This is a genomic window from Streptomyces sp. AC512_CC834 (assembly GCF_019049325.1).
Lineage (GTDB): Bacteria > Actinomycetota > Actinomycetes > Streptomycetales > Streptomycetaceae > Streptomyces.
The window spans coordinates 507,421-562,328 of sequence record NZ_JAGMUO010000097.1; the positions used below are offsets into that span (position 1 = coordinate 507,421).

Consider the following 54,908-nt stretch of genomic DNA (forward strand, 5'->3'; position numbering starts at 1 on the left):
AACGCACCCCCGCCCTCTCGACGTACCTCTGGGCAAGCCGAGAGCCGGCGGTGCGAACGAGGGATGGCCATGGGCAGGGCGCGCGTCTCCACACACGAGTTGATCGCCGGACGGTATCGCCTGCTCGAGGTCGTCCACCGCGAGACGAACCGTGTCTGCTGGTCCGGGGAGGACGCCACAACGGGCCGCCCGTGCCTGGTCACACAGCTCGCGCTGCCTCAGGAGCAGGCGGGCGAGGCCGCCCGCCGGGCCACCGGCCGGGTGATCCGCACCGGCGAGACCATGGCGTCACTGTGCCCGGGGCGGGTCGCCGCGGTGCTCGACGCGGTGGTGACGGACGACACGCTGTGGACCATGACGGAGTGGATCGGCGGTGTTCCGCTCGGTGACCTCCTCGACCGGCACGGCACGTTCAACTACGCGCGGGCGGCGCGCATCGGTCTGGAACTGCTGGCCGTGCTGGAGATGGCGCACAGCCAGGGTGTGACGCACGGGGAGCTGAGCCCGGGCCAGGTGTTCGTGCGCGAGGAGGGCCCCGTCGTCGTCACGGGCTTCGGGCTGGCCGGCGCCACCCTCGCCCCACGCCTCGCCGCACCCTCGTACGCCTCGCCCGAGCAGGCCCGCGACGAGCGGATCGGGCCCGCGGCCGACCTGTGGACGCTGGGCGCGATCCTCTACACGATGGTCGAGGGCCGCCCGCCGTTCCGTGACCGGGGACGTCCCGAGGCGACGCTGAAGGGCGTGGACCGGCTGCCGCTGCGCACGCCGGTGCGCGCCGGTCCGCTCACCCAGGCCGTGCAGGGGCTGCTGCGCAAGAACTCCCGGGAGCGGCTGACCCGCCCGGTGGTGCGCGAGGCCCTCACCCGGGCGCTGACGGAGGATCGCGCCGCGACCGTGCGTGAGGTGCCCCGCCCGCGGCTGCGCGGCGTGTACCGCGCCGCCCGGCGGCGGGCGAGCGGCGACTGGAGCCGGCGGACCATGGCCGCCGGGACCGCGCTGGCCGTCGTCACGATCACGGTCGCGGTCCTCGCCGTCACCGAAGGGCTCCCCGGCACGGGTGGCGGTTCCGCCACGGGCGCCCGGCAGCGTCCCTCGGCCCCGGCCGCCACGCCCACCGAAGCCGCCCCCTCCTCTCCCTCCTCTCCCTCCGCCCGGCCGAGCGCGAGCGCTTCGCCGTCGGAGCCGGGCGCCGCCTCCTCCGTGCCGGCCGGGTTCCGCCGCTACGACGCGCCGGAGGGCTTCTCCGTCGCCCTTCCCGGAGGCTGGTGGCGACTGGACACCTCGCGCGTACCGGGGGGCGCGTACCGGGTGGTCTTCGGCACGTCGGGCGATCCGCGCACCCTCGCGGTCACCTACAGCGAGCGCGCGGGCGCGGACCCGGTGGCGGTCTGGCGCGACGACGTCGAGCCCGGTCTCGAACGCTGGGGCGGCTACCGGCGGATCGGCGAGATCCGGGCGACCACCTACCGGGGGCGCGAGGCGGCCGACATGGAGTGGCTCACCCGGGACGACGGCACCCGGATCCGCACCTTCGGCCGCGGCTTCCTGCTCGGCGGCGGCCGCAGCTTCTCGCTGCGCTGGACGACGCCGGCGGGCGACTGGGACGACACCGCGAACGAACGGGCGCTCGCCGCCTTCCTCGGGACCTTCCAGGAGGACGCCGCCTGATGCGACTGGCACGCCACGAAACCCGGGAACGGGCGAATCATCCGGACGACTGAGCATCTTGCCGGTGGGCGGGGTACTAGAGGGCTCTAGGTCCGCTCCCCTGGAGGCTCCGTGAAGACCGTCGTGCACAAGACCCTGGTCGTGCAGCTCCAGGCGGGCGAGGCCGCCGAACGGTTCCCCGTGCTCGCCCACTTCGGTTACGAGGCGGCGGACCCGTTCGCCCTCACCGTGGTCTTCAGCCATGACGGCCGGGTGCTGGCCCGCTGGACGCTGGACCGGGAGATGGTGGCCGAGGGGCTCACCCGCCCGGTCGGCGTGGGCGACGTGCGGCTGCGGCCCGAGTCGCGGGGCATGTGGGACGAGCTGCGCATCGAGCTGCTGGGCGACGACCGGTCCGACGGGGACCGCCATCGCGCCGTGGTGTTCGTGTGGGCCGCGGCGGTCGAGGCCTTCCTGCGCGAGACGCACACGGTGGTCCGCCCCGGGAGGGAACAGGTCCGCGTCGACGACTTCCTCGCCGAGCTGATGGCGGAGGGCTGAGAGCTGAGAGCTGAAGACTCAGGGCTGAGAGCTGAGGTCGGCCGCGGAGCCTCAGCGTTCAGCCTGCCGTGTGCCGGTGCCGGGTCCACAGGGGGATCGCGAACCAGCACAGCAGGTACCAGATCACCACGCCGGTCACGAGGTAGGGCACGAAGCCGTTGTGGGTCGCGACGCGCAGGATCAGCAGGAGCGAGCAGGCCGTCGTCGCGAGCAGCAGCACCAGGCCGAGCACGGTCATCCGGGAGGCCCACCGCACCGCCTGCGGCTTCACGCGCCGTCCGGAGACGAGGCGGTGCAGGGACACCGGTCCGATCAGGGCCCCGGTCGTCACGGCGCCGAGCACGACCGTAATCAGGTAGATCGTCTGATCGGTGTCCGAGAGGTGCTCGTACTTCGGCTGGAACACGACGGTGAGCAGGAAGGCGAACAGGATCTGCACACCCATCTGGGCGACGCGGACCTCCTGGATCAGCTCCGTCCACATCCGGTCCGCCCGCTCCTCCTCGCTCTCGTCGCGGCCCTTGCGCCGGCTCGAGCCGGCCGCCGAATCCGAGTCCGTCACTGTTCCTCCCGGTGACCGTCGCCTGCGACCCCTGCCCCCTGCTCCCTCTTCTCCCTCTTCCCGGGATCGCCGTACTCAGGCGCGGGCACCGGGGCGGCGGCGCCCGGTCCGGGTGACCGGGGACGGTTGCCGGGTCGGGGCCCGCCGCCTACCAGCGGCCCTCGACCTGGTCCTTGACCCGGCGGTCGTAGAGGTCGCGGATCGCGGCGAGGGTGTCGTCGGACAGCTCCGGCAGCCGGGCCGCGTCGCTGTTGGCGCGGGCCTGCTCGGGCGAGCGGGCGCCCGGGATCACGGTCGTCACACCGGGCTGCTGGACGATCCAGCGCAGCGCGAGCTGGGCCGGGGTGTATCCCTCGGGGGCGAGCGCGGCGAACTGGGCGGCGGCCTCCACGCCGGTGGCGAAGTCGACGCCGGAGAAGGTCTCGCCCTGGTCGAAGGCCTCACCGTGCCGGTTGAAGTTCCGGTGGTCGTTGGCGGCGAAGACCGTGTCCTTGGTGTACTTGCCGGACAGCAGGCCGGACGCCAGCGGCACCCGGGCGATGATGCCGACGCCCGCCTCCCGGGCGGCCGGCAGCACCTCGCGCAGGGGCTTCATCCGGAACGGGTTGAGGATGATCTGCACACTGGCCACGTTCGGCCGGGCGATCGCGGTCAGGGCCTCGGCGCAGGTCTCCACGCTGACGCCGTACGCGGCGACGCGCTCCTCCTCGACCAGGGTGTCCAGGGCGTCGAACACCTCGTCGGTGGAGTAGACGGGGGTCGGCGGGCAGTGCAGTTGCACCAGGTCGAGCCGGTCGACGCCGAGGTTGCGGCGGGAGCGGTCGTTCCAGGCGCGGAAGTTGTCGAGGACGTAGTTCTGCGGGATCTGCTCGAGCCGGCGGCCCATCTTGGTGGCGACCAGCACATGCAGGTCGGGCCTGCTCGCGAGGAAGGTCGCGACGGTCTGCTCGCTGCGGCCGTCGCCGTAGACGTCCGCCGTGTCGAAGAAGGTCACCCCCGACTCGGCCGCCGTCTCCAGCACCGCGAGGGCTTCCTTGTCGTCGACGTCTCCCCAGTCGGCGCCCAGTTGCCAGGTGCCGAGGCCGATCACCGACGCGTGCTGGTCCGACCTGTCGAAAGTGCGCTCGTCCATGGCGTCAGTCTGTCACCCGCGGTGCGTGGGCACCTCGTGGGTACGCCCGGAGCGGCCCGGCCGGTCGCCGGTGGCGAGTCTGCGTGCCTGCATGGTGGCCGCGAGCCTCGGTCCCAGCCGGCGCTTGAGCCGGCGCAGTGTCTCCAGTCGCCCGGCGGCCCGGTCGAGCCGGTAGTACAAGCGGGGCGGGACGTAGGGCAGCAGGGGCGAGTGGCGCTGGCCGAGCAGGGCGAACATCTGCTCCGGCGGCAGGTGGAGGTAGCGGGGCAGGTTCTCGTACCACTGGGCGCTGTGGCGGGCCGCGCTCTGCACCGGCAACAGGGCTGTCCTGCGTTCGCGTTCGTAGCGGGCGAGGGCGTCCGGGAGGGTGGCCCGCTCGTGCAGCGCCGTGGACAGCGCCATGGCGTCCTCCAGGGCGAGCGTGGTGCCGGCGCCGATGGAGTAGTGCGTGGTGTGGGCGGCGTCGCCGAGCAGGACGAGGTTGCCGCGGGACCAGGTGCGGTTGGTGACGGTGCGGAAGGTGGGCCACGGGGTGCTCGCCCGGCCGGAGGACCGCGCGGTGAGCGGGTGTCCGTCGAGTACGTCGGCGAAGAGTTTCTCCAGCAGGTTCAGTCCCTCGGCCTCGTCGGCCCGGTCCAGGCCCAGGCCGCTCCAGGTCCCGGGCGCGCACTCGACGACGCAGGTGCTGCCCTCGGGGCCGAACCCGTAGCCGTACGCCCAGATCCAGCCGTGGTCGGTCTCGACGAAGGCGAAGGTGAAGGCGTCGAAGACCTTGGTGGTGCCGAGCCACACGTAGTGGTCGCGTCCGGCCCGGATCTCGGTGCCGAAGTGGTCGGCGTGCCGGGTGCGCAGCGCGCTGCCCGCCCCGTCGGCCGCCACCACGAGGTCGGCGGCGGGCGGGTTCGCGCCGGTGATCGGGTGCTCGAACTCCAGGCGTACGCCCAGGGAGCGGGCGCGTGCGGCGAGGATCGCGAGGAGCCGGTGCCGGCCGATGCCGAAGCCCTCGTCGCCGTGGTGCCGGGTGGCCCGGTCGCCCACGTGGGCGACGCCGTCCCGCCAGCGTACGGAGTGCTCCTCGACGGCGCGCGCGGACTCGGGGTCGTACTCCTGCAGCCGGTCGAGCAGCGTGCGCCAGTAGGTGACGCCCCAGCCGTAGGTGGAGCCCTCCGGGTCGCGTTCGTACACGGTGATGTCGTGGGACGGGTCCTGCCGCTTCAGCAGGATGGACAGATACAGTCCGGCGGGCCCACCGCCGACGCAGGCGACCTTCACACGCACCCCTGGTATGCACTCGGCATGCAATCAGCACGCACTCATTGCACTCATTGCACTCATTGCGGTTATTCGGGGACGCAGAGTAGCAAGGGGGAGGGTGCGGACCGGTGCCACACGGCCGTGGGCCGACGCGGGTTACCCGGCGGCCACCGCGCGGCACTCCGGGTGGCCCCAGCCCTGGTCGTTCTTGGCGATGGACTCGCCGGCCGCGTACGAGCGGCCGCACATGCAGCGCCCGGGGAACTTCGCCTTGAGGGTGCGGGCCGAGGCGCCGCCGCCCTTGCGGGCCGTGCCGGGCGCCCGGCGCGGTGCCTTCCGGGCCGCGGGGACGTCCGGTGCGGGCGGCGGCTGAGGGGAGCCGAGGCCGCTGCCCGCGGGCTCCTGGACCACGGCGGCCTGGCTGGCTGCGCGGTCGGCGAAGTCGTTGAGCCGGTCGCCGTCGACCTGGTGGGCGGGCACGTAGCGGAAATCGACCGAGCGGCCGTCGAGCAGCTCGTCGATGCGCACGACCAGCTCCTGGTTGGCGACCGGCTTGCCGGCTGCCGTCTTCCAGCCGTTGCGCTTCCAGCCGGGCAGCCAGGTGGTGACGGCCTTCATGGCGTACTGCGAGTCCATGCGGACCTCCAGCGGTACGCCGGGGTCGGTCGACGCCAGCAGGCGCTCCAGCGCCGTGAGTTCGGCGATGTTGTTGGTGGCCCTGCCGAGCGGGCCGGCCTCCCAGCGGACCGGGCTCTCGGACGCGTCGGCGACCACCCAGGCCCAGCCGGCCGGACCCGGGTTTCCCTTCGAGGCGCCGTCGCACGCGGCCACTACACGTTCACGCATGCGCCCGATCATGCCATGGCCCGGCGGGGTGCCGGGACAGGGTTCAGGAGACGTCCGCGACCTTGGGCATCTCCCCTTCGGCCGTCGTGATGTCGATCACCGAGAAGCTCGCCCCCTGCGGGTCGCTGAGCGCCGCGAAGCGGCCGAACGGGGTGGTCGTCGGACCGAACCGCAGGACGCCGCCGAGCTTCGTTGCGCGGGCCACCGCGTCGTCGCAGTCGGTGACGGTGAAGTAGACGTTGATGTAGGGCGGCACCTCGGGCGGGAAGTCCTCGGTCATGGCCATGCGGCCCAGGACGGTGCGCTCGCCCAGGTCGAAGAGGCGGAAGTCCACCTGGTCGTCCTGCATCTGCTTCGCCGTGTAGGAGAAGACCTCGGGGAAGAAGGCGTCCGACTTCCCGGGCTCGCGGGTGAAGACCTCGGCCCAGCAGTACGCGCCGGGCTCGGCCATCGCCTCGAAGCCCTCGTGGGCGTCGCCCTGCCAGACGCCGAAGACGACGCCGCCCGGGTCCCGGGCCAGGCACATGGTGCCGAAGTCGCCGACCCGCATCGGCTCCAGCAGCAGTTCGCCGCCGGCCTCGCGGATCCGGCCGGCGGTCGCCGCCGCGTCCGGGGAGGCGAAGTAGAGACACCACTGGGACTGGTCCTCCTGGCCGGGCGGGGGCGGAACCACAGCGGCCACCGCCTTGCCGTCCGCGTAGCACTGGGTGTAGTCGCCGAACTCCGACGACGACTCGCCGAAGGTCCAGCCGAGGACGTCGCCATAGAAGCTCTTGGCTCCCTCGACGTCGGTGAACATCGCGTCGGCCCAGCAAGGGGCCCCTTCGGGTTGCACGGCCATGGCTGCCGCCTCCTGTGCGGACGAACGGTCGGGAACGGTTCGGTTTCTCACGCTAGCCATCCCGTCCCCGCCCCGCGCGCCGGCGGCGGGTCACTCCCCGGCGTACGCCTGCTCCAGCGCGGCGATGTCGAGCTTGCGCATCGACATCATGGCCTTGTTGGCGCGCGCCACCTTCGCGGGATCCGGGTCGCGGAACATCTCCTCGAGCCGGCTCGGGACGACCTGCCAGGACACGCCGAAGCGGTCCTTGACCCAGCCGCAGGGGCCGTCCTCGCCGCCGCCCTCGGTGAGCCTGGTCCAGTAGTGGTCGACCTCGTCCTGGTTCTCGCAGGTGATCTGGAAGGAGATCGCCTCGTTGAACTTGAACTCCGGGCCGCCGTTGAGGGCGACGAACTTCTGGCCGTTGGCCGTGAAGTCGACGGTGAGCACGGAGCCGGCGGGCTGGGGCGCCCCCTCGGGGTAGTGGGTGACGGCGCCGATGCCGGAGTTCTTGAAGAGGGAGACGTAGAAGTGGGCGGCCTCCTCGCCCTGGCCGTCGAACCAGAGACACGTGGTGAATCCGTCGGTGCTCATGACTACCTCCTGGGCGTGGAACACGGTCACCACTGTCGACCGGCGCGGGCCGCGGAACTCATCGCTCTGCTGGTGGCGAATCTGCCGCGGGCAGAGAAAGCCCCGGCCGGGGCCGCGGCGGGCGGAGAGTGGACGAACCGCGGCCCCATCGGCCGCGAACCACCCCTCTACGACCCTCTGCGAACGCCATGACCCAAGACCGCCACGACTCGACAAGGAGCGTCGATGTCTCCACTCATCGCCGGCCCGTTCCCGGCCGCACTTCCCCGGGCGGAGGAGGGCGAGACCCCCGCGACCCGGTTCGACGACCAACTCGCCGCGCAGTTGCTCGCGCAGCGGATCGTGCTGCTGGGCACACAGGTCGACGAGGTCTCCGCGAACCGGGTCTGCGCCCAGTTGCTGATCCTCTCCGCGGAGGACTCGCGCACCGACATCAGCCTGTACGTCAACAGCCCGGGCGGCTCCGTGCACGCGGGGCTCGCCATATACGACACGATGCGGCTGATCCCCAACGACGTCTCCACGCTCGCCATGGGGTTCGCCGCCAGCATGGGGCAGTTCCTGCTCAGCGTCGGTGCGGCGGGCAAGCGCTACGCCCTGCCGAACGCGCGGGTCATGATGCACCAGCCGTCGGCGGGCATCGGCGGCACCACCGCCGACATCGAGATCCAGGCGGACAACCTGGACTTTACCAAGCGGACCATCGAGCGGATCACCGCCGAGCACACCGGGCAGAGCCCGGAGACCATCTCCCGGGACGGGGACCGCGACCGCTGGTTCACGGCCGAGGAGGCCAGGGAGTACGGAATGGTGGACCAGGTCGTGCAGTCCCTCGCGGACGTGCGGCCGGCCGCCACCAGGCGACGGATGGGGCTGTGACATGGGGAGCTACACGATTCCGAACGTCGTCGAGCGTACCCCGCAGGGCGAGCGGTCCTACGACGTGTTCAGCCGGCTGCTGTCGGAGCGGATCATCTTCCTGGGGACCGACATCGACGACGGCGTGGCCAACGTCGTGATCGCGCAGCTCCTCCATCTGGAGTCGTCGGCCCCGGAGCGCGAGATCGCCGTCTACATCAACTCCCCCGGCGGCTCGTTCACGTCGCTGATGGCGATCTACGACACGATGACGTTCGTGCAGGCGCCGATCTCGACGTTCTGTGTCGGGCAGGCGGCGTCCACGGCGGCCGTGCTGCTGGCGGGCGGTGATCCCGGACGGCGGTTCGTGCTGGAGCACGCGCGGGTCCTGCTGGGGCAGCCGGCCAGCGGCGGACGCCAGGGGACGGTCTCCGACCTGGCGCTCCAGGCCAAGGAGATGGTGCGGATCCGCTCCCAGGTGGAGGAGGTGCTGGCCCGGCACACGCACCACGACGTCGCGACGCTGCGCGCGGACATGGACCGCGACAAGGTGTTCACCGCCGAGGAGGCGGTGGCGTACGGGCTGGCGGACGAGGTGCTGGCGCGGCGCCTGGCGCGGGTGTGAGAGACCGGGCCGGCGTCCCGCCTCGGCGGGGCGCCGGCCCGTGCGTGCTCCAGGGGCCGGACAGGTCCTGGGCGAGTCCCAGGCGTGTCCTAGGCGGCCAGGCACATCCCGTCGAACCGGGTGCCGGAGGTGCCCCGGCCCGGTCCTCGCGTGCCGGTGTGCCGGGAGGTGAGACGGAGCAACTCCCCCTGGGCCCGGGCCAGCAGGTCGCCCAGGCCAAGTCCGAGGGCGCCCGCGGCGGCGGCCAGCACCTCCGAGGACGCCTCTTTGCGGCCGCGCTCCACCTCCGACAGGTACGGCATGGAGATCCGGGCGCTCTGCGCGACCTCCTTCAGCGTGCGCTCCTGGTCGAGGCGTTCACGCCGCAGGACGTCCCCGACCAGATCCCGCCACAGGGGCTCCCGGACGGTGGGCGGCCTCCGCTCCGGGGGAACCGGCGGGGCGGCGGGACGGGCTCCGGGGCGCGCGGCCTGCGGGCGCAGCGGAATGACGCGGGCTTCGTTCGGCACGTGGCTGGTCACCTCCACAGCCTAGGATCCCGGTCGCCGCACGGAAGGGCGCGGCGTTCCGCCCTCAGGGAAATCCGGGGCAGTTCCCGGGTGCGGGACACCACGCGCGGGGCTACGCTCAATACGGGAGGCATGTGCTGCCGCGACCCGGGTACCCGCAAGCGGGAAGAGCCTAGGGAGACGTCGAATCGTGACTTTCGTGGGAGAGGCAATGGAGACCGCCGTGGTCCGGCCGAAGGCGCAAGTTGTCGAGAAAGCCGCCGGGGGCGGGACGGATGACGGATCGCTGCACGGATCACTGCGGGGTGTGATCGACCCCCGCACCGTGGCACCGCGTGACGCGCGGCAGCTCTCCCGCCAGTTCTTCCGGCGTCTGACGGAGCTCGAAGAGGGCACGCACGAACACCAGTACGCGCGCAACACGCTGATCGAGATGAACATGTCGCTCGTGCGGTTCGCCGCCGGCCGCTTCCGGGGCCGCGGGGACGACATGGAGGACATCGTCCAGACCGGCATGATCGGTCTGATCAAGGCCATCGACCGCTTCGAGCTGTCGCGCGAGGTCGAGTTCACGTCCTTCGCGCTGCCGTACATCGTCGGTGAGATCAAGCGGTTCTTCCGGGACACCACCTGGGCGGTGCACGTGCCGCGGCGGCTTCAGGAGCTGCGCGTGGAGCTGGCCAGGGCCCGCGAGGAGCTCTCCTCCCGCCTGGACCGCGAGCCCACCGTCGCTGAACTCGCCACGCTGATGAACATCGGCGAGACCGAGGTGGTCGAGGGCCAGATCGCGTCCAACGGCTACAACTCCTCGTCGCTGGACGCCGCGCTGACCGGTGACGGGCCCGAGAACGGCGAGTCGGTGCTGGCCGACTTCATCGGTGTGGAGGAGGACGGGCTGCGGCTCGTCGAGGACTTCCACTCGCTGGCCCCGCTGATGGCCGAGCTGAGCGAGCGCGACCGTCGGATCATCCACATGCGGTTCGTGGAGGAGGCCACCCAGGCGGAGATCGGTGAACAGCTCGGCTGCTCGCAGATGCACGTCTCCCGGCTGATCAAGCGGATCATCACCCGGCTGCGCGAGGGCATGCTGGGCGAACTCGGCTGCGCCTGACGGCGCCACTGTCCCGCGCCGCACGTCGGCCGGTGCCCTTCACCCCTCCGCTTCACCCCTCCGCTTCACCCCTCGGTGAGGGGCACCACGGCCCGGACGCGCTTGCCGACGGGGACGCGTTCGACGACGACCGTCGCCACCAGGGCGTGCACGATCTCCAGTCCGTGCCGGCCGACGCGTTCGGGGTCCCGGGGGAAGCGCTCGGGCACGGCGCCGCTGCTGTCGTAGACGGTCACCGCCACCGAGGCGCCAGTCCCCTCCAACTCCAGGATGTACGGGCCCCTGCTGTGCCGGTCGGCGTTGGTGACCAGCTCGCTCACCACCAGCAGTACGGCGCCGTCGGCGCGCGGGCCGATCGTGGCGCACCACTCGGTCCTCAGTTGGTCGAGGAAGAGCGAGGCGAAGGAACGGGCCTCGGCTATGCATCCCGGCTCACCGGAGTAGTGTGCCGCCCGCCTCAGCGGTTCAACGGGTACGTCGAAACCAGTCGGAATCACTGCCCCGTCCAGGTACTCGGTCATGCGTTTCTCTCTCGGAAGCCGGACTGGCCGGACGCTGCTGCACCAGTCCTCGTACCCCGACCCGCGCCGCGCAGTCCCCGTCTCTTCGTAGTGCGGGCATCGTCACACTGGTGCGGGGAACCCGGAGGTCGGACAAGGGGTGCGATCGGGCGGGAAAGGGCGGTGTGCGATGAACGAACTGATGGCCGCGCGGAGCCTCACCACCCGGCCGGTGGTCACCCTCGGCGGCGACGCCGTCGCCCATGTCAAGGACACCGTATGCGACGCCGACGCGGCCCGGATCACCGGTTTCACCCTGACAGGGCGGGGTCTGCTGTCCGGCCCGCTGAAGGAGGGCCTGCCGTGGACGGCCGTGTACGCGCTGGGCCACGACGCGGTGATGATCCGCGACCGGTGGGACCTGGTGAGCGCGGCGGCGATGACGGCGCACCAGCAGTTGCTGCGGGCCCGGGTGCTGGGGGCGACGGTACTGACCGAGGCGGGCGTCGAGATCGGCACGGTGCTCGACGTCGTGGTCGAGGGCGGCACCGGCGGGCGCGTCGTCGGCTTCCGGGTGGCGGCGAGCCGGCGGTTCGTGCCGGGCCACACCCGGCACCGTCGGCGGGTCTACGTGCCGCGCGGCGAGACGCTCACGGTGTCCGGCCGCACCCTCGTCCTTCCCGAGGGCGCGGTCCGGCACGTCGCGGACGACCTGCCGGGCTTCGGCGCCCTCCTCGGCGGCGTGCCCGGCCGGTGGAAGGGCTCACTGCCGTGATGCTGTTCACCGAGGTGCGCGGGCTGCCGGTGGTGGCGCCGGACGGGGCCGGGCCGCTCGGCACCGTGACGTCCCTGACCGTCGACATCGCGTCCGGCACGGTGAGCCATGTCCGGCTCCGCGGCAGCCGCTTCGGCCGTCCTACGGCGCTGCCCTGGGACGCGGTGCACACGTTCGGGCCCGGCGCCGTCCGGGTCCGGTCCACCGGCGCCGTCGAGCCGGTGCGGCCCCACCACGACCTGCTGGGCCGCCGGATTCTCACCGACACGGGCGCCGAGCACGGCACGGTGCTTGACGTGGCGTTCGACACCCGGACCGGCCGGCTCCTCGCGGTCTTCACCACCCGCGGCGAACTGTCGGCCGACCGCCTGCTGGGCCTCGGCGACTACGCCCTGGTCGCCCGGACGGGCTGACCCCGGGCCGGTCCGCCCGGGCCGGTCCGCCCGGGACGCGGAACGCTGTCGTCCGACGCGGACGGACCTGTCGGCGGGCGCGCACGGCGGGGACTGCTTAGCGTGACAGCGTGAGTTCGCGAACCACATGGGACCCTTCCGGCCGGGCGGTCGCCCGTCACGGCTGGGCGCGGGCCCTGGCAACGGTGCTGGCCGGGCTGGTAGCCATGGGGGCCGTGGCAGCACTCGGGCTGTGGGCGGCCGGGGCCGCGGACCTGCCCGACAACGCCTTTCCCCGGGTCGTCGTGGCGACCGTCGTCACCGCGGTGGGCGGCGCGGTCGAGATGTCCGGCGACGCGGACGGGCTGGCCGACACCGACGCGGGGCTGACGGTGATGCCGCTGTCCGTCACCCTGACCGGCGCGCTGGTGATCGCCTGGGGCTTTCTGCGGCCGCTGCGCCACCGGGCCGTCGCCGGCGCCCCGGAGCTGGCGGGCTGGGCCGGGCGGATCGCCTTCCTGTGGCTGCTCGCCCTTCTCGGGATGGCCTTCGCCGCGCGGCAGACCTTCGAGGTCTCCCTCGGGGAGGGCGTGCTGAGCGACCTCGGCGACCTGTTCGGCGTCACCCCGAGGGTCGGTTTCACCACCGACGTGCCGCTGACCGTCCTCTTCGGGCTGTTGTGGCTGGCGGGGGTGCTCGTCGTGGCCCTGCTGGTCTCGCGGGGAGCGCCGCTGCCCGGGCGGCTGCCGCGGCTGCGGACGTGGGTACGGACGTCGGTGCGGCCGGCCGCGTACGCGATGGTCGCGCTGCTGCTCGCCTACGTGGTCCTCGGCGTCGTCGTCGCCCTGGTCGTCACCGGGACACGGGGGCATCCGGCGGACACCCTCGCCGTACTGCTGCTCGGGCTGCCGAACCTGGCGTGGCCCGCGCTCACGATCGGCCTCGGGGCGACGTGGAACGGGCGCGTGGAGGGGCCGTTCGGGCTGCCGATGCCGCAGGTGCTCGACGAGGTGCTGCGCACGCCGGACGTCTCGGCCGTGAACGTGGGCACGCTCGCCGAGCGCGACGGGCGGATGTGGTGGCTCCTGGTCGCCGCGGCGGTCCTGGTCCTGGCGGCCGGGTTCCTCATGGCGTGCCGCTCCCCGGCCGGGACACCGGCCTGGCCGCATGCCCTGCGGATGGCCGTGGCGCTGGCGCTCACGGTCCTGATGATCGGCCTCGTCGGCCGGATCTCCGCCCACTACGGGCTGTCCGTGCTCGGCATCGGCGATCTGGGCGGCGGGCTGTCCGGGCGCTTGTTCCTGCGGCCGCGACTGTGGGGTGCGGTCGGTCTCGCCCTGCTGTGGGGGCTGGTCGCCGGGTTCCTGGGCGCCCTGCTCGCGCGGTGGGTGGGCCGGCGGGCCGGCCGGGCCCGGTCCTAGGGGTGCCCCGGGGGTGTCCCAGGCGTGTCCCGGGGGCGCTTCGCAAGGTGTTCAGGCGACGGGGACGACCAGCGGCCGGGAGGCTCGCTGCATGCGCAGCGCGTCCACGGACTCGGCCATCAGCTCGTACTCGGTGGTCTCGTCGCTGGTCGCGAGGAGCACCAGCCGACCCGCGGCCAACTCGTCGGCGACCAGTTCCTGTTCGGTGTCGTCGGCGCACCAGGTGCGCAGGATGCGCGGCACGTCGGGCGCGTCGTCGGCGACGGGAGTCAGGGCGCCGCGCGGTAAGTGGGGGGAGTCGGGCTGCGGATCCAGCCGCTCGGCGATCCAGGACGCCCGGTCGCGCAGCCACCACAGGGCCAGGGCCAGGGTGGGGGCCCGGTAGGTTCCCAGCGGAACACCGATTCGCCGGCCGTCACAGACGCCGTAGGCGGTGACATGGCACAGGAACTCGTCGTGCACTGCTACCCTCCCCCGTCACCCAGCCCGCCTGCCGGTCGGGTATGGCGTCCGTGCGGCTCGTGTGCTGTGCGTGAGGGCGCTGTCGCATGGTGTGAGAGGCCCTAGTGGTGAGTATGTTCACTACTGAACCACTGTCACCATGAATTTCCGGCCAGTCTCCTGGCATATTCACGGCGATTGATGGCCGAAACGCTGCGCCGCGCCGCCCTGGTCCGCGGCCGTGGTTCGGCGCCCTCGACAGACGGCCGCCCGCACGGCCACGCGACCCGGTGCCATGACCCCGGGGGTAATCGACGGGTCCGACGGGCGCGGGCATGGTTGCGGTACCGGGTCGCAGAGACGCGAATCCGGTCCCTCACCAGCACACCGTCCCGCCATGGAGGCTGATCGCCGTGTCCGCACCCACCCGTCGCTACGAGGACGCCGTCGCCCGCTACTTCGAGGCCTGGAACGCCGGGCCGGACGCGCGGGCCAAGGCGGTCGCCGCGGCCTGGACCAATGACGGCGGCTACACCGACCCCCTGGCCGAGGCCCGCGGCCACGAGCAGATCGCTGCCGTGATCACGGCGGCGCACGAGCAGTTCCCCGGCTTCGTCTTCCGGCTGTCCGGTGCCGTGGACGGGCACCACGACACGGCGCGCTTCTCCTGGGAGCTGGTGAGCGAAGCCGGGGGCACCCCCTCTGGGGGAGACTCTGCGCCGGTGGCCGGGTCCGACGTGGTCACGCTGGACGACGAGGACCGGTTCCGGGACGTCCACGGCTTCCTGGACCGGGTGCCCGAGGGGGCGTGAGGGCGCCGCGACGGCAGCACCGAGTCCCGGAGGCGGCGGCCCGCCTCCGGGACTCGGGTGTGTCCTGCCGGGTGTGCTTTACCGGGTGTGGCCTATCGATGGACGATCTTGTCGATGCGGGCCAGTTCGTCGGCGTCGAAGTCGAGGTTGCCGATGGCCGCGACGCTGTCCTCGAGCTGCCGCGGGCTGCTCGCGCCGACCAGGGCGGAGGTCACGCGGCCCGCGCGCAGCACCCACGCCAGCGCGAGCTGGGCCGGTGTCTGGCCGCGGGACCTGGCGATCTCGTCCAGGGCGCGCAGCTTGCCGACCAGTTCCTCGGTGACGGCGTCGGAGTTCAGGAAGGGGCTGTCGCTCGCGGCGCGCGAGTCCTCCGGGATGCCGTTCAGATAGCGGCCGGTCAGCAGGCCCTGCTCCAGGGGGGAGTAGGCGATGGAGCCGACCTTCAGCTCGTCGAGGGTGTCCAGCAGGCCGCCGGTCTCGGGCCGGCGGTCGAGCATGGAGTAGCGCGGCTGGTGGATCAGCAGCGGGGTGCCCAGCTCGGCGAGGATGCGGGCGGCCTCGCGGGTCTGCTCCGGCGAGTAGTTGGAGACGCCGACGTACAGCGCCTTGCCCTGCCGCACCGCGGTGTGCAGCGCGCCCATCGTCTCCTCCAGGGGAGTCTCCGGGTCGGGGCGGTGGGAGTAGAAGATGTCGACGTAGTCCAGGCCCATCCGGGTCAGGCTCTGGTCGAGCGAGGACAGCATGTACTTGCGCGAGCCCCACTCGCCGTACGGGCCGGGCCACATCAGGTAGCCGGCCTTGGTGGAGATGACCAGTTCGTCGCGGTACGGCGTGAAGTCGGCCTTCAGTGCCTCACCGAGCGCGGACTCGGCGGCGCCGGGGGGCGGGCCGTAGTTGTTGGCGAGGTCGAAGTGGGTGACGCCGAGGTCGAAGGCGCGGCGCAGGATGGCGCGCTGGGTCTCGACGGGGCGGTCCGGGCCGAAGTTGTGCCACAGGCCGAGCGAGAGCGCGGGGAGCTTCAGGCCGCTGCGTCCGGTGCGCCGGTAGGGCATCTCCGCGTAGCGGTCGGGGTGTGCGGTGTACAACACGACTCCAGAGGGGTTGGCCCCGAGGTACGGGGCTTGGGTGGAACCGGAACCGTCCTCCACTCTGGCGTGACCTGCGTGCAGTGGTCCAACAGAAGAATCCGATGGGATTGCGCGGTTACGCTTCTCAATCATGGAACTGCGTCATCTTCAGCATTTCGTGGCGGTCGCCGAGGACCAGCACTTCACCCGCGCGGCGGAACGGCTGCTGGTGTCCCAGTCCGGCCTGTCGGCGTCCATCCGGGCGCTGGAGCGGGAGCTGCGGGCGCCGCTGTTCGTGCGCACGACCCGCCGGGTGACGCTGACGGAGGCCGGGCGGGCGCTGCTGGACGAGGCGCGGCGGATCCTCACCCAGGTGCGGTCGGCGCACGAGGCGGTCGCCGCGGTGCAGGGGGTGCTGCGCGGGACGCTGTCGCTGGGCGCCGAACAGTGCATCGCCGGGGTGCCGGTGGCCGGGCTGCTGGCCGGGTTCCGGCGGCGCCACCCCGACGTGGAGATCCGGCTGCGGCAGGCGGGCTCGGGTGAGCTGGCGGAGGAGGTGGCGGCGGGGCGGCTCGACCTCGCCTTCGCCTACCGGACGCAGGCCGACACCGACCAGTTGCGTTCGGTCTCGCTGGCCGGCGAGCCGATGACGGTGCTGTGCCACCCGGAGCACCGGCTCGCGGCGGACGGCGCGGTGCTCACCCCGCACGATCTCGCCGACGAGGTGTTCGTCGACTTCCACCCGGACTGGGGGCCGCGCCGGGTCACCGACGCCGTCTTCGCCGCGGCGGGTGTACGGCGGACCGTGCCGCTGGAGGTGAACGACGTGCACGGCCTGCTCGACCTGATCGACGAGAACCTCGGCATCGCGGTGGTGCCGCGGCACTTCCGGCACAAGCGGGCCGCCCTCACCTCGCTGCCGCTGAAGGACGCCGGCGGGACGGAGTACGAGACCATCGCGCTGCTGCCGCCCGCGCAGGCCACCAGCCCGGCGGCGCGGGCGCTGATGGGGCTGCTGGAGACCTGAAGCGCGTGAACGGGGGTGCGTGAACGGGGAGCGCGGGCGGGCGGACTGCGCGATGGTGGACGTATGCATGCGAAGGACATCCTCATCGAGGGCTACGCCCGTATCCAGGAAGAAGTCCACGCCGCCGTCGAGGGCCTGGACCCCGACGGCCTCAACGCCCGGCCCGCCGACGACGCCAACTCCGTCGCCTGGCTGGTCTGGCATCTCACCCGCGTCCAGGACGACCACGTCGCGGACGCCTTCGGGCTCGACCAGATCTGGCTCACCGGGGAGTGGGAGAGGCGCTTCGCCCTCGGCCTGCCCCGCCAGGACACCGGGTACGGCCACAGTCCCGCCGAGGTCGCGAAGGTGCGGGTCGACTCGGGCGACCTGCTGACGGGGTATTACGACGCCGTGCACGAGCAGACGCTCGGGGCCCTGCGTTCCCTGGCCGCCAAGGACCTCGAGCGGGTCGTGGACGCCACCTGGGATCCGCCGGTCACGCTGGCCGTGCGGCTGGTCAGCGTCCTGTCCGACGATCTCCAGCACGTCGGACAGGCCGCCTATGTTCGAGGGCTCGTTCAGAGCGCGGACGCGTAGCCCGGCAGGACCACGTCCTCGATGAGGGCGTTGCGCTCGTCGAACGGGACGAAGGCGCTCTTGAGGGCGTTCACCGTGACCGTGCGCAGGTCCTCGACACTCCAGCCCGCCTGCTCGACCAGCAGGGACATCTCGCGCGTCATCGTCGTGCCGGAGACGAGGCGGTTGTCGGTGTTGAGGGTGACGCGGAAACCGAGGTTCTTGAGCGCGGTGATCGGGTGCTCGGCGATCGAGGTGGCGGCGCCGGTCTGGAGGTTGGAGGTCGGGCACATCTCCAGGGCGACGCGGCGGTCGCGCACCCAGGAGGCGAGCCGGCCGAGCTTGCCCGCCGCGAGGTCGGGGATGTCGTCGGTGAGGCGCACTCCGTGGCCGATGCGCTGGGCGCCGCACACCTGGAGGGCCTGGTGGATGCTGGGCAGGCCGTGCGCCTCGCCGGCGTGGATGGTGAACGGCACGTTCGCGCGCCGCAGGTGCTCGAAGGCGTCGAGGTGGTCGGCGGGCGGGAAGCCGTCCTCGGCGCCGGCGATGTCGAAGCCGACGACACCGGCGTCCCGGAAGGCGACCGCGAGGCCTGCGGTCTCCCGGACCCGGTCGAACATCCGCATCCCGCACAGCAGGGTGCCGACCCGGACCGGGGTGCCCGCTGCCGCCGCCTTGGCCATGCCTGCCGCCAGTCCCTCCTGGACGGTCTCGACGACCTCGGCGAGGGTCAGCCCGCCGCCGGTCATCAGCTCGGGGGCGTAGCGGACCTCGCCGTAGACGACACCGTCGGCGGCGAGGTCGAGGACGTACTCCTCGGCGGTGCGCAGCAGGCCCTCGCGGTTCTGCATGACGGCGAGGGTGTGCTCGAAGGTGGCGATGTAGCGCACCAGGTCACCGGAGTTGGCGGCCTCGAAGTACCAGGCGGCCAGCGCGTCGGGGTCGGTGGTGGGCAGGGTGTGGCCGACGCTCTGTGCGAGCTCCACGACGGTCGCGGGGCGCAGGCCGCCGTCGAGGTGGTCGTGGAGGACCGCCTTGGGGAGGCGGCGGAGGGTCTCGGTGTCTATGCGCGTAGATGACATGTGCGGTGGTTCCTCGGCGGTCGGAGCACGAATACGGGAGGGGTGGGGACGGATGGGGGTGGGGACGGATCAGGAGGTGGCGGGCTGGAGCAGGTCCCAGCGGTTGCCGTAGAGGTCCTGGAAGACGGCGACCGAGCCGTAGGGCTCGTGCCGGGGCTCCTCCAGGAAGGTCACGCCCGCGGCGGTCATGCGGGCGTGGTCGCGGGCGAAGTCGTCGGTGTGCAGGAAGAACCCGACGCGCCCGCCCGTCTGGTCACCGATCCGGGAGCGCTGGGCCTCACCCTTGGCGCGGGCCAGCAGCAGAGCGGTGCCCCGCGCCGGGTCGCCGGGCTCGACGACGACCCAGCGGGATCCGTCGGGCCGGGGCGTGTCCTCGGCGAGGCGGAAGCCGAGGGCGCCGGTGTAGAAGCGGATCGCCTCGTCGTAGTCGTCGACGACGAGGGCGACCAGGGCGATGCGTGTCATCGGCACCTTCCGGGACGGACGATTGACGGGGCGGATCGCGGGGCGATTGACGGGAGAGGTTATACGTAAAACTCCCCGGACGCCAAGTCCCCGCTCAGAGGCTCGGCGCCACAGCGGCGCCGGTCAGCCCGTCCGGGCCCCGTCGAGCCGTGCCAGGTCCTCCCCGGTCAGGCGCAGGGCGCCCGCGGCGACGTTCTGCGCAAGGTGGCCCGGGTCGCCGGTGCCGGGAATGGCGAGGACATGCGGGCCCTGGTGCAGGGTCCAGGCGATCCTCACCTGCGCGGGGCTCGCGCCGTGCGCCCGGGCGACCGCACGGACCTCCTCCTCGTGGGCGGTGCCCGCACCCCGCGGTCCGGCCTCGCCTGCGATGGCGTAGAACGGCACGAAGGCGATGCCCTGGGCACGGCACTGGGCGAGGAGCGCGTCGGTGGCGGGGTCGTGGAAGCCGAGTCCGTAGCGGTTCTGGACGCTCACCACCGGCGCGATCGCCTGGGCCTCGGTCAGGTGCCGGAGCTCCACGCCGGACAGGGCGAGGTGGCGGATCAGTCCCGCCTCGCGCAGCTCGGCCAGGGCGCCGAAGTGCTCGGCGATCGAGTCCTGCCGCATGCGGCGCAGGTAGACGACGTCGAGATGGTCGCGGCCGAGCTGGCGCAGGTTCTCCTCGACGTGGGCGCGCAGGTCCTCCGGCCGGGCCGAGGTCCCCCACTCCCCCGACCAGTCGCGGTACGGGCCGACCTTGGTGGCGACGACCAGGTCATCGGCGTAGGGCGCCAGCGCGCTGTTGATCAGCTCGTTGGCCGAGCGCAGGGACGAGAAGTAGAAGGCGGCGGTGTCGATGTGGTTGACGCCGAGTTCGACCGCCCGGCGCAGCACGGCGAGGGAGCGTTCGCGGTCGCTCGGGGCGCCGAGGTGGAAGGCGGCGCTGCCCGTCAGCCGCATCGCGCCGAAGCCGACGCGGCGGACGGGCAGGTCGCCGAGGTGCCAGGTGCCCGCGGACTCCGCGGTGATCGTTTCCGAGGTCATCGGCGGAGCTTCGCACACCCGTCGCGGGTCAGCAGTAGAGGTTGCCGCCCGGGGAGACGCCGAGCATCTGGCTGAACTGCTGGTACTTGGTGACGCGGCTCTGGACCTGGGCGGGGTTCTTGCCGTCGCACTCGACGGCGCCGTTGATGGAGCGGATGGTCTGGCCGAAGCCGGCGCCGTTGACCATGGCGTTGTGCCCGGTCATGCTGCCGGGCCCGGACTGGGTGTTCCAGTACCACAGGGCGGTCTTCCAGGCGACGGCCGAGTCGTTCTGCACCAGCCAGGGGTTGCCCAGCAGGTTGATGCCGAGCGCGTCGCCCGCGGCCTTGTAGTTGTAGTTCCAACTGAGCTGCATCGGGCCGCGCCCGTAGTAGGCGTCCCCTCCGGCCGGGCAGCCGAAGGGCTGGTTCCAGTCGCAGTAGTGCGGGTAGTTGGCGGTGTTCTGCTCGACGATGTGCACGAGGCCGCCGGTCTCGTGGCCGACGTTGGCGAGGAAGGCCGCGGCCTCCTGCTTCTTGGTGGTGTCGCTGCCGGTGTTCGCGAAGCCGGGGTAGGCGCTGAGCGCGGCGGTGAGGCCGCTGTAGGTGTAGAAGGAGTTTCTGCCCGGGAACATCTGGTTGAACTGGGCCTCGCTGACCACGAAGTTGCCGACCGGCGTCCCGGAGCCGCCGTCGCAGGCGTACGGGTTCCAGTACCAGGTGCTGATGAGCGGGTCGTAGCCCGGGTTGGCGTGCTCGGCGATGTAGGCCTTGCCGTCGGTGTAGCGGACGATGTCACCGGCGTTGTAGTTCGCGTCGGCCGACCAGGCCGGGTAGCTCGAACACGCGGCGGCGGACGCCTCGGTGGCGGGCAGGAGCACGGGCACGGCGGCCGCGAGAGCGAGTGCGGTCACCACGGCGGATATACGGCGCCTCGACACAGGTCTGTCTCCTTCGGCGGAGCACGGCCGCTCCCGTACAAGGGCAGAGCGGAGCAGAGCCTTGTGCGCACGTGCCGGCGGACCGGCCACGGCGTGGGGGCGGCCGTGGAGGGGGGTGTGGAGGCACACTCAACCGCGTTGGTCTGTACCAGTCAAGGGTGTAGACCAGTCCAACCCTGCGGGTTCACCGCCGGGAGATCCCACCCCGCCCACCACTACACATAAGGGAAAAATAAGAGCAGAATGCAGTTATGCGGCGCTACCGCACACCGCACCAGAAGCGGTCGGCCCTGCAAGTCAAAGGAGACGACTCATGGCCAACGTCTCGCACCCCCGAGGTGACATCACCAGCCACCCCGACGCTCCGGAAATGCAGGCGCGCTACGCGCGCATGCTCGGTGGTCGCGACGTGGCACTCGTGGACGGGCCGGTGTTCCTGCTCGGCCTCTACTGTGCCGTGTCCCCGTGGATACTCCACTTCACCACCAGCCAGCCCTCGCTCGTGGCCCACAACCTGATCGTGGGCATCGCCATCGGTCTACTGGCCCTCGGATTCACCCGCGCCCCGGAACGCATGTACGGCCTTAGCTGGGCCATGTGCGCGATCGGCGTGTGGATGATCATCTCGCCATGGATCGTCGGCTCGAGCCCGGACGCCGGCGTCATCTGGAACAACATCATCATCGGCGCACTGGCCCTTGTGCTGGGCATGGTCTGCGCCGGTACGGCGGCGCGGAGCGCCCCTCGCAAACCCTAGAAGCGGGAGGGAAGCGACACGGGCCGGTCCGCACTCGCGGGCCGGCCCTCGTACGTTCCCCGGGCCACCGGCGGGCGGGAAGCTGCGGACTGGTCCCGCCCACAGCGGGCAGACGCACTACTGCGGGGGTCTTGACGAAGGCTCGGCAAAAGGGGTGGAGATGGAGATCGGCGGCATCATCAGTGCCATCGTCATCGGTATCGTCATCGGCATCCTGGGGCGGCTCGTGGTTCCGGGCCGGCAGCGCATCGGCGTCCTGTGGACGATCCTCGTCGGCATCGTGGCGGCGCTCATCGGTTCGTGGGTCGCGTCGGCGTTCGACGTGGCCGACACGGACGGCGTCGACTGGGTCGAGTGGCTCATCCAGATCGGCCTGGCCGGGGTCGGCGTGGCCGCGCTGGACCGGTCCCGGCCACGCCCGCGCCGCTGAGGGCACGCACACCCGTCACCTGCTGCCGAGCCACGCCCCGTACCAGGTGACGGTCGCGTCCACGGTGTCCGCGAGCGGCGTCGGAGTCACCGCGAAGGTCCGCTCGAAGGCGGTGGAGTCCATGATCTGGGGCTCCGTGTGCTGGTAGAACATCTCCTCGTACTCGGCCACGAACTGCTCGTCGAACGGGCCGACGGCGCGGAGCCGTTCGAGGACCACGACGTCCAGCGGACGGCCCACGCGTTTCTCGATCATCATGTGGATCTCGCGCGTGCTGACGGCGGGTGCGGTGGGCAGGTGCCAGACGCGGCCGTCGCCCTCCTCGCGCTCACCGAGCGTCGCGAGCCCGGCCGCCACGTCCCGGATGTCGGTGTAGCTGTGCGGCAGGCCGATGTCGCCGAAGCCCACGACCTCCCCGCCGGTGAGCGCGCCGGGGAAGACGGCCGCGCCCAGGGACGAGTTGAGGACACCGGGTCCGACGAAGTCGGCGCTGCGGCCGAGGACCACGCGGGCCCGGCCCGAGCGGTGGGCCGCGAGGTACCGCTCGTCCAGTTCGGCACGCATCCGGCCCTTGCGGCTGGTCGCCTGCCAGGGGCTGTCCTCGGTCATCACCGCTCCCCCGGTCTCGCCGTACGGGTAGAGCGTGTCGAGCACGACCAGGCGGGCGCCGCTCGCCTCGACGGCGGCCAGGACGGCCGCCTGGACGCGGGGCATCACCTCGACCTGGAGATGGTAGGCGGCGTTGACGCAGTGGTACACGACGGCGGCGTCACCTACGGCGGCGCGGGCGCCCTCGGCCGTGCTCACGTCGGCGGCGAACCGCTCGACGCCCTCGATCCCGGGACCGTCGGCCCTGCGGTCCACCAGTCGGACGGGGTGGCCCCTGCGCACCAGCTCACGAGCGAGCTCGGTGCCGGCGGGGCCGGATCCCAGGACGGTGTGCGTGGCGTGCGGCTGCGGGGTGACGGTGGACATGGCGCTCTCCTCTTGTCCGGGTTCCTTCCGCGCGCTGTCGACGCGCGGGAGTTTCGCTATCGCTACTTTCTTTCGTTAGAGACTCTAACTCGCGCGATTGGCGATAGCAAGAGGAGGGGCGGTCGGGAGGCATAGGCTCGACGGCGAGGATCACGTCAGGAGGAGGGCCGTACGCCATGGTCGTGAGGGACACCGAACTGCCGCACCTGCGCCGTTGCGTGGAGCTGGCGGCCGAGGCGCTGGAGGCGGGCGACGAGCCGTTCGGGTCGGTGCTGGTGGGTGCGGACGGCACGGTGCTGGCCGAGGACCACAACCGAGTGGCCTCCGGCGACCGCACCCGTCACCCCGAGTTCGAGCTGGCTCGCTGGTCCGCCGCCCACCTGACCCCCGAGGAGCGGGCCGCGGCCACGGTGTACACGTCCGGCGAGCACTGCCCGATGTGCGCCGCCGCCCATGCGTGGGTGGGCCTGGGGCGCATCGTGTACGTCGCGTCCTCGGAGCAACTGGTCGGCTGGCTCGAGGAGTTGAGCGTCCCGGCACCGCCGGTACGGGCGCTGGCGGTGCACGAGGTGGCGCCCGGCGTGACGGTGGAGGGCCCGGTGCCGCAACTCACCGGGGAGATCCACGCGTTGCACCGGCGCTTCCACGGGGGACGCGCCTGATCCGGGAGCACGGGATGTGGTCGGCAGGGGTCGCCCGTCCGGGCCGCGGGCGACCCGGCCATACCTCGCGGGGGCTGTGACCGCCGCTCGGTCAGCCCTCGGTCAGCCCTAGGTCATGCCTCGGTCAGCCCTCGGCGCCCGGTCGGAAACGCCGGTAGAGGACGGCTCCGCCCAGCACGAGTGCGGCACCGCCGGCGAGGACGGGCAGGGCCTGGTCCGCGCCGGTGTGGGCGAGGGACACCGATTCCCGCGGCGGGGCGGCGTGCGGGGAGGGTTCCGGCCCGGCGCGCTCCTCCTCGGGGGCGGGCGGCTCCGGCTCCGCGGGGGGCCGTACGGGCTCTGGCTGGTCGCCGGACGTGTTCGTCGACTCGTTGCCGACGGCCGGGTTGCCGATGCCGACCACGTTGACGCTGTTGCCGCTGACGTTCACCGGGAGGTGCACGGGCAACTGCACCCCGTTGCCGGAGAGCACGCCCGGCGAATCCTTTCCGCTCCCCTCGGCGACCGCGCCGCCGGACGTGTCCCGGGACGCCTCCCGGGACGTACCGCCCGGGGCCCCCGTCTCCTGGTGCGACGCGCCCGTCGAGGCGGCCTCGCCCCCGGTGTTGGCGCAGCCGTTGCCCGCGGCCGGGTTGAGGAGCCCCACCACGTTCACGGTGTTGCCGCACACGTTGACCGGCACGTCCACCGGGAGCTGGACGGTGTTGCCGGAGATCAGCCCGGGTGAACCGGCCGCGGAGCCGTCGGCGCCGGCACCGTCGGACGCGAACGCCGCGTACGCCGGCATGGTCACGGCCAGCGCGCCTGACGCGGCGACGGCGAGCACACCGTTTCGGGTATCCCTTCTCATGAGGTTCCCTGCCTTCCAGACATGGTCGCGGGCAGTCGCCCGCACCGGTTAAAACGCGGGCGCACCATCCGAGTTATGGCTTATCGGCCTTTCACCCCATCGAGTGGGCGGTTCATCGAACAAGCGGCGCCTGAGCCCGCACTCCCGCACCGACCCGCCGCCCGACGGGCCACGGGCCACGGCGCCCGCAGGCGCCCGGAGGCGCCCGGAGGCGCCCGGCGCGGAGCCCGCTTATGGTGAGCGAGGGCGCCGACCACCGGTCAGCGACGGGGCGCCCTGGAGGCATCGATGCAGGCCAAGCTGTCGACTCCGCCCTCGGTCCGGCGTTGCGCGGTCACCGGAGCGCTCGGGCTGGCCCTGCTGGGCGCGGGGCTGCCCGCCGCACTCGCGCGGAACGCCGGGCCCGACCTGTCCCGGTTCTACGACCAGAAGATCACATGGTCGGCGTGCGAGGGCATGGAGATGCCGAAGGACCTGCAGTGCGGCAAGGTCACCGTCCCCCTCGACTACGAGCGGCCGGGTGGCAAGACCCTCGACGTGGCCCTCGCCCGGTACCGGGCGACCGGCGACTCGCGGGGCTCGGTGCTGCTGAACTTCGGCGGTCCGGGCGGTTCCGGTGTGAACGAACTCGCTGCCGGGGGCAAGGAGTTCATGCACCTCACCAACGGCTACGACGTGGTCACCTTCGATCCCCGGGGCGTCGGCCGCTCCTCCCCGGTCTCCTGCGGCCCGGCCACCCTGAAGATCATGGAGGCGACCGACGGGGACGAGGGGATGGCCGACCCCGGGGACGTGCTGAAGCGGCTGCGGGACGCGGCGGCCGAGTGCGCGAAGTACTCCGGACCCGTGCTGCCCCACATAGGCACCGTCGACGCCGCGCGCGACATGGACGTGATGCGCCGGGCACTCGGCGACGACCGGCTCAACTACCTGGGCTTCTCCTACGGAACCCGGCTGGGCGCGGTGTACGCCGCCCAGTTCCCGGACAAGGTCGGCCGGATGGTGCTGGACGGCGTGGACACGCTGACCGAACCGCTGTCCGAGCAGGGACTGGCCGGTGCGCGGGGGCAGCAGACGGCGCTGGAGAACTTCCTCGACTGGTGCGTCGAGGACATCGCCTGCCCGTTCGGCCAGGACGCCCGCGGCGCCCGCGAGCAGGTCGTGCGGCTCGTCGCCTCCCTCGACTCCGACCCCGTGCCGTCGGCCTTCGGCGAGCCGTTCTCCGGGCAGGACATGGTCGGCGCCATCGGTCAGGCGCTGTACAGCCAGGAGCTGTGGCCGTCGCTGGAGCGGGCGCTCGCGCAACTGCTCGAGGACGGTGACACCAGCGGCCTCGAGGGCTTCTCGTCCGGCGGCGTCACCTTCCCGGTGCGTGAGCCGGTCCGCGAGCCGGTCCGCGAGCCGGTCCGCGAGCCGGTCCGCGAGCGGGTGCGCGCACCGGGCCGCGAGGACAAGGGCGCCGGTCTGACCGACGAGGAGGACATCCCCATGGACAACCTTCCGGCCGCCCTGATGGCGATCAACTGCGCGGACGACCCCGACCGTCCCTCCGCCGGCCAGGTCACCGAGTCCCTGGGCCGACTGCGCGCACGGTACGAGGAGGCGTCGCCGGTCTTCGGCCGGTACCGGCTCACCCAGGTGCTCATGTGCTACGGCCGCCCCAAGGGCACCGACTACATCCGGGACGACGTGAAGGACCTCGACACCGCCAAGATGCTTCTCGTCGGCACCCGCGGCGACCCGGCGACGCCGTACCGCTGGACGACGGAGACGGCCGACCGGCTCGGTCCCTCCGCCGTGGTCCTGGACAACCGGGGCGAGGGACACACCGGCTACGCGTCCTCCGAGTGCGTGCACCGCAAGGTCGACGACTTCCTGCTGTACGGCTCCCTGCCGCCCGACGGCAGCTCCTGCGGCTCCGAGTCCGCCGGGGACGAGTCCGAGTGAGCGGTCGACCACGGCGCATGACCGATACGCCCAACATGCCCAACATGCCCAACATGCCCAACGGTTCTATCGTTCTGACATGGAGCACGATCTGAGTCCCGCCACCCTCGCCGAACTGCGGCGACCCCGTCCGTATCCGGCCGTGTCCGTGCTGACGCCCACGCACCGCCGCGAACCGGACAACGCCCAGGACCGCGTCCGGCTGCGCAACGTGGTCGCCGCGGCCAAGAAGCAGCTCGAGGACGATCCCGCGGTCAGCCGCGAACACCGCACGGAGGTGTCCCGCGAGCTCGACCGGGCCCTCGCCGAGATCGACCTGACGTACGCCGAGGACGGCCTGGCGATCTTCGCCGCTCCCGGTGAGCACCAGGTCTGGACACTCGCCCGCGCCGTGCCCGAGCGCGTGATCCTCTCGGACACCTTCCTGACCCGCAACCTCGTCGCCGCGCAGGCCGCCGAGCGGCCGTTCTGGGTCCTCTCGGTCGCCGCCGACCGCGTCAAGCTCTGGAGCGGCGGCGCGGGCCGGGTCGTCGAGGAACACCTCGGCGGCTTCCCGCTCGACCGGCCCGCGGAGGACTTCGACCCCGAACGCCAGGAACGGATCGGCGACGCGCCGAGCACCTTCCGGGACGAGGGGACCCGCAAGTTCCTGCGCGACGCCGACGCGGCGATGGGAAAGGTCCTGCGCGCGCATCCGCGGCCGCTGTACGTCACCGGCCCCGAGCCCGCACTGTCCCTGTTCGACGAGGCGGGCGTACTCGCCGCGGACGCGACGCTCGTCCCGCACGGAGGGCTCGCGCACGGCACCGCCGAGGCGGTGTGGCAGGCGGTGCGGCCTGTCCTCGACAACGAGGCGCGCGGGGCCGTCGAGGCGGTGGCCAGGGAGCTGGACGCGGCCCGCGGGCGCAAGGACTTCGCGGCCGGGGTCGACGAGCTGTGGGAGAACGCCCACACGGGCCGCGTCCGGCTGCTGGCCGTCGAGGAGAACTTCAAGGTGACGATGCGAGACGACGGCGACCATCTGGTCCCGGCGGACAGCGGCGACCTCGACGCCCGCCAGGACATCGTGGACGAGATCGTCGAGCAGTGCCTGGAGACCGGCGCCGAGGTCCGCTTCGTGCCGGACGGCGCGCTCGGGGACGCGGCCGGCATCGCGGGCGTGCTGCGGTACTGACGCGCGACGCGGCGGACGGGAACCGCTCCCCTCTTGACGGGCGTGAAAGCCTGTTCGCCGTACACGTACCCGCTGCTCGTGGGTGCGCGGCGGACGACGAAGGAGCGGGCGGAGCGTGAGCGGACTTCTGGGTGTGGCGGTCCTGGGCGCCGGACACATGGGCGCGGACCATGTACGACGTCTCGACCGGGTGGTGAGCGGCGCCCGGGTCGCCGCGGTGGCGGACCCGGACTCCGAGCGGGCGAAGGCGGCCGTGGGCGGGATCGGCGGGGTCGTCGTGCACACGGACGTCGAGGCCGCGCTGGACGCGCCGGGCGTCGAGGCCGTTCTGGTCGCCTCGCCCGGCGAGGCCCACGAGGAGGCACTGCTCGCCGCCTTCGCGCGGGGGCTGCCGGTCCTGTGCGAGAAGCCGATGGTGCCGGATTCCGCGGGCGCGCTGCGCGTGGTGGAGGCGGAGGCGCGCCTCGGCAGGAGGCTGGCGCAGATCGGGTTCATGCGGCGGTACGACGCCGAGTACCAGCGGCTGAAGTCCCTCCTGGACGGCGGGCGGCTGGGCCGGCCGCTGATGCTGCACTGCGTGCACCGCAACGTCTCCTCTCCGCCGCACTTCACCTCGGCGATGCTGCTCAGCAGCTCCGTGTCGCACGAGATCGACGCGGCCCGCTGGCTGCTCGGGCAGGAGCTGTCCGCGGTGAGCGTGCTGCGGCCGCGGCCGTCGGCGGGCGCACCGAAGGGCCTGCAGGATCCGCAGTTCGTGGTCTTCGAGACCGAGGGCGGTGCCCTGGTGGACGTGGAGGTCTTCGTCAACTGCGGCTTCGGCTACGAGGTGCGGTGCGAGGCGGTCTGCGAGGCGGGCAGCGCCCGGATCGGGGACGCGCGCACCATGGTGGTGACGGCGGCGGGCGCCGCCACGGAGGAGGTGCCGCAGGACTACCTCGTACGGTTCGCGGACGCCTACGACCGCCAGGTGCAGACCTGGGTGGACGCCACCCGGCGGGGCCGGGTCACCGGTCCGGGCTCCTGGGACGGGTACGCCGCCTCCGCGGTCGCCGAGGCCGGGGTGCGGGCGCTGGAGACGGGGGCGCGCACGCCCGTCGAACTGGCCCCCCGTCCGGCGCTGCACGACGACCCCGCATAGAACAAGGGTCCACACATAGAACAAGAGTCCACCGAACACCAGGGCGACGATGCTGCCGGGCCCGACGGCCCCTCAAGTCCCGTAGGAGACCTACGACTTGCTCTGGGTGTCGGGCATGCCGGACGCGTAGTGAAGTCGCACCGGGAAGACTGTGGCATATGCCGGAAGCACCACCGTATCGTGTGTTGCCAAATCCCTTACGGGGCGTCGCGGGCTGTGCAACAGTCGTAACGGTCCTTCCGCGGGCCTCGGTTCCGTCCTGGTCGTACCGTCAGCACATCGGAGTGCGTCATGTCGTCCCATCCCTCCGCGGACCACCCGGCCGCCCGGCCCCCGGGGCACGGCCCGGTCGAGGCCCTCATATCGCAGGCGCGGCGACTGCGGGGCGACGTGGACGCGGTACGGCGGGACAGCCAGGACGACGCGACCGACTCCCGGGGACGCTGGCAGCGCGCTCTGTACGACCTGGCGTTGCATCAACTCACCGATCTAGACGCGCACTTGGCTCAGCTCCGAGACGGTCCCGCACCCGCGCCCCGGCACGACTCACTGCTCAGCCGGGTCGGCAGCGCGGAGTGGAACCTGCTCACCGACGAGGCCGAGTGGTCCGCAGAGCTCTTCCGGATCCTGGGCCGCGACCCCGCGTCCGTCCCGCTCAGCCTCGACGAACTCCCGTCCCTGGTACCGGCCGAGGACCGCCCGAAACTGACGTCGATGGTCACGGACTGTCTCGTCGACGCCCGGCCCATCGACGGCGAGTTCCGCGTCGTGCGCCCCGACGGCGCCGTCCGCACCGTGCACATGATGGGTGAGCCGATGCTCGACGCGGACGGCAGCACCGCCTCGATGTGGGCGGTACTGCGGGACGTCAGCGAACTGCGCCGCAGTCAGCGGGCGGTGAGCGACACCCAGGACTCCCTGCGGAACTCTCCGCGGCGGGCGGACTCCGGGCAACGGCCCGTGGCCGAACCGGAGGAGGCCGTGCCGCCGCCCTGGCACGGCCTCCTCCGGTTCCCGCACCGGGGACGGCCGGGCCTGGACCTGGCCGCCGGGTACCTTGCGCCGGCCTCTTCGGCCTCGACGGTCCACGCGTCGGGGTACGGCGGCTGGTACGACGCGTGTCCACTCGCCGGCGACGAGACCCTGCTCAGCGTCGGCGACCTCGGCTGTCCGGAGCCCCCGGAGCCCGACGGGGCGCACGGCCCAGCCTTGCTGATCGGCGCCCTGCGCGGCCTGGCGCTGGCGGGCACCCGGCCTGCTCAACTCCGGGCCGCGCTCGCCGGGTTGCTCGAGGCCACCGCCCTGCCACCGGTGCGCGACGCCGTGTACTGCGGCTACCGGCCGCTCACCCGCACGCTGACGTGGGCCCACGCCGGAAGCCCCGTCCCGCTGCTGTTCCGCGGCGAAACGGGGCGTGCGCTGTCCGGGCAGACCGAGGTGACCCTCGAATCCGGCGACCTGCTGCTCCTGCACACCGGCGCACTCGAACCGGCAGCGGTGGAGCACCTCCTCTCGCAGGCCCCCCGCCTGACCGGGGCGGACTGCCCGGCACAGGACGCCGTACGGACCGTGACGCGGCTGCTGGGTGAGTCTGGGTGTCAGGGGGACGCCTGCGTGCTGGTGGCCCGGGTGACGCCCTAGTTCCCAGGCCTGCGGAGCGCCTCGCGCCCTGGGGTGCCCTGGGTCTGCGCTGGTCCTGCCCTAGGCCGGCGCGACGTCGCCGCCCCTCCCCTTCCCCCTGGGCGACCTGTCCCTGGGCAGCGCCAGTTTGATCTCTTCGCGCAGCTCCTGGATCTTCGGGTAGCCGGCGTACTCGGCGGTGAGCCGGTACATCTGCCGCAGCCGGTCCCAGGTCCGCTGGGAGGAGTTGGACCCCATCGACACCAGGGCCAGGCGTGCGTAGCGGTCCGCCTGTTCGGGGTCGTCGGCGATGAAGCAGGCGGAGGCCATCGACAGATAGTCGAAGATCTTGGACCGCTGCCGTCCGTCGATCCTGAGCGCCAGGGCCTTGTCCGCGTAGTGCTGGGCGTGCGCGGCGGCGCCCGGTTCGAACTCGGCGAGCGTCCGGTAGGCCAGGGCCTGCATGCCGTACAGGTCCTCCTCCTTGAACGTCTGCATCCAGTCCGGCGGCGGCACGTCGGCCTTGTCGGAGACGAAGAGGTCCTCGGCGCGTCCCAGGGTCCGGCGCATCGCCTGGCCCTTGCCCATCGAGGCCTGCGCCCAGGCCTCGATGGTGTAGAGCATGGCCTTGGTGCGCGGCAGTACCTGCTCACCGGAGCCGGACTGGGCGAGCTTCATGAGATCCAGCGCCTCGTCGGGGCGGCCCAGGTGCACCATCTGACGGGCCGCCCGGGAGAGCGCCTCGCCCGCCCGGGGCCGGTCGCCGCCCTCGCGCGCGGCGTGGGCGGCGATGACGAAGTACTTCTGGGCCGTGGGTTCCAGGCCTACGTCGTGCGACATCCAGCCCGCGAGGACGGCCAGGTTGGCGGCGACGCCCCACAGGCGCCGCTGGAGATGGGGCGGGTGGTGGTAGGCGAGCATGCCGCCCACCTCGTTGAGCTGGCCCACCACGGCCTTGCGCTGGAGCCCGCCCCCGCGGGCGGCGTCCCAGGCGCGGAACACTTCGACCGAGCACTCCAGTTCGGCCACTTCCTCCGACCCCACGGGGGCGGCCTCGTAGCGGTCGAACCCGGCGGGGTCGGCGTGCAGGGGTTGGTGGAGGTCGGGGGCATCGGCCGCCAGGGCCGGGTCGGTGTGCAGCCAGTCGTGCATGGCGCTGCTGAGTGCGGAGCCCGCGGCGAGCGCGGCGCCCGCGCCCACCAAGCCGCGTCGGTTGAGCATGAGGTCCATTCCCGTGAATTCGGTGAGGACCGCCGCAGTCCGCTCGGGCGCCCACGGCACTCCGTCGGGATGCTCTTCGCTCCCGTCGTGTGGCCGTTTCCCCGCACGCCCGTGCCGGACCAGACCGAGGTCCTCGATGGTCACGACACGGCCGAGACGCTCGGTGAACAGTGCGGCCAGCACCCTCGGCACCGGATCGCGCGGGATCTCTCCCATGTCGATCCACCGCCGCACCCGTGAGGTGTCGGTCGCAAGCTGGGGGTGGCCCATGGCCGCCGCCTGCCGGTTGACCAGCCTCGCGAGTTCGCCCTTGGACCAGCCGGCCAGGCCGAACAGGTCCGACAGACGGGTGTTGGGTTCTCCGCTCACGTCAAGCCCCCAGGTTCTCGGCTGAGTTGACAGTAGCCCCGTGCGGGTTGCCGGGCGACTATTCGCCACCGTTCGCCAGGGTGCGCCAGATGGTGTGCCACGGGCGGCCGGGTGTCAGGTAGGAATGCGCCACCCCGACCCGGTCGCCGCGGGGGTACTCCCCAGGGTGGCCCCAGGCGGCCGGTCGGGCGGCGCGACGGCTTTCGGAAGACGGGCCCTCCGGACCGGACGGACTGGACCGAACGGACCGGACCCAACGGACGGATCGAACGGACCGGATCGAACGGACCGGACCGGCACCGCTCTTCAGACAGGCACAGCAGGCACACGAAGGGATCTGTCTCGCCCATGTACGCAGCATCGTCCTCCGTGTCCGCCCCGCAGCGCTCGCTGCACCCCCGCCCGGCGGCGGGCGGCGGCCCCTATCTCGCCCCCGCTCGTCCGGCGGCCCCGGTGCTCGGGGCCGGCAGGGCGCGGCTCGGCGCGGGGCCCGGCACACAGCCGCTCAGCGGGAGAATCGACCTGTCCGGCCCTCAGGGCGCCCAACTGCGCGCGGCGATCGCCGCCGTGCACCGGATCTGTCCGGAGTTCGCCCCCGTGCAGGTACTGCGCCGCAGCGGGCGGTCCGTGCTCCTGGTCGGTACGACCGGACGCAGCACGGCGGTGGCCAAGTGCTTAGTGGACCACTCCCCCGCGTGGGCGGAGCGCAGTCGGCACGAGATAGGGGCATACCGCTCGTTCGTCCGGCAGCGCCCTCCGGTGCGGGTGCCGAGACTGATCGCGGCGGATCCGGACAACGGCACGCTGGTCATCGAGCGGATGCCGGGACGGGTGGCGGCGCTCCAGCGGCACCCCGTGGAGGCCCCGCCGCGGGCGGACATCAGGGCGGCGCTCGGCGCGGTCTGCCGGCTGAACGCCTGGCGGCCGCCGGCCGGCACCTTCGAAGCCCCGCTGGACTACGCGGCCCGGATCTCCCGGTACCACGAGCTGGGGCTGCTCACCGACCGGGATCTCGGCGACCTGCAGAAGCTGCTGCACGGCATCGCCCACGCGGGCGGACGCCAGGGCATGGGCCAGTTCTGTCACGGTGACGCGCTGCTGTCGAACGTCCTCATGTCGCCCTCCGGTCCGGTCCTTGTGGACTGGGAGCACGCGGGCTGGTATCTCCCGGGCTACGACCTGGCGACGCTGTGGGCCGTCCTCGGCGACGCCCCGGTGGCTCGCCGCCAGATCAGCCAGCTCGCCCAGTCGGCGGGCACCGCGGCGCGCGACGCGTTCCTGGTGAACCTGATGCTCGTACTGACCAGGGAGATCCGCACCTACGAAACGGCGCTGCAGCGCTCCCTGCACGACACGGTCGCGGCACCGTCGGCGCCGGCCCATCCGGGTGCCGCGCCGACCGGCGAGGAGCAGCGGCTGCTGCTACGCCGGCTGCACGACGACTGCCAGATGGCCCGGCGGGCCGTGCGGGCGGCGGTCGGCACGCGCTGACACGAGAGGACGACGGTCCGCGGTGTGCCCCTCGGGGCACGCCGCGGATTTCGTGTACTCAGGTGCGTGCAGGGGCCATTGGTGTAAGCCACTGACGCCGTGCAGGCCCGTGCGCCGCCGCCACGAAACTCACCCGACCCCTTGCTGACGTGGGAAATCGCCGATGTGACGGCATGATTGACGGATCGTCGGACCGCCGGGTACCACTGAGCCACGCCCGGCCCCGCACGCCCCGTCACGACCGCCACGCCCGACCGTCTCAGGAGGCCGCTTTGCGAGGATCCCCCGTCGTGCCCGCCCTGGCCACCGCGGCACTGCTGCTGCCCCTGCTCGGCGCGGCACCGTCCGCCGCCGGGTCCTTCGGCGCACCGCCCGCCCCGGACCGCCTCCAGCGGGCGTTCGCCACCGCCGCGGCCGAGTACCACGTGCCGCAGAGTGTCCTGCTCGGCGTCGCCTACCTCCAGTCCCGCTGGGACGCGCACGGCGGCGCGCCGAGCGTGACCGGCGGCTACGGCCCGCTGCACCTCACCGACGCCCGCACCGCGCTGGCCGGGGCGTCGCACCACGGCGAGGGCTCCGAGGACCCGCGCGGGGACGACGCCCGCGCCCCGCTGCACCCGACGGGTACGGCCGCCGCACCGCCCGCCGACCTGCCCGAGCGGCTGACCACGCTGCCGAAGGCCGCCGAGCTGACCGGGCTGAGCGCCGAGACGCTGCGCACGGACCCGGCCGCCAACGTGTCCGGCGGTGCTGCGCTGCTCGCCGCCGCGCAGCGGGAACTGGGCGAGCCGCTCAGTTCGGACCCGGCCCACTGGTACGCGGCGGTGGCCCGCTTCTCGGGCGCGGCGGACTCCGCGACGGCTGCGGCGTACGCGGACGACGTGTACGAGGTGATCCGCGCGGGCGAGCGGCGGACCACGGACGCCGGCCAGCGGGTCACCCTGGCGGCCCGTCCGGGCGTGGCTCCCGACGTCTCGCAGCTCGAGGGTGCGGGCCTGCGGGCCTCCTCGGCCGCCGGCACCGAGTGCCCGAAGTCGGTGTCCTGCGAGTGGGTCCCCGCGCCGTACGAGGAGTTCGGCGACGGCGACTACGGCAACCACGACCTGGGCGCCCGGCCCGCCTCCCAGCGCATCCGGTACATCGTCGTGCACGACACGGAGGGCACCTGGAACGGGGTCCTCAACCTGGTCCAGGATCCCACCTACGTGTCCTGGAACTACACCCTGCGCTCCACCGACGGCCACATCGCCCAGCACGTGAAGGCGAAGGACGTCGCCTGGCACGCGGGCAACTGGTACGTCAACGCCAAGTCGATCGGCCTGGAGCACGAGGGCTTCCTGGCCGAGCCGGACGCCTGGTACACGGAGGCGATGTACCGTTCGTCGGCGCGGCTGGTGAAGTACCTGGCGAAGAAGTACGACATTCCGCTGGACCGGCAGCACGTCCTCGGCCACGACAACGTCCCCGGGACCACCACGGCGACGATCCCGGGCATGCACACCGACCCGGGCCCGTACTGGGACTGGCGGCACTACTTCAAGCTGCTCGGCCGTCCCTTGCAGCCGACCGCCGGGAAGAAGTCCTCCCTGGTGACGATCCGCCCCGACTACGCCGCCAACCGCCCCGAGTACACCGGCTGCGAGACGGCGGGCGAGCCCTGCGCGGCGCACGGCTCCAGCGAGGTGCGGCTGTACTCCGACCATGACGTGAACGCGCCCCTGATCAAGGACATCGGCCTCGGCACCACCCCCACGACCGGGGTGAACGACCTGTCGTCCCGGGTCTCCACGGGCCAGCAGTACGCGGTGGCCGACCGGTGGGGCGACTGGACGGCCATCTGGTACCTGGGCCAGAAGGCCTGGTTCCACAACCCGAGGAAGAGCCCGGCGGCGGTGCCCGCGTCGGGCCGGGTGATCACTCCGAGGGAGGGTCTGGAGAGCGTCCCGGTGTACGGGCGCGCGTACCCGGAGAAGGCCGCCTACCCGGCGGACGTGCCCGCCCAGGCGGTCTCTCCACTGCCGTACACCCTGCTCGCTGGGCAGAAGTACGTGGTGGGTGAGAAGGTGCCCGGCGAGTACTACTACGCGGTCACCTTCGACGAGGCGTCCCACCGGGTGGTGACCGGCAAGGACCAGTACTACGAGATCCAGTACGGCCACCGGGTGGCGTACGTGCGCGCCGCCGACGTGAGGGTCGCGACCGCGCGTTAGCGACCGGGGCGTGGGCGCCGGGGCGTGGGCCTCAGCCCTGCTGGAAAAGCTCCGCCGGGAGCGGCTTCAGCAGGGTGTACAGGTCGTCGGTGATGGGGCGGTCCCAGGCGGCGATGGTCACCAGGACGCCGTCGCTGCGGTCGAACTGCACGCAGGAGATCCGGCCCTCGGAGAGCTTGAGGCGGCGCACGATGAGGAGGTTGTCGCCCTGCATCACCGGGACGTCCTCGGCGCCGACGACCGTGATCTCCTCGTCGTTCTCCAGGGCGAGGAGGAGCTGGGCCACCTCGAAGGGGATCTCTCCCTCGGGGACCTCGCGGGCCGGGGAGCCGTCCGGCAGGTTGCCGATGATCATCGCGGGGCCGCGGCCGCCGAACAGGTCGTAGCGCAGGAAGACGCCCTGGCAGCTACCGTCGGGCGCGGGCAACAGGCCGGCGCCCAGATTCCCGGGCCAGTCGCCCGGGTCCATGGCCAGTACGTCGAAGTCGGGCCCGGCGGGCGTGGCGCTGCGGCGGCGGAGGAACGACATGCCGCCATGGTACGTGGCCGAGCCCCGCGAACGGTGTGCGGGCGACCGCCCGGCCGGGCTACCCGGTCCGCTTGTGCCGCTCCTCGTGGCGGGCCACCCGGGCCCGGTTGCCGCAGGACGGTTTGCACCACTCCTGACGCGGGTGGTCCTTGAGGAAGTAGCGCACGCAGCGCGGTGCGTGGCAGGCCCGCAGCCGCCGCCGGTCGGGCCCCGCGAGGAAGGCGATCACGGCGTGCGCGAGGGCGGCGGCGAGGTCGGCCCGGCCGCCGTGCACGGGTGCGGCGCGTACGACGGGTTCGGCGGCGTCGGCGGTGTCGTCGTCGGTGTCGGCCCAGGTCAGTACGGGGACCGTGGGGGTACGGGCGGCCGCCTCGTTCAGGCGCCGCAGGGCCTCGGGGACGGGCAGCAGCCGCGCCGCGTCGGCGGGACTCGGCTCGCCGGGGCGCACGGCGCGGGCGAAGAGGGCACGGGCGGCGGCCCGCACGTCCCGTACGTGTTCCAGAACGGCGGCGTCGGCAGTGAAGGCCTCGGCGTCCGGCACGGTGCCGGGGTGGGCCCGCACCCAGGCGGTGAGCCCGGCGGGGTGGGTCAGGTCGTCGGCGACCCCGCCGCGCCCGTCGTGCCGGACGGTCAGCGCGAGGTCGAGGGCGATCCGGGTGTCCCTGCTGGGCGAGTCCTGCATGGGGCCGATGATAGGCACGCGTGCCAAACCGCCCGCCGCCCCGCCGCCCCGTCCCGCCGGGTCGGCGGGTCGGCGGGTCGGCGGGTCGGCGGGGGCCTGGGTCGTCGGGGGCCTGGGCCGCCGGAAGCCTGGGTCGTCAGTCCTCGGGGGGCGCCTCCTCGGGGGGCGCCGGGAGCCTGGGCCGCCGGAAGCTTGGGCCGCCGCGAGCCTGGGTCGTCGGGGGCCTGGGTCGCAGCGAGCCTGGGTCGTCGCGAGCCTGGGTCGCAGCGAGCCTGGGTCGTCAGTCCTCGGGGGGCGCCGGTGGCACCACGGCGACCGGGGAGGCCGCGTGCAGCAGGACGGCGTGGGTGACCGAGCCCATCATGCGGGCGGGGGCCAGCAGGCGCCGGCGGTGGCGGCCGACGACGACCAGTTCGGCGTCCCGGGAGGCCGCGACCAGGTGTCCGGCGGCGTCACCGGGCGCGACGTACGGCTCGGCCCGGACGTCGGGGTGGCGCTCGCGGTAGGGGGCGAGGAAGCCGTCGGCGAGGACCCGGGTCTCGCTCTCGAGGGAGACCTCGTCGATCACCGGGGGCACGATCTGGCCCGCGGCGGCCCAGCTCTGCACCGGCCACGGGTACGCGGCGACCACCTGGAGGCGGGCGCCGCGCAGCTCGGCCTCGGTGAAGGCGAAGGACAGGGTGGCGTCGTCGGGGCTGTCCACGTGCAGGCCGACCGCCACCCTGGGGCCGGGTTCGGCCGGTGCCTCGCCGTGGACCTCGCGTCCGGGGCGCGGCACCACGACGACGGGGCACTCGGCGTCGCGGGCGGCGGCCATGCCGTTGGAGCCGAGCAGCAGACCGGTGAAGCCGCCCCGGCCCCGGGAGCCGAGCACCAGCAGTTGGGCGTCGGCACCCAGTTCCGGCAGCAGGGCGCCCGGTACGCCCTCCATGCCGACGTATTCCGTCTCGACCGCGAAGGCCCGCCCCTGAAGGTGCGCGCGGGCCTGGTCGAGCGCCGGGTCCTCAGCGGTGTCCGGCGGACCCGCGACCAGGACGTCGGTCTGGGCCCAGGCGGCGTACTGGCGCACGTGCACCACCCGCAGGGGTGCCTGGCGCCGGTGGGCGGTGTCGAGCGCCCAGTCCAGGGCGCGCAGGCCGTCGTCCGAACCGTCGACCGCCGCGATGACCGGCAGGGTGCTCATGGGTCCTCACCTCCGGAGTACGGACTTCCCCCCGGCTGCGGACGAAACACCCCGGTTCGGCCGGTCGGCTCACCCAGCCGGTGTCCTACGTGAGGTCGAACTCCCCTTCCCGTGCTCCCGACACGAACGCGCCCCATTCCGCCGGGGTGAAGATCAGGGAGTGGCTTTGTGGGCTGCCGCTGTTCCGCATGGCGATGAATCCCTCGACAAAGGCGATCTGGACATCCCCCAGGCCTCGGCTGCTGGACTGCCACTGCGCGTTGCTGAGGTCCAGCTCCGGCTTGTCCCAGCCCGTGAGCGGGCGCTGTTGGGTGGTGCTTTCGGCCACGTCCGTGCTCCTCCCGATCTCGTCGTCCGCGGCCAGCCTAGCGATCGGTTCCGACCGCCGACAGGCCACGTGAGGGGTGCCTTTCACAAGAGATCCGAGGGCCGCGTCAGGAACCGGCGAAGCGGTCCCGCAGCTCCCTCTTGAGGATCTTCCCGCTGGCGTTGCGCGGCAGGGCGTCCACGAACAGCACCCGTTTGGGTGCCTTGAACGCGGTGAGGTTCTCGCGGGCGTGGGCGATCAGTGCGTCCTGCGTGACCTCGCCGCGCGGTACGACGACGGCCGTGACGGCCTCGATCCACCGCTCGTCGGGCAGGCCGATGACCGCGGCCTCGGCGACGGCGTCGTGCGTGTAGAGGGCGTCCTCGACCTGCCGGGAGGCGACCAGCACGCCTCCGGAGTTGATGACGTCCTTCACCCGGTCGACGATCGTGTAGTAGCCGTCCCCGTCCCGCACGGCGAGGTCGCCGGAGTGGAACCAGCCGTCACGGAAGGCGGCCTCGGTCTCCTCCGGCCTGTCCCAGTAGCCCTCGCACAACTGCGGGGAGCGGTAGACGACTTCGCCGGGTGTGCCGTCGGGTACGTCCTTGCCGTCCTCGTCGACCACGCGCGCGTCGACGAACAGGACGGGCCGGCCGCAGGAGTCCATGCGGCCCTCGTGCTCGTCCGGGCCCAGGACGGTGGCGAGGGGGCCGATCTCGCTCTGGCCGAAGCAGTTGTAGAAGGCGAGGCGCGGCAGGCGGGCGCGCAGCCGTTCCAGGACCGGGACCGGCATGATCGACGCCCCGTAGTAGGCCTTGCGGAGGCCGCCGAGGTCGCGGGTGGCGAAGTCGGCGCGGTTCGCGAGGCCGATCCACACGGTCGGCGGTGCGAACAGGCTGTCCACGCGGCCCGCTTCGATCAGGTCGAAGAGCCGGTCGCCGTCCGGCGCGTCCAGGACGATGTTCGTCGCGCCGACGGCGAGGTAGGGCAGCAGGAAGACGTGGGTCTGCGCCGAGTGGTAGAGCGGGAGGGCGTGCACGGGGCGGTCCCCGGCGCCGAGGTCCAGGGCGGTGATGGCGCTCAGGTACTCGTGCACCAGCGCCCGGTGGGTCATCATCGCGCCCTTGGGCAGTGCGGTGGTGCCCGAGGTGTACAGGAGCTGCACCAGGTCCTCGGCGGCGGGCTCCGGGCCGTCGTACGCGGGCGCCGCGGCGAGGCGGGCGAGGAGCGAGTCGTCGGCGTCGCGCAGCGGCAGGGTGCGGGTCCCGCCGGGGAGCCGGCCGGCGAGGCCGGGGTCGGCGAGGACCAGGCTGCTGCCGGACTGGCCGACGATGTAGGCGAGGTCGTCGCCGGTGAGGTTCTGGTTGACCGGGACGTGCACCAGGCCCGCGCGGGCGCAGGCCAGGAAGGCGATCAGGTAGGCGTCGGAGTTGTGGCCGTAGGCGCCGACCCGGTCGCCGGGGGCCAGCTTCTCGGCGCGCAGGACGCTCGCCGCGCGGGAGACGGCGGTGTCGAGTTCCTCGTACGTCCAGGAGCGGTCGCGGTACTCCACCGCGACGCGTGCCGGAGTGCGTCGGGCGCTGCGCCGCAGCACCCCGTCGACGGTGCTGCCGGTGCTGCCGTGTCCGGGCGTCATGACCTGATCCTCGGCCGGTCGCCGGGGCGGGTCAAGCGGTGTGCGTCCGGTCCGCCGACTCCTCGCGCCCACTTCGCAGGCCCCATTGACACAACCCGTCACTGACAGGAAAGTTTCACTCCGCACGGCGATCAGGGAAAGATACTTTCAGCTTCGGTGCGGGAGGCTCTTCGATGGCCGGACAGGCGACGAACGGATTCACACGGCGCCAACTGGGCGCCGGGGCCCTGGCCCTGGGCGGTGCGCTGGCCATCGCCCCGTTCGCGGCTGGGCCGGCCGAGGCCGTCTCCGACAAGGGCCGCCGCCCCACCCTCCGGCACGGCTCCGCCGGGCGCGCCGGGCTGCTGTCGGGCCATCTGCGGCAGCTCGTCACCGACGCCGAGGCGTTCCTCGCCCCGTCCCCCGAACACCCGTGGTACGCGGGCGCCGTGCTGCTCGCCGGCCGGGGCGGCACGGTGGCGCTGCACGAGCCGATCGGCATGGCGGTGCGCTACCGGGCCTACGACGAGGCGACCGACACCGGTGTCGAGTTCCCGGCGGGGCAGCAGATCCCGATGGCCGAGGACACGGTGTTCGACCTCGCGTCGATCTCCAAGCTGTTCACCTCGATCCTCGCCGTGCGGCAGCTTGAGCGGGGCGCGCTGGAGCTGGAGGCGCCGGTCGCCTCGTACCTGCCGGAATTCGGGCGGGCGGGCAAGCAGGACGTGACGGTCCGTCATCTGCTGACGCACACCTCGGGGTTCCGGGCGTGGATCCCGCTGTACAGCGCGCCCACGTACGAGGAGAAGGTCCAGCTCGTCTACGACGAGGCGCCGGTCAGCGCGCCCGGCACGGCGTACCTGTACTCGGACCTGAACATGATCTCGCTCCAGCTCGTGCTGGAGAAGGTCACGGGCCGCGCCCTGGACGTCCTGCTGCGCGAGGACGTCACCGGACCGCTCGGCCTGGAGCGCACCCGCTACAACCCGCCCGCGTCCTGGCGGCCGGGGATCGCGGCCACCGAGGACGCCCGGCGGCCCTGGTCCGGCCTGGACCGCGGTCTCGTGTGGGGCGAGGTGCACGACGAGAACGCCTTCAGTCTCGGCGGCGTCGCCGGTCACGCGGGGGTGTTCGCCAGCGCGTGGGACCTCGCGGTGCTCGGCCGTACGCTGCTCAACGGCGGCTCCTACGGCCGGGCGCGCATCCTGCGGCCGGAGTCGGTGGAGCTGATGTTCACCGACTTCAACACCGACTTCCCGGGCGACGAGCACGGCCTGGGCTTCGAGCTGTACCAGCACTGGTACATGGGCGCGATGGCCACGCCGCGCACGGCCGGCCACACCGGCTTCACGGGTACCTCGCTGGTGCTCGACCCGACGACCGACTCGTTCCTCGTCGTGCTCGGCAACTCCGTCCATCCGGTGCGCGGTTGGCGCTCCGGCTCGGCTCCCCGGGTGGCGGCCGGCACCAACCTGGCGCGGGCCGTGCCGGTCCGGCCCGCGCACGGGCGCAGGGCGTGGTTCTCCGGGACGGCGAGTTCCGCCACGGCCACGCTCACGCTGCCCGCGCTGGACACCTCGGCCGGCCGGGCGCGGCTGCGCTGCGCGCTGTGGTGGGACACGGAACCCGGTTCGGACGCCCTCGTCCTGGAGGCCACGACCGACGGCGGCGGCTCGTGGCAGCCCGTCCCGTTCACCACCACGCGGCGCGGCGAGGCGCCCCGGGAGCACCCGGCGGGCTCGGCCACCGGCTGGTCGGGACGCGTCTGGCACCGGCTCGGGGCGGACCTCCCGGCGACGCGCGGGCTCACCCTGCGCTGGCGGTACACGACCGACCGGCTGTACGTGGGCCGCGGGGCGTACGTCGACGGGCTGCGCGCGGAGGCGGCCGGCGACGTCCTGTTCCACGACGCGCGCCCGGCGGACGCGGCGCGCGTCGAGACGGCGGGGTGGACGGCGTCGGCGAACTAGGACCTGTCCGGGACCGTTGGGGGTCAGCCGACCGTCCGCTCCAGCACCGCCATCGCCGCGTTGTGCCCCGGCACCCCGCTCACCCCTCCCCCGCGCACCGCGCCCGCGCCGCACAGCAGGACGTTCGCCTGTCCGGTCTCCACGCCCCAGTGGCCGGTGTTCTCCTGGGCGTGGGGCCAGGACAGCTCACGGTGGAAGATGTTCCCGCCGGGCAGGCGCAGATCGCGTTCGAGGTCGAGCGGCGACCTGGCCTCGACGCAGGGCCGCCCGTCGGCGTCGGTCGCCAGGCAGTCGGCGAGGGGCTGGGCCAGGTGGGCGTCCAGTTGGGCGAGGGTCGACTTCAGCAGCTCCTCGCGTACGGCGTCGTTGTTCCGGGCGAAGAGGCGGGCGGGTGTGTGCAGGCCGAACAGGGTGAGCGTGTGCATGCCCTTGGCGGCGAGGTCCGGGCCGAGGATCGTGGGGTCGGTCAGCGAGTGGCAGTAGATCTCGGAGGGCGGCGCGGTGGGCAGTTCGCCGGCGGCCGCCCTGGTGTGCGCGGCGGCCAGTTGCTCGTAGCCCTCGGCGATGTGGAAGGTTCCGGCGAAGGCCTCGCGCGGATCGGCCTCGGGGTCGCGCAGCCGCGGGAGCCGGGTCAGCAGCATGTTCACCTTGAGCTGGGCGCCCTCGGCGGGTGGGGGCGGCGCCTGCCCCGTGAGGGCGGCCAGTTCCCTCGGGGAGGCGTTCACCAGCACGTGGCGTGCGGCGGCGACGCCCTCGCCGCCGGCCGAACGGTAGGTGACCTCGGCCGTTCGCCCGTCCGCTTCGATCCGCAGCGCCTCGTGTCCGGTGGCGAGCACGGCGCCCGCGGCTCGGGCCGCACCCGCCAGGGCGTCGGTGAGGGCGCCCATGCCGCCGACCGGAACGTCCCAGGCGCCGGTGCCGCCGCCGATCACGTGGTAGAGGAAGCAGCGGTTCTGGCTCAGGGAGGGGTCGTGGGCGTCGGCGAAGGTGCCGATCAGCGCGTCGGTGAGGGCCACGCCCCGCACCAGGTCGTCGGCGAAGTGCTCCTCGATCGCGACGCCGACCGGTTCCTCGAACAGGGCCCGCCAGGCCGCCTCGTCGTCGACCCTGCGGCGCAGTTCGTCCCGGGTGGGCAGCGGCTCGGTGAGGGTCGGGAAGACCCGCTGGGCCACGTGGCCGGTCATGGCGTAGAACCGCTGCCAGGCCGTGTACTCCCGCTCCGAGCCGGTGAGCCGCGCGAACGACTCCCGGGTCCGCCGCTCGCCCCCGCCGACGAGGAGCCCGGTGGGCCGCCCGTCGCGCTCGACGGGAGTGTACGAGGAGACGGTGCGGCCGCGTACCCGGAAGTCCAGGCCGAGGTCCCGCACGATCTTCTTCGGCAGCAGGCTGACCAGGTACGAGTAGCGCGACAGCCGTGCGTCGACCCCGGCGAACGGCCGCGTGGACACGGCCGCTCCGCCGGTGTGGTCCAGCCGTTCCAGCACCAGCACGGAGCGGCCGGCCCGGGCCAGGTAGGCGGCGGCGACCAGGCCGTTGTGGCCGCCGCCGACGATGACGGCGTCGTAGGTGCGCGAGGTGCTGGGCGGGGTCGTCATGGCTCTTGGTAACACGGCCCGTTCGGGGACGGCCAGCCCGCCGACGGGCACCGCCGTCGGCGTGATCGGGCTGCGGCTGTCGGGCTCGGCGCACCGGGTCGCCGGCGGGACTGCCGTCGTCGACGCGGTGACGGGACACGGCCGCCACCCGGCGACGTCGGCGCTGGGGTCTGTCTGACAATCCCGTCTGCCTCGCGACGCCATGCAGGCCCTCTCGCCGCACCGGGCGCAGAGCCGAGTACATCCAGTACGAGGCTCTACGCCCGACACTCCGAGAGCACGCACTGGCGCCGCGAGGCCGCCCTCCGGGCGACGACGGAAATTGTCAGACAGGCCCTGGTCCGGCGGGAGGCCGCTCGCAGCCGGCGCACGACTTCGGCGCGGGCCTCCCGGTCAGCGTGCCGCCGCGCCGCGCAGTGCCGCGACCCTGCGGTACAGCGCCGCGGCCTCGGCGGAGCGGCCGAGTTGTGCCAGGCAGTGGGCCTCGTCGTCGCGGCCGACGAGGGTGTCGGGGTGGTCGGGGCCCAGCACGCGTTCGCGGGCGGCGGCCACCAGGCGGTACTCGGTGAGGGCGGCGGACCAGCGGCCCAGCCAGCCCAGGCCGACGGCGACCTCGCGGCGGCCGGCCAGGGTGTCCGGGTGGTCCGGACCCAGCACGCGTTCGCGGATCGCGCACACCTCGCGGGCCTCGGCGAGGGCCTCGACCCAGCGGCCCAGCCTGCCGAGGTTGACACCCAGGCCGTGCCGGGCGCGCAGGGTCTCGGGGTGCTCGGGTCCCTGGGCGCGGGCGCGGTCCTCGATCAGCTCCTCGTACACGGTCAGCGCCTCGGCGCAGCGGCCGAGGCGGCCCAGGCCGATGCCGATCTCGTAGCGGGCGGCGAGCGTGTCGGGATGGTCCGGGCCGAGCGCTTCGGCGCGGGCCGCGGCGACCTCCAGGTAGGTCGCCAGGGCCTCCTGCCAGCGGTCCAGCCGCCCGAGTTCGTAGGCGACCTCGTAGCGGGTGACGAGGGTGTCGGGATGGTCCGGGCCGAGCACGCGGGCGCGGGCGGCGGCCACCTCGCGGGCCATCCGGTGGGCTTCCTCGGTGCGGCCGAGCCGTCCGAGGTTGAAGGCGAGGTTGTGCCGGCAGCGCAGCGTGTCGGGATGGTCGGTGCCCATGGTGCGCTCGCGGGCGGTGAGGACCGCTGTGTAGACCTGGTGGGCGTCGGCGTGCCGGCCCAGCCGGCCCAGGGTGTAGGCCATCTCCTGGCGGACGGCGAGGGTGTCGGCGTGGTCGGCGCCCAGCACCCGGATCCTGGCCTCGGCGACATGCTTGTACGCGCGCAGCGCCTCGGCGGGGTGGCCGGCGCGGCCGAGGGTGACGGCGGCCTCGTAGCGGCTGGCGAGCGTGTCGGGGTGGTCGGGACCGAGCAGTCGCTCGCGTTCGGCGGCGACCGCGCGGTGGATCTCGCCGGCCTCCTCCCAGCGGCCGAGCCGGCCCAGGCTCAGGCCCGCGTGGTGCCGTGCGGCCGGCCCGACGAGCGCCTCGGGCGCCGGGTCCGGCCGTTCGCCGGGGGCGTGCGGGGCGGTCCGGTCGGCGGCGGGACGCGGGATCCACTCGCCGGACAGGCCCGCCGCGGGGTCCGGGGGCGTGGTGCGCAGGCCGGTGCCGGTCGCCTTGTGGCCGGTGGTCATGCCGTGGGTCCAGGACGGCAGCGCGGCCCGGCTCCCGACCGGCCGGGGCGTGCGCGGCGGGGCCGGCCACGGCGTCGGCGGCGGGGCCGCGGCCAGGGCCGGCACCTGCACCTGTGCCGGTGCCGTGCGCCCGGCGGTGATCCGGCGGCCCAGTTCCCGGGCGTCGTCCGGGCGTTCCTCGGGCCGTTTGGCCAGCAGGTCCAGGATGATCCGGTCCAGGTATCGGGGCAGTTCGGCGCGGTGGGTGCGGGGCGGCTCGGGTTCGGTGTCGCGGTGGCCGACGAGGATCGCCCAGGCGTCGTCGAGGTCGAACGGCGGGACGCCGGTGGCGATCTCGTAGAGCACGCAGCCCAGTGAGTACAGGTCGCTGCGCAGGTCGACCTCGTCGCCGCCGATCTGCTCGGGCGACATGTAGTGCGGGGTGCCCATGGCGATGCCGGTGCCGGTCAGGCGCGCGGTGAAGCCGACGTCGTGACCGAGGCGGGCGATGCCGAAGTCGCAGATCTTCACGGTGCCGTCGCCGGTCCGCACGATGTTGGCGGGCTTCAGGTCGCGGTGGACGATGCCCTGTTCGTGGGTGTAGGCGAGCGCGGAGGCGACCTGCTCGGCGATGTCGACGACGTCGGGGACCGGCAGCGGACGGTGCTTGTCGTCCTCGAGGAGCCGGCTCAGGTCGCGCCCCTCCAGCAGCTCCATGACCAGGAAGAGCACGCCGTCCCACTCGCCGAAGTCGTGCACGACGGTCACCCCGCGGTGCTGGAGCGCGGCGGCCACCCGGGCCTCGCGCCGGAATCTCTCCCGCAGGACGCGGGTGACGGAGTGGTCGTGCTGCGTGCCCAGCGGTTTGAGGCACTTGACGGCGACGCGACGGCCCAGTGACTCGTCCTTCGCCCGCCACACCTCGCCCATGCCGCCGCGCCCGATCCTCTCGAGCAGCCGGTATCGGCCCTGGATCAGTGTGCTGTCCCCCATGACTTCGCCCCGCCCCCGTGGTTCAGTCCGCCCCGCCCTCCCCTGTTCGGTCCAGTATGGCGGCTTGTCGTCCGAGTTTGTATGGCGCCGGGCGGGCGGCAGGGCCGAGCCGTGCCATGGCGCGCAGGATGTGTTTGGGCGGCAGCCGCCAGCGCAGACGTGCGGGAATCGCGCGCAGCAGGGTGCCCGTGGCGCGCAGCCGGCGGGTGACGGTGGCGGGGGCGGGCGCCGGTCTGCCGTAGAGCTCGTGCGCGTACGGCGGTAGTGAGTCGTACGCAAGACGGGCGACCCGCCGCCACAGCAGCTCGCGCGCCGGGACCAGGAGGGGGTGCGTGGGCGGGCGGAGCAGGAAGTCGTCGACCTCGTGCGCCTCGTCCCCCGCGGCCAGTTCGGGCCGTGTCCGCGCGAAGTAGTCGGCCAGCTCGGCCCGGTTCGCGGGTGCGGAGCCGGGGTCGAGACCGACGAGGCGGGCTCTGTGCCGGTGCTCGGCGAGATAGCGGTCGGCGTGGGCGTCGGTGAGCGGGAATCCGGAGCGGCGCAGGACGTGCAGGTAGGAGTCGATCTCGGCGCAGTGCACCCACAGCAGCAGCGCGGGTTCGTCGACGCGGTAGCGCTCCCCGGTGTCGGGGTCCGTCGCGCCGAGCATGCGGTGGATCTTCCGTACCCGGGCGCCGGCCCGCTCGGCGGCCTCGGTGGTGCCGTACGTCGTGGTGCCGACGAAGCCCGCGGTGCGCATCAGCCTGCCCCAGGCGTCGCGCCGGAAGTCGCTGTTCTGCATCACGCCGCGCACGGCGCGCGGGTGCAGGGCCTGGAGGTAGAGGGCGCGGACGCCGGCCACCCACATCATCGGGTCGCCGTGCGCCTGCCAGGTCACGGACTTCGGACCGAACAGTCCCGGGTCGCCGTCCGTCCGCATCGCCGCCATACGGGCAGGCTAACGCCGCGCGCGTCCCGCTCCCAGGGCCTCAGCGCAGGGTGTCCAGGAACTCTCCGCAGGCGCGGGCGCAGTCGCGGCACGCCTTCGCGCCCTCCTCGGCGCCCGGGTGCTCGTCGAAGGCGTGCGCGCTCTCCAGGCACACCTGGCGGCACCAATCCAGTTGGGCGCGGATGGCGGCCTCGTCCACCTGGTTCTGTTCGGACAGCACCCGGCAGGTGGCGTCGCAGACCTCCGCGCACATGATGCCCCTGCGTCGCAGGAGTTCCTGCTTCTCGGTCCCGTCCGGGTCCACGAGGCTCGCCCGCAGGGCGCAGGCCCGGGCGCACTCGGTGCACGCCTGTGCGCACGCGAAGCGGTCCTCGAGGAAGCGGAACAGCTCCTGCTGGGAAGTCGTCGTCGATGTCACACCGGGCGGGTTGCCGCTGGGGGCGGCGCCAAACCGCCGGACCCGGCGTTTCCAAGGGTTCCGGCCCGCAAGAGTCCCTCACCGGTGTGCCCGCCGGTGACGAACGGGTCCGCTTTTCCTGAAAGCCGGTAAAATAATTTCAAAGCCGAAAGGGGGTCGCAATGGATCCGTGGCTGATCTGGTTGATCGTCTCGGCGGTCCTGATCGTGGCGGAGATCTTCACCCTGACCGCCGCGCTCGGAATGCTGGGCGGGGCCGCGCTGATCACGGCCGGGTCCGCGGCGGTCGGCCTTTCGACGCCTTTTCAATTCCTGGTGTTCACCGTCGTCTCCACCGTCACTCTCTTCTTCCTGCGCCCCATCGCGCTCCGCCATGTCATCCAGCCCCAGAGCGAGCGATTCGGGGTGGACGCACTGGTCGGCAAGGCCGCCTACGTCGTCTCCGAGGTGACCGGCATGGAGGGCAGGGTCCGTATCGGCGGTGAGGAATGGACGGCCCGTTCCTACGACGAGACGCTGGTGATTCCCCGGGGCGCGACCGTCGACGTCATGGAGATCAGCGGCACCACCGCATTCGTCTATCCACGGGAGTGACCATGGAAGCTTCGGCGTTCCTCATCGCCGGTGTGATCGTCGCGCTTCTCGCGGTTTTCACCGTGGTGCGGGCGGTGCGCATCGTGCCGCAGGCCCGCGCCCGAAACGTCGAACGGCTCGGCCGCTACCATCGCACGCTGAAACCCGGACTCAGCCTGGTCATCCCGTACATCGACCGGGTCTATCCGGTGATCGACCTGCGGGAACAGGTGGTGTCCTTCAAACCGCAGCCGGTCATCACCGAGGACAACCTGGTCGTCGAGATCGACACCGTGCTGTATTTCCAGGTCACGGATCCGCGCGCGGCCTTCTACGAGATCGCGAGTTTCCTCCAGGCGGTCGAGCAGCTCACCGTCACGACATTGCGCAATGTCGTGGGGTCCATGGACCTGGAGAAGACCCTCACCTCGCGCGACACCATCAACAGCCAGCTCCGCGGCGTACTGGACGAGGCCACCGGCAAATGGGGGCTGCGGGTGAACCGGGTGGAGATCAAGGCCATCGATCCGCCGCAGTCCATCAAGGACGCGATGCAGAAGCAGATGCGGGCCGAGCGCGACAAGCGGGCCGCGATCCTCGGCGCGGAAGGCCAGCGCCAGTCGCAGATCCTCACCGCCGAGGGCGACAAGCAGGCCGCCGTCCTGCGCGCCGAGGGCAACCGCACCGCCGAGATCCTCAAGGCGGAGGGACAGTCCCGGGCCATTGACGAGGTCTTCCAGGCCGTGCACCGCAACGACCCCGACCCCAAGCTCCTCGCCTATCAGTACCTCCAGGTGCTGCCGGAGCTTGCGCAGGGCTCGGGCAGTACGTTCTGGGTCATCCCCAGCGAGGTCACCTCCGCGCTCCAGGGAGTGTCCCGTGCCTTCACCGAGGCGCTCCCGCAGTCACCCGCCACCCGCGAGAAACCGTCGGACGAGGGGGCAGCCCAGGCCGCCAGCGACACCGCGCAGGCCGCGGAGGCCGCCGCCCAGGCGCTCGCCGACGCGGCCAGGGCCAACCGCGTGACACCCGAGGTGCTGCACACCCGCACGACCGAGGACCGGTGAGAACCCGGGACCGCCGCACGGGGTGGACCGGTCCACGACTGGTTGAGGAGAACTGCTTGCACGCGTGGTGGTGGCCATCCGGCAGGCCACGCAAGGAGATCGACTTCCTTGCTGTACTCCCCGCGCAGGCCGCACAGGCAGTGCGACATCCCGTAAGGCCGCGACCTGTGGCTGACCCCGAATGAGAAGGACAAGCCACATCGGTAGCCCGAACGCCCGCGTGCGCCAGGTGGCCCATCCGGCCGCCCGAACGGGGCCGGTCCCGGCGTGGTCGTCCGTCCGGGCCCGGGGCGCCTGAGTACCCTCCGCCGCATGGCGGTGGACAGAAGAACCGAACCGCTGCGCCGGACACCGGCTCGGCAGCGGACGAACCGCACGCTCGGGCGCGCGCTGGCGCGGTGGGCCACGACGACCGATCACAAGGTCATCGGGCATCTCTACCTGGCGACGTCGTTCGGCTTCTTCCTCTTCGGCGGCGTCCTCGCCATACTGATGCGCGGTGAACTCGCCCGCCCGGGACTGCAGTTGTTCAGCAACGAGCAGTACAACCAACTGTTCACCATGCACGGCGCGATCATGCTGCTGCTGTTCGCGACCCCGCTGTTCGCCGGGTTCACCAACGCCATCATGCCGTTGCAGATCGGTGCCCCGGACCTGGCGTTCCCCCGGCTCAACGCGCTCTCGTACTGGTTGTACCTGTTCGGCGGCCTGATGGTGGCGGCGGGCTTCCTGACCCCCGGCGGAGCGGCCTCGTTCGGCTGGTTCGCCTACGCGCCCCTGAACAGTGCGGTCTTCAGCCCCGGCCCGGGCGGTGACCTGTGGATCATGGGCCTGGTGCTGAGCGGCGTGTCGACCACGCTCAGCGCCGTCAACTTCATCACCACCGTCCTGTGCCTGCGCGCCCCCGGCATGACCATGTTCCGGATGCCGATCTTCACCTGGAACGTGCTGTTCACCTCGATCCTGGTGCTGCCCGCCTTCCCCGTGCTCACCGCCGCGCTGCTGGCGCTGGAGGCCGACCGGAAGTTCGGCGCCCACATCTTCGACGCCGCGAACGGCGGAGCACTGCTGTGGCAGCACCTGTTCTGGTTCTTCGGCCATCCCGAGGTGTACATCATCGCGCTGCCGTTCTTCGGCATCGTCACCGAGATCATCCCGGTCTTCAGCCGCAAACCGGTCTTCGGCTACGTCAGCCTGGTCGGCGCCACCATCGCCATCACCATGCTCTCCGCAGTGGTGTGGGCCCACCACATGTTCGCCACGGGTGCCGTACTGCTTCCCTTCTTCTCCGTCATGTCGTTCCTCATCGCCGTACCGACCGGAGTGAAGTTCTTCAACTGGACCGGCACGATGCTGCACGGCTCGCTGTCCTTCGAGACACCCATGCTGTGGTCGTGCGGCTTCCTGGTGACGTTCCTGCTCGGCGGCCTGAGCGGGGTCCTGCTCGCCTCCCCGCCGCTGGACTTCCACCTGACGGACTCCTACTTCATCGTCGCGCACCTGCACTATGTGGTGTTCGGCACGGTCGTCTTCGCGATGTTCGCCGGCTTCTACTTCTGGTGGCCGAAGCTCACCGGGAAAATGCTCGACGAACGCATCGGGAAGATCCACTTCTGGACGCTCTTCGTCGGCTTCCAGACCACGTTCCTCGTCCAGCACTGGCTCGGTGAGCAGGGCATGCCGCGGCGCTACGCCGACTATCTGACCGCGGACGGCTTCACCACGCTCAACACCATCAGCTCCATCGGCGCCTTCCTGCTGGGCCTGTCCACACTGCCGTTCCTCTACAACGTGTGGCACACCCACCACTACGGCACCCGGGTCGAGCGGGACGACCCCTGGGGCTACGGCCGTTCCCTCGAATGGGCCACCAGCAGCCCGCCCCCGCGCCACAACTTCACGTCGCTGCCCCGGATCCGCTCCGAGTCACCGGCGTTCGACCTCCATCATCCCGACATCGGCCATCCCGACATCGGCCGACACGATCGGAGGAAAGTGCGGTGAGGACCGAATCCCGTCTGTTCACCGGTGTGGCGGTCTTCTTCGGGGGCGAGGCGGCTCTCTACGGCTGGTGGTCCGGTGAGCCCGCCGGCACCGCCGCCCTCACCATCGCCTTCCTCATGGCCTCGCTCGTCGCGTTCTTCCTGCGCGTGCAGTACCGCAGGCGCGGGCTGCGGGCGCAGGACCGCGGCGACGGCGAGATCATCGACACCGCCGGCCCGCTCGACTTCTTCCCGCCGCACAGCCCCTGGCCGATCACGATCGCACTGGCCGCCGTGGTACTCGCGTTCGGCATCGTCTTCGGCCTGTGGCTGGCGCTGATCGGCTTCGGCCTGCTGGGCCTGGGAGTCTGCGGCCTGGTCTTCCAGTACGCCGACCGGGGCACTCAGCGCTCAGGCTCACCCGAGTAAGCCTCGGGTTCCGAGGTCGACGGCAATCCCGGCGCCGACTCCCGCGCCGCCCCGGCCTCCCGCTCCCGCTGCCCCTCCGTCTCCTCGACGTCGACCCGGTCGCCGTAGTACCACTCGCTGAGCGTCGCCCGCAGCCGCCCCACGTGCGGTGCGTCGCCCCCCTTCGCGGTCGGCGCGAGCGGCTCGGGCTCCCTGCGGGCCCGCAGTACGTGTCGCTCCTCGGGGTCGAGGGGTCCGTGGCTCTCGGCATAGCCGCCCGTGAGGGTCTGCCGCACCTCGCCCGTCTCCTCGCCCTCGGTCAGACGCTCGCGGTCGCGCTCCTGGAGCGCCAGGCAGACCCGTTTGGTCGCGATGAACGCGATCGGCGGCGCCACCACCAGGGCGACCCGGAACACCCACGTGAGCAGGTTCAGCGACACGTGGAAGGTGTACGCGAGGATGTCGTTGCCGCCGGCCAGCAGCAGCACCCCGTAGAACCAGATCGCGGCGACGCCGAAACCGGTCCGCACGGGCTTGTCCCGGGGCCGGTCGCACAGATGGTGCTCCTCGTGATCGCCCGTCACCCACCGCTCGAAGAACGGGTAGGCGTACAGCACCGCGAACAGGACGCCCGGCAGCACCACGGCGGGCAGCAGCACGTTCCACATGACGGTGTGGCCCGCCACCGCAGTCTCGAACGGGGGCATCAGCCGTAGCGAGCCCTCCAGGAAGCCGACGTACCAGTCCGGCTGCGAGCCCGTGGAGACGACGTCGGGACGGTAGGGGCCGTACGCCCAGATCGGGTTGATCTGCGCCACCGCCGCGAGCACCGTCAGGGCGCCGAAGACCGTGAAGAACAGGCCCGTGGAGTTCGTCATGAACTGCGGGAACAGCGGCTTGCCCACCGCGTTGCGGTTGGTGCGGCCGCGGCCCGCCCACTGGGTGTGCTTGAGGTAGAACACCAGGATCAGATGGAGCGTGACCAGCGCCAGCAGCAGTCCGGGCAGCAGCAGGATGTGCAGCGAGTACAGCCGCGGGACGATGTCCTCGCCGGGATACTCCCCGCCGAACACGAACATGCTGATGTACGTCCCCACGACCGGGATGGACAGCATGATCCCCTGCGCGATGCGCAGCCCCGTCCCGGACAGCAGGTCGTCGGGGAGCGAGTAACCGGCGAAGCCCTCGGCGAGGGCCAGCACGAACAGCGTGACGCCGATCAGCCAGTTGACCTCACGCGGTCGGCGGAACGCCCCGGTGAAGAAAATCCGCAGCAGATGCACCCCGATGGCGGAAAGGAACACCAGGGACGCCCAGTGGTGCACCTGCCGGATCAGCAGCCCGCCGCGCACGTCGAAACTGATGTCCAGCGTCGAGCGGTAGGCCTCCGACATGCTCACGCCCAGCAGGGGCTCGTACGAGCCGTTGTAGACGACCTCCGTCATCGAGGGCTTGAAGAACAGCGTCAGCCAGACCCCGGTCAGCAGCAGCACGACGAAGCTGTACAGGGCGATCTCGCCCAGGAGGAACGACCAGTGCTCGGGGAAGGCCTTGCGCAGCAGCCCCCCGCTCTCGGAGACGGGGAGCCGCCCGTCGGCCCAGTTGACGGTGTGTTCGGCCGCGTGGCGGGCCCGCGCACCCGCGCGGGCCCTTCTCCTCTGCAACAGCACGGCGCATGGATTCCCCGCCGCCCGTGCCGGAAACTCCTCCCCTCCCCGGTACGGTCACCCCTCGACTTGCCCCGCGCCCGGGCAGCGGCAGGGTGTCACGGGCCGGCTCAGCGTCCGCCCGGTCCGCCGCTGCCGAAGGAACCGCTGCTGCCCTCGTCCCAGCGGGGCCGGTCCTGCCCGGAGGCGGTGCGGCTGCCCCGGTGCCCGAGGTCGTGCGGCAGCGTGCGTTCGTCGCTCCTGGGCATCTCGTCGGGCTCCCGCTGCTCCCGGACCTCGCCGACGGGCCCCGCCTCGGGCATGCGCGGCTGCTCCTCGGGACGCGGCGGCGGCAGCTCACGGCGCTTTTGCCGGCTGCCGAACGCGAACGCCCCGATCAGCACGCCCACCACCACGACGGCCGCCATGATCAGCCAGACGCCGAGAGCGCCGGAACCCGCGGCCAGGTCCATCCATGCGTTGTTCATGGAGCGCGGGTACCCCCGGCCCACGTCACCAACCTGCCGGGAAACGGCACGGGAGGGTCGCCCGGAACCCCTGCGGATCGTCCTCCGGTTCGGCCGCGGCGCTGACACAGGTGGCGGTCGGCACCGAGACGGACGGCTCCATCGTGTGCCCGGCCGGAATGAACGGGGCGGTCGGCCACAAACCCGGTCTCGGGCTGGTCAGCCAGTCGGGGATCGTACCGATCTCGGCCGAGCAGGACACGGCGGGGCCCATGGCGCGCAACGTGATCGACGCCGGATCGGCCTGTGGCGGCTGGCCTCGCTCGGTGCGGAGGTGGACGACCTGATGACCCGCACCGCGGCGCGGCTGCGTGCCGCGGGCGCCCAGGTCGTCGAGGTGACCCCGCCGTATCAGGACCGGCCGGCCGAACTCGAGTTCCCGGCGCTGCTGAGCGAGTTCAACCGCACGCACCCCGCCGAGCAGACGTGTTTCGCCGGTCAGGAGCTGTTCGAGCAGGCGCTGGTCGCGCCGTCGACCACGGACCCCGAATACCTGTCCATGCGTGCGGAGTTGAAGAATCTCTCCCGGCGGTCCATCGACGAGACCATGGCCGCGCACGACCTGGACGCCATCCCCTCACCGGCGAACCCGCTCCACTCCGGCCGCGGTCGCCGGGTATCCGTCCCTGTCCGTCCCCGCCGGGTCCGTGGGCGAACTGCCGGTCGGACTGCTCCTGATGGCCGGTGACCGTCAGAACGCCGAGCTGCTCGCGCTGGGGGCGGCGGTGGAGCACCGGCTGGACGCCTGGCGGGCACCGCGGTACCTGCCCACGTTGCCGTAACTGCGGGTTGGCCGACCGTGCGGGCCGGCGCGCGCTCCGGTCGGCGCGCGCCGGTCCGGCGCGGTCACGCGGCGGCGCAGACCCCGAGGTCTTCCCAGACTCCCCATTCACCGGTGGTGCCGGGCTCCTCGCCCGTAACCCACCACTTGGCACGCCAGTTGTGGCCGCCGAAGGAGACGGTGTCGCCGCCGTTGTAGACGCTGCCGGCG

General features: G+C 72.5%; 55 protein-coding genes and 1 pseudogene (1 of these 56 running past the window's edge). 27 read left to right on the forward strand and 29 right to left on the reverse strand.

Annotated elements, in window-relative coordinates:
• The first annotated feature begins 63 nt into the window (after nt 1–63).
• Entirely contained in the window at nt 64–1,668 is a 1,605-nt protein-coding gene (locus KUM40_RS29825) for a serine/threonine-protein kinase (protein ID WP_217169300.1), read from the forward strand.
• Between the two features lie 111 nt (nt 1,669–1,779).
• Nucleotides 1,780–2,208, forward strand: coding sequence for an SsgA family sporulation/cell division regulator (locus KUM40_RS29830; RefSeq protein WP_217169301.1), 429 nt, complete (start codon nt 1,780–1,782; stop codon nt 2,206–2,208).
• Between the two features lie 58 nt (nt 2,209–2,266).
• Here the strand turns inward: KUM40_RS29830 and KUM40_RS29835 are convergent, their stop codons facing one another.
• The 6 genes from KUM40_RS29835 to KUM40_RS29860 all read right to left on the reverse strand — a co-directional run bounded on the left by KUM40_RS29835 (nt 2,267) and on the right by KUM40_RS29860 (nt 7,416).
• Complete coding sequence (locus KUM40_RS29835) at nt 2,267–2,770, reverse strand: DUF6328 family protein (protein ID WP_217169302.1); 504 nt, start codon at nt 2,768–2,770, stop codon at nt 2,267–2,269.
• Nucleotides 2,771–2,918: 148 nt separating this feature from the next.
• Entirely contained in the window at nt 2,919–3,902 is a 984-nt protein-coding gene (locus tag KUM40_RS29840) for an aldo/keto reductase (RefSeq protein WP_217169303.1), read from the reverse strand.
• A 12-nt stretch (nt 3,903–3,914) separates the two neighbouring features.
• Nucleotides 3,915–5,180, reverse strand: a complete 1,266-nt coding sequence (locus KUM40_RS29845) for an FAD-dependent monooxygenase (protein ID WP_217169304.1) — start codon at nt 5,178–5,180, stop codon at nt 3,915–3,917.
• A 132-nt stretch (nt 5,181–5,312) separates the two neighbouring features.
• The gene (locus KUM40_RS29850) at nt 5,313–6,014 is read right to left on the reverse strand and encodes a ribonuclease H (protein WP_217169305.1); all 702 of its coding nucleotides are present in this window, start codon (nt 6,012–6,014) and stop codon (nt 5,313–5,315) included.
• Between the two features lie 31 nt (nt 6,015–6,045).
• A complete protein-coding gene (locus KUM40_RS29855; RefSeq protein WP_217169306.1) occupies nt 6,046–6,843 on the reverse strand; it encodes a VOC family protein in 798 nt (265 codons plus the stop codon).
• Between the two features lie 90 nt (nt 6,844–6,933).
• Nucleotides 6,934–7,416 (reverse strand): VOC family protein, encoded by a 483-nt coding sequence (locus tag KUM40_RS29860; protein ID WP_217169307.1) that lies wholly within the window; start codon nt 7,414–7,416, stop codon nt 6,934–6,936.
• Nucleotides 7,417–7,641: 225 nt separating this feature from the next.
• Here KUM40_RS29860 and KUM40_RS29865 point away from each other — a divergent pair, with 225 nt between their 5' ends.
• Both KUM40_RS29865 and KUM40_RS29870 read left to right on the forward strand, forming a co-directional pair.
• Nucleotides 7,642–8,295, forward strand: a complete 654-nt coding sequence (locus tag KUM40_RS29865; protein ID WP_217169308.1) for an ATP-dependent Clp protease proteolytic subunit — start codon at nt 7,642–7,644, stop codon at nt 8,293–8,295.
• Nucleotide 8,296: 1 nt separating this feature from the next.
• Nucleotides 8,297–8,899 carry a ClpP family protease gene (locus KUM40_RS29870; protein WP_217169309.1) on the forward strand — a complete coding sequence of 201 codons (603 nt, stop codon included), beginning with the start codon at nt 8,297–8,299 and terminating at the stop codon, nt 8,897–8,899.
• Between the two features lie 89 nt (nt 8,900–8,988).
• On the opposite strand, the gene KUM40_RS29875 is transcribed toward KUM40_RS29870, so the two are convergent.
• Nucleotides 8,989–9,420: a helix-turn-helix domain-containing protein gene (locus KUM40_RS29875; protein WP_217169310.1), complete on the reverse strand. Its 432-nt coding sequence runs from the start codon at nt 9,418–9,420 to the stop codon at nt 8,989–8,991.
• Nucleotides 9,421–9,619: 199 nt separating this feature from the next.
• Between KUM40_RS29875 and KUM40_RS29880 the strand changes: the two genes are divergently transcribed.
• Nucleotides 9,620–10,519, forward strand: coding sequence for an RNA polymerase sigma factor SigF (locus KUM40_RS29880; RefSeq protein WP_217169815.1), 900 nt, complete (start codon nt 9,620–9,622; stop codon nt 10,517–10,519).
• Nucleotides 10,520–10,584: 65 nt separating this feature from the next.
• On the opposite strand, the gene KUM40_RS29885 is transcribed toward KUM40_RS29880, so the two are convergent.
• Nucleotides 10,585–11,040 carry an ATP-binding protein gene (locus KUM40_RS29885; protein ID WP_217169311.1) on the reverse strand — a complete coding sequence of 152 codons (456 nt, stop codon included), beginning with the start codon at nt 11,038–11,040 and terminating at the stop codon, nt 10,585–10,587.
• A 169-nt stretch (nt 11,041–11,209) separates the two neighbouring features.
• Here KUM40_RS29885 and KUM40_RS29890 point away from each other — a divergent pair, with 169 nt between their 5' ends.
• The 3 genes from KUM40_RS29890 (at nt 11,210) to KUM40_RS29900 (ending at nt 13,607) form a co-directional block, all read left to right on the forward strand.
• On the forward strand, nt 11,210–11,794 hold the full coding sequence (locus KUM40_RS29890) for a PRC-barrel domain-containing protein (protein ID WP_217169312.1): 585 nt from the start codon (nt 11,210–11,212) through the stop codon (nt 11,792–11,794).
• The gene (locus tag KUM40_RS29895) at nt 11,791–12,207 is read left to right on the forward strand and encodes a PRC-barrel domain-containing protein (protein ID WP_217169313.1); all 417 of its coding nucleotides are present in this window, start codon (nt 11,791–11,793) and stop codon (nt 12,205–12,207) included. Before KUM40_RS29890 ends, KUM40_RS29895 begins: the two co-directional genes overlap by 4 nt.
• Nucleotides 12,208–12,317: 110 nt before the next feature.
• Complete coding sequence (locus KUM40_RS29900) at nt 12,318–13,607, forward strand: streptophobe family protein (RefSeq protein WP_217169314.1); 1,290 nt, start codon at nt 12,318–12,320, stop codon at nt 13,605–13,607.
• Between the two features lie 51 nt (nt 13,608–13,658).
• Here the strand turns inward: KUM40_RS29900 and KUM40_RS29905 are convergent, their stop codons facing one another.
• Nucleotides 13,659–14,069, reverse strand: a complete 411-nt coding sequence (locus KUM40_RS29905; RefSeq protein WP_217169315.1) for a hypothetical protein — start codon at nt 14,067–14,069, stop codon at nt 13,659–13,661.
• A 392-nt stretch (nt 14,070–14,461) separates the two neighbouring features.
• On the opposite strand from KUM40_RS29905, the gene KUM40_RS29910 reads away from it, so the two are divergent.
• A complete protein-coding gene (locus KUM40_RS29910; RefSeq protein ID WP_217169316.1) occupies nt 14,462–14,860 on the forward strand; it encodes a nuclear transport factor 2 family protein in 399 nt (132 codons plus the stop codon).
• A 92-nt stretch (nt 14,861–14,952) separates the two neighbouring features.
• On the opposite strand, the gene mgrA is transcribed toward KUM40_RS29910, so the two are convergent.
• Nucleotides 14,953–15,945 (reverse strand): L-glyceraldehyde 3-phosphate reductase, encoded by a 993-nt coding sequence (mgrA, locus tag KUM40_RS29915; protein ID WP_302180911.1) that lies wholly within the window; start codon nt 15,943–15,945, stop codon nt 14,953–14,955.
• 133 nt (nt 15,946–16,078) lie between these two features.
• Between mgrA and KUM40_RS29920 the strand changes: the two genes are divergently transcribed.
• Entirely contained in the window at nt 16,079–16,954 is an 876-nt protein-coding gene (locus KUM40_RS29920) for a LysR substrate-binding domain-containing protein (protein WP_217169318.1), read from the forward strand.
• 63 nt (nt 16,955–17,017) lie between these two features.
• Complete coding sequence (locus tag KUM40_RS29925) at nt 17,018–17,533, forward strand: DinB family protein (protein ID WP_217169319.1); 516 nt, start codon at nt 17,018–17,020, stop codon at nt 17,531–17,533.
• On the opposite strand, the gene KUM40_RS29930 is transcribed toward KUM40_RS29925, so the two are convergent.
• From KUM40_RS29930 to KUM40_RS29945, 4 genes are all read right to left on the reverse strand, one after another.
• Complete coding sequence (locus KUM40_RS29930; protein WP_217169320.1) at nt 17,515–18,594, reverse strand: adenosine deaminase; 1,080 nt, start codon at nt 18,592–18,594, stop codon at nt 17,515–17,517. The two genes, KUM40_RS29925 and KUM40_RS29930, sit on opposite strands and share 19 nt — an antisense overlap.
• Before the next feature lie 69 nt (nt 18,595–18,663).
• A complete protein-coding gene (locus tag KUM40_RS29935) occupies nt 18,664–19,059 on the reverse strand; it encodes a VOC family protein (protein WP_217169321.1) in 396 nt (131 codons plus the stop codon).
• Nucleotides 19,060–19,182: 123 nt separating this feature from the next.
• A complete protein-coding gene (locus KUM40_RS29940) occupies nt 19,183–20,082 on the reverse strand; it encodes an aldo/keto reductase (protein ID WP_217169322.1) in 900 nt (299 codons plus the stop codon).
• Between the two features lie 28 nt (nt 20,083–20,110).
• Nucleotides 20,111–21,001, reverse strand: coding sequence for a glycoside hydrolase family 19 protein (locus KUM40_RS29945; protein WP_217169323.1), 891 nt, complete (start codon nt 20,999–21,001; stop codon nt 20,111–20,113).
• A 313-nt stretch (nt 21,002–21,314) separates the two neighbouring features.
• Here KUM40_RS29945 and KUM40_RS29950 point away from each other — a divergent pair, with 313 nt between their 5' ends.
• Together KUM40_RS29950 and KUM40_RS29955 are read left to right on the forward strand one after the other, a co-directional pair.
• Complete coding sequence (locus KUM40_RS29950) at nt 21,315–21,758, forward strand: SPW repeat protein (protein WP_217169324.1); 444 nt, start codon at nt 21,315–21,317, stop codon at nt 21,756–21,758.
• Nucleotides 21,759–21,918: 160 nt separating this feature from the next.
• Nucleotides 21,919–22,188 (forward strand): GlsB/YeaQ/YmgE family stress response membrane protein, encoded by a 270-nt coding sequence (locus KUM40_RS29955; protein WP_217169325.1) that lies wholly within the window; start codon nt 21,919–21,921, stop codon nt 22,186–22,188.
• A 15-nt stretch (nt 22,189–22,203) separates the two neighbouring features.
• On the opposite strand, the gene KUM40_RS29960 is transcribed toward KUM40_RS29955, so the two are convergent.
• Nucleotides 22,204–23,163 (reverse strand): NAD-dependent epimerase/dehydratase family protein, encoded by a 960-nt coding sequence (locus KUM40_RS29960; protein WP_217169326.1) that lies wholly within the window; start codon nt 23,161–23,163, stop codon nt 22,204–22,206.
• Between the two features lie 176 nt (nt 23,164–23,339).
• On the opposite strand from KUM40_RS29960, the gene KUM40_RS29965 reads away from it, so the two are divergent.
• Nucleotides 23,340–23,825 carry a nucleoside deaminase gene (locus tag KUM40_RS29965; RefSeq protein ID WP_217169327.1) on the forward strand — a complete coding sequence of 162 codons (486 nt, stop codon included), beginning with the start codon at nt 23,340–23,342 and terminating at the stop codon, nt 23,823–23,825.
• Between the two features lie 124 nt (nt 23,826–23,949).
• Here the strand turns inward: KUM40_RS29965 and chpB are convergent, their stop codons facing one another.
• Complete coding sequence (chpB, locus tag KUM40_RS29970) at nt 23,950–24,675, reverse strand: LAXTG-anchored chaplin ChpB (protein ID WP_254395780.1); 726 nt, start codon at nt 24,673–24,675, stop codon at nt 23,950–23,952.
• Between the two features lie 288 nt (nt 24,676–24,963).
• Here chpB and KUM40_RS29975 point away from each other — a divergent pair, with 288 nt between their 5' ends.
• The 4 genes from KUM40_RS29975 (at nt 24,964) to KUM40_RS29990 (ending at nt 30,575) form a co-directional block, all read left to right on the forward strand.
• Nucleotides 24,964–26,622 (forward strand): alpha/beta hydrolase, encoded by a 1,659-nt coding sequence (locus KUM40_RS29975; RefSeq protein ID WP_217169328.1) that lies wholly within the window; start codon nt 24,964–24,966, stop codon nt 26,620–26,622.
• A gap of 79 nt (nt 26,623–26,701) precedes the next feature.
• A complete protein-coding gene (locus KUM40_RS29980) occupies nt 26,702–27,796 on the forward strand; it encodes a chemotaxis protein (RefSeq protein WP_217169329.1) in 1,095 nt (364 codons plus the stop codon).
• A gap of 115 nt (nt 27,797–27,911) precedes the next feature.
• Nucleotides 27,912–28,934, forward strand: coding sequence for a Gfo/Idh/MocA family protein (locus KUM40_RS29985; RefSeq protein WP_217169330.1), 1,023 nt, complete (start codon nt 27,912–27,914; stop codon nt 28,932–28,934).
• A 291-nt stretch (nt 28,935–29,225) separates the two neighbouring features.
• Entirely contained in the window at nt 29,226–30,575 is a 1,350-nt protein-coding gene (locus KUM40_RS29990) for a SpoIIE family protein phosphatase (RefSeq protein ID WP_217169331.1), read from the forward strand.
• Between the two features lie 60 nt (nt 30,576–30,635).
• Here KUM40_RS29990 and KUM40_RS29995 read toward each other — a convergent pair whose 3' ends face one another.
• Nucleotides 30,636–32,144, reverse strand: coding sequence for a hypothetical protein (locus KUM40_RS29995; protein ID WP_217169332.1), 1,509 nt, complete (start codon nt 32,142–32,144; stop codon nt 30,636–30,638).
• 348 nt (nt 32,145–32,492) lie between these two features.
• Between KUM40_RS29995 and KUM40_RS30000 the strand changes: the two genes are divergently transcribed.
• Complete coding sequence (locus KUM40_RS30000; RefSeq protein ID WP_217169333.1) at nt 32,493–33,635, forward strand: aminoglycoside phosphotransferase family protein; 1,143 nt, start codon at nt 32,493–32,495, stop codon at nt 33,633–33,635.
• A gap of 290 nt (nt 33,636–33,925) precedes the next feature.
• The gene (locus tag KUM40_RS30005; RefSeq protein WP_217169817.1) at nt 33,926–35,845 is read left to right on the forward strand and encodes an N-acetylmuramoyl-L-alanine amidase; all 1,920 of its coding nucleotides are present in this window, start codon (nt 33,926–33,928) and stop codon (nt 35,843–35,845) included.
• Nucleotides 35,846–35,876: 31 nt separating this feature from the next.
• On the opposite strand, the gene KUM40_RS30010 is transcribed toward KUM40_RS30005, so the two are convergent.
• The 5 genes from KUM40_RS30010 to KUM40_RS30030 form a co-directional block, all read right to left on the reverse strand.
• Nucleotides 35,877–36,374, reverse strand: a complete 498-nt coding sequence (locus KUM40_RS30010) for a hypothetical protein (protein WP_217169334.1) — start codon at nt 36,372–36,374, stop codon at nt 35,877–35,879.
• Nucleotides 36,375–36,432: 58 nt separating this feature from the next.
• Nucleotides 36,433–37,056: a CGNR zinc finger domain-containing protein gene (locus tag KUM40_RS30015; protein WP_217169335.1), complete on the reverse strand. Its 624-nt coding sequence runs from the start codon at nt 37,054–37,056 to the stop codon at nt 36,433–36,435.
• Between the two features lie 280 nt (nt 37,057–37,336).
• Nucleotides 37,337–38,239: a universal stress protein gene (locus KUM40_RS30020; RefSeq protein WP_217169336.1), complete on the reverse strand. Its 903-nt coding sequence runs from the start codon at nt 38,237–38,239 to the stop codon at nt 37,337–37,339.
• 85 nt (nt 38,240–38,324) lie between these two features.
• The gene (locus tag KUM40_RS30025) at nt 38,325–38,567 is read right to left on the reverse strand and encodes a DUF397 domain-containing protein (protein WP_217169337.1); all 243 of its coding nucleotides are present in this window, start codon (nt 38,565–38,567) and stop codon (nt 38,325–38,327) included.
• A 106-nt stretch (nt 38,568–38,673) separates the two neighbouring features.
• Nucleotides 38,674–40,182 (reverse strand): acyl-CoA synthetase, encoded by a 1,509-nt coding sequence (locus tag KUM40_RS30030; protein ID WP_217169338.1) that lies wholly within the window; start codon nt 40,180–40,182, stop codon nt 38,674–38,676.
• A gap of 173 nt (nt 40,183–40,355) precedes the next feature.
• On the opposite strand from KUM40_RS30030, the gene KUM40_RS30035 reads away from it, so the two are divergent.
• The gene (locus KUM40_RS30035) at nt 40,356–42,131 is read left to right on the forward strand and encodes a serine hydrolase domain-containing protein (protein WP_217169339.1); all 1,776 of its coding nucleotides are present in this window, start codon (nt 40,356–40,358) and stop codon (nt 42,129–42,131) included.
• Between the two features lie 23 nt (nt 42,132–42,154).
• Here the strand turns inward: KUM40_RS30035 and KUM40_RS30040 are convergent, their stop codons facing one another.
• Nucleotides 42,155–43,726 carry an NAD(P)/FAD-dependent oxidoreductase gene (locus tag KUM40_RS30040; protein ID WP_217169340.1) on the reverse strand — a complete coding sequence of 524 codons (1,572 nt, stop codon included), beginning with the start codon at nt 43,724–43,726 and terminating at the stop codon, nt 42,155–42,157.
• On the opposite strand from KUM40_RS30040, the gene KUM40_RS30045 reads away from it, so the two are divergent.
• Nucleotides 43,725–43,904 (forward strand): hypothetical protein, encoded by a 180-nt coding sequence (locus KUM40_RS30045; protein WP_217169341.1) that lies wholly within the window; start codon nt 43,725–43,727, stop codon nt 43,902–43,904. The genes KUM40_RS30040 and KUM40_RS30045 overlap by 2 nt on opposite strands.
• A gap of 215 nt (nt 43,905–44,119) precedes the next feature.
• Here KUM40_RS30045 and KUM40_RS30050 read toward each other — a convergent pair whose 3' ends face one another.
• From KUM40_RS30050 to KUM40_RS30060, 3 genes are read right to left on the reverse strand one after another with little or no spacing between them, the layout of a single operon-like run.
• Nucleotides 44,120–46,372, reverse strand: a complete 2,253-nt coding sequence (locus KUM40_RS30050; protein WP_217169342.1) for a serine/threonine-protein kinase — start codon at nt 46,370–46,372, stop codon at nt 44,120–44,122.
• A 22-nt stretch (nt 46,373–46,394) separates the two neighbouring features.
• Nucleotides 46,395–47,297 (reverse strand): oxygenase MpaB family protein, encoded by a 903-nt coding sequence (locus tag KUM40_RS30055; protein WP_217169343.1) that lies wholly within the window; start codon nt 47,295–47,297, stop codon nt 46,395–46,397.
• A 40-nt stretch (nt 47,298–47,337) separates the two neighbouring features.
• Nucleotides 47,338–47,715 (reverse strand): four-helix bundle copper-binding protein, encoded by a 378-nt coding sequence (locus KUM40_RS30060; protein WP_217169344.1) that lies wholly within the window; start codon nt 47,713–47,715, stop codon nt 47,338–47,340.
• 161 nt (nt 47,716–47,876) lie between these two features.
• Here KUM40_RS30060 and KUM40_RS30065 point away from each other — a divergent pair, with 161 nt between their 5' ends.
• The 4 genes from KUM40_RS30065 to KUM40_RS30080 all read left to right on the forward strand — a co-directional run bounded on the left by KUM40_RS30065 (nt 47,877) and on the right by KUM40_RS30080 (nt 51,765).
• Nucleotides 47,877–48,308 carry an NfeD family protein gene (locus KUM40_RS30065; RefSeq protein WP_217169345.1) on the forward strand — a complete coding sequence of 144 codons (432 nt, stop codon included), beginning with the start codon at nt 47,877–47,879 and terminating at the stop codon, nt 48,306–48,308.
• Nucleotides 48,309–48,310: 2 nt separating this feature from the next.
• On the forward strand, nt 48,311–49,354 hold the full coding sequence (locus tag KUM40_RS30070) for an SPFH domain-containing protein (RefSeq protein ID WP_217169346.1): 1,044 nt from the start codon (nt 48,311–48,313) through the stop codon (nt 49,352–49,354).
• Nucleotides 49,355–49,621: 267 nt separating this feature from the next.
• Entirely contained in the window at nt 49,622–51,358 is a 1,737-nt protein-coding gene (ctaD, locus tag KUM40_RS30075; protein ID WP_217169347.1) for a cytochrome c oxidase subunit I, read from the forward strand.
• Nucleotides 51,355–51,765 (forward strand): cytochrome c oxidase subunit 4, encoded by a 411-nt coding sequence (locus tag KUM40_RS30080; protein WP_217169348.1) that lies wholly within the window; start codon nt 51,355–51,357, stop codon nt 51,763–51,765. The genes ctaD and KUM40_RS30080 overlap by 4 nt, the downstream gene beginning before the upstream one ends.
• Here the strand turns inward: KUM40_RS30080 and KUM40_RS30085 are convergent.
• Nucleotides 51,741–53,414: a ubiquinol-cytochrome c reductase cytochrome b subunit gene (locus tag KUM40_RS30085; protein WP_217169349.1), complete on the reverse strand. Its 1,674-nt coding sequence runs from the start codon at nt 53,412–53,414 to the stop codon at nt 51,741–51,743. The genes KUM40_RS30080 and KUM40_RS30085 overlap by 25 nt on opposite strands.
• Before the next feature lie 107 nt (nt 53,415–53,521).
• Nucleotides 53,522–53,878: a DUF6479 family protein gene (locus tag KUM40_RS30090; RefSeq protein ID WP_217169350.1), complete on the reverse strand. Its 357-nt coding sequence runs from the start codon at nt 53,876–53,878 to the stop codon at nt 53,522–53,524.
• A gap of 62 nt (nt 53,879–53,940) precedes the next feature.
• On the opposite strand from KUM40_RS30090, the pseudogene KUM40_RS30095 reads away from it, so the two are divergent.
• Nucleotides 53,941–54,699 (forward strand): annotated as a pseudogene (locus KUM40_RS30095) (amidase family protein); the annotation flags it as partial.
• 64 nt (nt 54,700–54,763) lie between these two features.
• On the opposite strand, the gene KUM40_RS30100 reads toward KUM40_RS30095, so the two are convergent.
• Nucleotides 54,764–54,908, reverse strand: the 3' portion of a protein-coding gene (locus KUM40_RS30100) for a lytic polysaccharide monooxygenase (RefSeq protein WP_217169351.1). Its footprint extends 593 nt past the window's final position; 145 of the gene's 738 nt are visible here — the last part of the coding sequence; the start codon falls outside the window, past its right edge; the stop codon is at nt 54,764–54,766.

What these genes read in the sequence shown, in the direction of transcription:
- KUM40_RS29825 (WP_217169300.1), top strand. Translation starts at nt 64, where the DNA reads ATGGCCATGGGCAGGGCGCGCGTCTCCACACACGAGTTGATCGCCGGA.
- KUM40_RS29840 (WP_217169303.1), bottom strand. Translation starts at nt 3,902, where the DNA reads ATGGACGAGCGCACTTTCGACAGGTCGGACCAGCACGCGTCGGTGATC.
- KUM40_RS29850 (WP_217169305.1), bottom strand. Translation starts at nt 6,014, where the DNA reads ATGATCGGGCGCATGCGTGAACGTGTAGTGGCCGCGTGCGACGGCGCC.
- KUM40_RS29855 (WP_217169306.1), bottom strand. Translation starts at nt 6,843, where the DNA reads ATGGCCGTGCAACCCGAAGGGGCCCCTTGCTGGGCCGACGCGATGTTC.
- KUM40_RS29860 (WP_217169307.1), bottom strand. Translation starts at nt 7,416, where the DNA reads ATGAGCACCGACGGATTCACCACGTGTCTCTGGTTCGACGGCCAGGGC.
- KUM40_RS29865 (WP_217169308.1), top strand. Translation starts at nt 7,642, where the DNA reads ATGTCTCCACTCATCGCCGGCCCGTTCCCGGCCGCACTTCCCCGGGCG.
- KUM40_RS29870 (WP_217169309.1), top strand. Translation starts at nt 8,297, where the DNA reads ATGGGGAGCTACACGATTCCGAACGTCGTCGAGCGTACCCCGCAGGGC.
- KUM40_RS29880 (WP_217169815.1), top strand. Translation starts at nt 9,620, where the DNA reads ATGGAGACCGCCGTGGTCCGGCCGAAGGCGCAAGTTGTCGAGAAAGCC.
- KUM40_RS29885 (WP_217169311.1), bottom strand. Translation starts at nt 11,040, where the DNA reads ATGACCGAGTACCTGGACGGGGCAGTGATTCCGACTGGTTTCGACGTA.
- KUM40_RS29890 (WP_217169312.1), top strand. Translation starts at nt 11,210, where the DNA reads ATGAACGAACTGATGGCCGCGCGGAGCCTCACCACCCGGCCGGTGGTC.
- KUM40_RS29920 (WP_217169318.1), top strand. Translation starts at nt 16,079, where the DNA reads ATGGAACTGCGTCATCTTCAGCATTTCGTGGCGGTCGCCGAGGACCAG.
- KUM40_RS29925 (WP_217169319.1), top strand. Translation starts at nt 17,018, where the DNA reads ATGCATGCGAAGGACATCCTCATCGAGGGCTACGCCCGTATCCAGGAA.
- KUM40_RS29930 (WP_217169320.1), bottom strand. Translation starts at nt 18,594, where the DNA reads ATGTCATCTACGCGCATAGACACCGAGACCCTCCGCCGCCTCCCCAAG.
- KUM40_RS29935 (WP_217169321.1), bottom strand. Translation starts at nt 19,059, where the DNA reads ATGACACGCATCGCCCTGGTCGCCCTCGTCGTCGACGACTACGACGAG.
- KUM40_RS29940 (WP_217169322.1), bottom strand. Translation starts at nt 20,082, where the DNA reads ATGACCTCGGAAACGATCACCGCGGAGTCCGCGGGCACCTGGCACCTC.
- KUM40_RS29950 (WP_217169324.1), top strand. Translation starts at nt 21,315, where the DNA reads ATGGCCAACGTCTCGCACCCCCGAGGTGACATCACCAGCCACCCCGAC.
- KUM40_RS29955 (WP_217169325.1), top strand. Translation starts at nt 21,919, where the DNA reads ATGGAGATCGGCGGCATCATCAGTGCCATCGTCATCGGTATCGTCATC.
- KUM40_RS29960 (WP_217169326.1), bottom strand. Translation starts at nt 23,163, where the DNA reads ATGTCCACCGTCACCCCGCAGCCGCACGCCACGCACACCGTCCTGGGA.
- KUM40_RS29965 (WP_217169327.1), top strand. Translation starts at nt 23,340, where the DNA reads ATGGTCGTGAGGGACACCGAACTGCCGCACCTGCGCCGTTGCGTGGAG.
- chpB (WP_254395780.1), bottom strand. Translation starts at nt 24,675, where the DNA reads ATGAGAAGGGATACCCGAAACGGTGTGCTCGCCGTCGCCGCGTCAGGC.
- KUM40_RS29975 (WP_217169328.1), top strand. Translation starts at nt 24,964, where the DNA reads ATGCAGGCCAAGCTGTCGACTCCGCCCTCGGTCCGGCGTTGCGCGGTC.
- KUM40_RS29980 (WP_217169329.1), top strand. Translation starts at nt 26,702, where the DNA reads ATGGAGCACGATCTGAGTCCCGCCACCCTCGCCGAACTGCGGCGACCC.
- KUM40_RS29990 (WP_217169331.1), top strand. Translation starts at nt 29,226, where the DNA reads ATGTCGTCCCATCCCTCCGCGGACCACCCGGCCGCCCGGCCCCCGGGG.
- KUM40_RS30000 (WP_217169333.1), top strand. Translation starts at nt 32,493, where the DNA reads ATGTACGCAGCATCGTCCTCCGTGTCCGCCCCGCAGCGCTCGCTGCAC.
- KUM40_RS30010 (WP_217169334.1), bottom strand. Translation starts at nt 36,374, where the DNA reads ATGTCGTTCCTCCGCCGCCGCAGCGCCACGCCCGCCGGGCCCGACTTC.
- KUM40_RS30015 (WP_217169335.1), bottom strand. Translation starts at nt 37,056, where the DNA reads ATGCAGGACTCGCCCAGCAGGGACACCCGGATCGCCCTCGACCTCGCG.
- KUM40_RS30020 (WP_217169336.1), bottom strand. Translation starts at nt 38,239, where the DNA reads ATGAGCACCCTGCCGGTCATCGCGGCGGTCGACGGTTCGGACGACGGC.
- KUM40_RS30030 (WP_217169338.1), bottom strand. Translation starts at nt 40,182, where the DNA reads ATGACGCCCGGACACGGCAGCACCGGCAGCACCGTCGACGGGGTGCTG.
- KUM40_RS30035 (WP_217169339.1), top strand. Translation starts at nt 40,356, where the DNA reads ATGGCCGGACAGGCGACGAACGGATTCACACGGCGCCAACTGGGCGCC.
- KUM40_RS30045 (WP_217169341.1), top strand. Translation starts at nt 43,725, where the DNA reads ATGGCTCTTGGTAACACGGCCCGTTCGGGGACGGCCAGCCCGCCGACG.
- KUM40_RS30040 (WP_217169340.1), bottom strand. Translation starts at nt 43,726, where the DNA reads ATGACGACCCCGCCCAGCACCTCGCGCACCTACGACGCCGTCATCGTC.
- KUM40_RS30050 (WP_217169342.1), bottom strand. Translation starts at nt 46,372, where the DNA reads ATGGGGGACAGCACACTGATCCAGGGCCGATACCGGCTGCTCGAGAGG.
- KUM40_RS30055 (WP_217169343.1), bottom strand. Translation starts at nt 47,297, where the DNA reads ATGGCGGCGATGCGGACGGACGGCGACCCGGGACTGTTCGGTCCGAAG.
- KUM40_RS30065 (WP_217169345.1), top strand. Translation starts at nt 47,877, where the DNA reads ATGGATCCGTGGCTGATCTGGTTGATCGTCTCGGCGGTCCTGATCGTG.
- KUM40_RS30070 (WP_217169346.1), top strand. Translation starts at nt 48,311, where the DNA reads ATGGAAGCTTCGGCGTTCCTCATCGCCGGTGTGATCGTCGCGCTTCTC.
- KUM40_RS30090 (WP_217169350.1), bottom strand. Translation starts at nt 53,878, where the DNA reads ATGAACAACGCATGGATGGACCTGGCCGCGGGTTCCGGCGCTCTCGGC.